General features: G+C 46.0%; 60 protein-coding genes (2 of these 60 running past the window's edge). 39 read left to right on the top strand and 21 right to left on the bottom strand.

Translation table 11 applies throughout. From position 1 onward, the window contains the following. From ON006_RS23920 to ON006_RS23785, 28 genes are all read left to right on the top strand, one after another. Positions 1 to 178, top strand: partial view of a sensor histidine kinase gene (locus ON006_RS23920; RefSeq protein ID WP_244822541.1) — the final stretch only. 1,070 nt of this gene lie to the left of the window's left edge; the window shows 178 of its 1,248 coding nt (coding positions 1,071–1,248); its start codon lies beyond the left edge, outside the window; its stop codon occupies positions 176 to 178. After that, positions 179 to 865, top strand: coding sequence for a response regulator transcription factor (locus ON006_RS23915; RefSeq protein ID WP_244822540.1), 687 nt, complete (start codon positions 179 to 181; stop codon positions 863 to 865). A 91-nt stretch (positions 866 to 956) separates the two neighbouring features. Continuing rightward, on the top strand, positions 957 to 1,196 hold the full coding sequence (gene rpmB / locus ON006_RS23910) for a 50S ribosomal protein L28 (RefSeq protein ID WP_031528537.1): 240 nt from the start codon (positions 957 to 959) through the stop codon (positions 1,194 to 1,196). A gap of 89 nt (positions 1,197 to 1,285) precedes the next feature. Continuing rightward, the gene (folK, locus tag ON006_RS23905; RefSeq protein ID WP_244822539.1) at positions 1,286 to 1,777 is read left to right on the top strand and encodes a 2-amino-4-hydroxy-6-hydroxymethyldihydropteridine diphosphokinase; all 492 of its coding nucleotides are present in this window, start codon (positions 1,286 to 1,288) and stop codon (positions 1,775 to 1,777) included. A 283-nt stretch (positions 1,778 to 2,060) separates the two neighbouring features. Continuing rightward, positions 2,061 to 4,433, top strand: coding sequence for a TonB-dependent receptor (locus ON006_RS23900; protein ID WP_244822538.1), 2,373 nt, complete (start codon positions 2,061 to 2,063; stop codon positions 4,431 to 4,433). 44 nt (positions 4,434 to 4,477) lie between these two features. Continuing rightward, positions 4,478 to 5,407: a DUF4249 domain-containing protein gene (locus ON006_RS23895; RefSeq protein WP_244822537.1), complete on the top strand. Its 930-nt coding sequence runs from the start codon at positions 4,478 to 4,480 to the stop codon at positions 5,405 to 5,407. A gap of 89 nt (positions 5,408 to 5,496) precedes the next feature. Further along, a complete protein-coding gene (locus ON006_RS23890) occupies positions 5,497 to 6,615 on the top strand; it encodes a DmpA family aminopeptidase (RefSeq protein ID WP_244822536.1) in 1,119 nt (372 codons plus the stop codon). Positions 6,616 to 6,925: 310 nt separating this feature from the next. Continuing rightward, the gene (locus ON006_RS23885) at positions 6,926 to 7,576 is read left to right on the top strand and encodes a response regulator transcription factor (RefSeq protein WP_244822535.1); all 651 of its coding nucleotides are present in this window, start codon (positions 6,926 to 6,928) and stop codon (positions 7,574 to 7,576) included. A 140-nt stretch (positions 7,577 to 7,716) separates the two neighbouring features. After that, positions 7,717 to 7,899, top strand: a complete 183-nt coding sequence (locus ON006_RS23880; RefSeq protein ID WP_244822534.1) for a response regulator transcription factor — start codon at positions 7,717 to 7,719, stop codon at positions 7,897 to 7,899. Between the two features lie 21 nt (positions 7,900 to 7,920). Then, the gene (locus ON006_RS23875; RefSeq protein WP_244822533.1) at positions 7,921 to 9,087 is read left to right on the top strand and encodes a hypothetical protein; all 1,167 of its coding nucleotides are present in this window, start codon (positions 7,921 to 7,923) and stop codon (positions 9,085 to 9,087) included. Between the two features lie 126 nt (positions 9,088 to 9,213). Beyond that, positions 9,214 to 10,167, top strand: coding sequence for a hypothetical protein (locus ON006_RS23870; protein WP_244822532.1), 954 nt, complete (start codon positions 9,214 to 9,216; stop codon positions 10,165 to 10,167). Positions 10,168 to 10,233: 66 nt separating this feature from the next. After that, positions 10,234 to 12,726: an ATP-dependent Clp protease ATP-binding subunit gene (locus ON006_RS23865; protein ID WP_244822531.1), complete on the top strand. Its 2,493-nt coding sequence runs from the start codon at positions 10,234 to 10,236 to the stop codon at positions 12,724 to 12,726. A gap of 21 nt (positions 12,727 to 12,747) precedes the next feature. Next, positions 12,748 to 13,584 carry a zinc metalloprotease gene (locus ON006_RS23860; protein WP_244822530.1) on the top strand — a complete coding sequence of 279 codons (837 nt, stop codon included), beginning with the start codon at positions 12,748 to 12,750 and terminating at the stop codon, positions 13,582 to 13,584. 46 nt (positions 13,585 to 13,630) lie between these two features. After that, positions 13,631 to 14,773, top strand: a complete 1,143-nt coding sequence (locus tag ON006_RS23855; RefSeq protein ID WP_244822529.1) for a hypothetical protein — start codon at positions 13,631 to 13,633, stop codon at positions 14,771 to 14,773. A 58-nt stretch (positions 14,774 to 14,831) separates the two neighbouring features. After that, on the top strand, positions 14,832 to 15,656 hold the full coding sequence (locus ON006_RS23850) for a fibronectin type III domain-containing protein (RefSeq protein WP_244822528.1): 825 nt from the start codon (positions 14,832 to 14,834) through the stop codon (positions 15,654 to 15,656). A gap of 9 nt (positions 15,657 to 15,665) precedes the next feature. Continuing rightward, on the top strand, positions 15,666 to 16,784 hold the full coding sequence (locus tag ON006_RS23845; RefSeq protein ID WP_244822527.1) for a hypothetical protein: 1,119 nt from the start codon (positions 15,666 to 15,668) through the stop codon (positions 16,782 to 16,784). Further along, entirely contained in the window at positions 16,781 to 18,079 is a 1,299-nt protein-coding gene (locus tag ON006_RS23840) for an OmpA family protein (RefSeq protein WP_244822526.1), read from the top strand. Before ON006_RS23845 ends, ON006_RS23840 begins: the two co-directional genes overlap by 4 nt. 28 nt (positions 18,080 to 18,107) lie before the next feature. Next, entirely contained in the window at positions 18,108 to 19,115 is a 1,008-nt protein-coding gene (locus ON006_RS23835; RefSeq protein WP_244822525.1) for a hypothetical protein, read from the top strand. Positions 19,116 to 19,196: 81 nt separating this feature from the next. Continuing rightward, on the top strand, positions 19,197 to 19,496 hold the full coding sequence (locus ON006_RS23830; protein WP_244822524.1) for a PAAR domain-containing contractile injection system baseplate protein: 300 nt from the start codon (positions 19,197 to 19,199) through the stop codon (positions 19,494 to 19,496). Positions 19,497 to 19,541: 45 nt separating this feature from the next. Next, entirely contained in the window at positions 19,542 to 19,991 is a 450-nt protein-coding gene (locus tag ON006_RS23825) for a hypothetical protein (protein WP_244822523.1), read from the top strand. A gap of 187 nt (positions 19,992 to 20,178) precedes the next feature. After that, positions 20,179 to 21,555, top strand: coding sequence for a DUF5458 family protein (locus ON006_RS23820; protein WP_244822522.1), 1,377 nt, complete (start codon positions 20,179 to 20,181; stop codon positions 21,553 to 21,555). Positions 21,556 to 21,733: 178 nt separating this feature from the next. Beyond that, entirely contained in the window at positions 21,734 to 22,141 is a 408-nt protein-coding gene (gene tssD / locus ON006_RS23815; protein WP_244822521.1) for a type VI secretion system tube protein TssD, read from the top strand. 3 nt (positions 22,142 to 22,144) lie between these two features. Beyond that, complete coding sequence (gene tssD / locus ON006_RS23810; RefSeq protein ID WP_244822520.1) at positions 22,145 to 22,645, top strand: type VI secretion system tube protein TssD; 501 nt, start codon at positions 22,145 to 22,147, stop codon at positions 22,643 to 22,645. Next, positions 22,646 to 24,487: a type VI secretion system Vgr family protein gene (locus ON006_RS23805; RefSeq protein ID WP_244822519.1), complete on the top strand. Its 1,842-nt coding sequence runs from the start codon at positions 22,646 to 22,648 to the stop codon at positions 24,485 to 24,487. Positions 24,488 to 24,531: 44 nt separating this feature from the next. Then, positions 24,532 to 24,948: a type VI secretion system tube protein TssD gene (gene tssD, locus ON006_RS23800; RefSeq protein WP_244822518.1), complete on the top strand. Its 417-nt coding sequence runs from the start codon at positions 24,532 to 24,534 to the stop codon at positions 24,946 to 24,948. Between the two features lie 102 nt (positions 24,949 to 25,050). Continuing rightward, a complete protein-coding gene (locus ON006_RS23795) occupies positions 25,051 to 25,602 on the top strand; it encodes a T6SS effector amidase Tae4 family protein (protein WP_244822517.1) in 552 nt (183 codons plus the stop codon). 42 nt (positions 25,603 to 25,644) lie between these two features. After that, the gene (locus ON006_RS23790; protein ID WP_244822516.1) at positions 25,645 to 26,535 is read left to right on the top strand and encodes a hypothetical protein; all 891 of its coding nucleotides are present in this window, start codon (positions 25,645 to 25,647) and stop codon (positions 26,533 to 26,535) included. Positions 26,536 to 26,568: 33 nt separating this feature from the next. After that, positions 26,569 to 27,288 carry a hypothetical protein gene (locus ON006_RS23785; RefSeq protein WP_244822515.1) on the top strand — a complete coding sequence of 240 codons (720 nt, stop codon included), beginning with the start codon at positions 26,569 to 26,571 and terminating at the stop codon, positions 27,286 to 27,288. Positions 27,289 to 27,307: 19 nt separating this feature from the next. Here the strand turns inward: ON006_RS23785 and ON006_RS23780 are convergent, their stop codons facing one another. After that, positions 27,308 to 28,075: a TssN family type VI secretion system protein gene (locus ON006_RS23780; protein ID WP_244822514.1), complete on the bottom strand. Its 768-nt coding sequence runs from the start codon at positions 28,073 to 28,075 to the stop codon at positions 27,308 to 27,310. An 80-nt stretch (positions 28,076 to 28,155) separates the two neighbouring features. Between ON006_RS23780 and ON006_RS23775 the strand changes: the two genes are divergently transcribed. From ON006_RS23775 to ON006_RS23750, 6 genes are all read left to right on the top strand, one after another. After that, positions 28,156 to 28,584: a GPW/gp25 family protein gene (locus ON006_RS23775; protein WP_244822513.1), complete on the top strand. Its 429-nt coding sequence runs from the start codon at positions 28,156 to 28,158 to the stop codon at positions 28,582 to 28,584. Positions 28,585 to 28,614: 30 nt separating this feature from the next. After that, the gene (locus ON006_RS23770) at positions 28,615 to 30,402 is read left to right on the top strand and encodes a hypothetical protein (protein ID WP_244822512.1); all 1,788 of its coding nucleotides are present in this window, start codon (positions 28,615 to 28,617) and stop codon (positions 30,400 to 30,402) included. A 7-nt stretch (positions 30,403 to 30,409) separates the two neighbouring features. After that, positions 30,410 to 31,315, top strand: a complete 906-nt coding sequence (locus ON006_RS23765) for a type VI secretion system baseplate subunit TssG (RefSeq protein ID WP_244822511.1) — start codon at positions 30,410 to 30,412, stop codon at positions 31,313 to 31,315. Positions 31,316 to 31,499: 184 nt separating this feature from the next. Further along, positions 31,500 to 31,892: a hypothetical protein gene (locus tag ON006_RS23760; protein ID WP_244822510.1), complete on the top strand. Its 393-nt coding sequence runs from the start codon at positions 31,500 to 31,502 to the stop codon at positions 31,890 to 31,892. Between the two features lie 108 nt (positions 31,893 to 32,000). Further along, the gene (gene secDF / locus ON006_RS23755; protein ID WP_244822509.1) at positions 32,001 to 34,973 is read left to right on the top strand and encodes a protein translocase subunit SecDF; all 2,973 of its coding nucleotides are present in this window, start codon (positions 32,001 to 32,003) and stop codon (positions 34,971 to 34,973) included. Between the two features lie 129 nt (positions 34,974 to 35,102). Beyond that, a complete protein-coding gene (locus ON006_RS23750) occupies positions 35,103 to 36,749 on the top strand; it encodes an amino acid permease (RefSeq protein WP_244822508.1) in 1,647 nt (548 codons plus the stop codon). A 111-nt stretch (positions 36,750 to 36,860) separates the two neighbouring features. Here the strand turns inward: ON006_RS23750 and ON006_RS23745 are convergent, their stop codons facing one another. The 12 genes from ON006_RS23745 to recQ form a co-directional block, all read right to left on the bottom strand. Further along, entirely contained in the window at positions 36,861 to 37,076 is a 216-nt protein-coding gene (locus tag ON006_RS23745; protein WP_244822507.1) for a hypothetical protein, read from the bottom strand. A 167-nt stretch (positions 37,077 to 37,243) separates the two neighbouring features. Then, positions 37,244 to 37,456, bottom strand: a complete 213-nt coding sequence (locus tag ON006_RS23740) for a hypothetical protein (protein WP_244822506.1) — start codon at positions 37,454 to 37,456, stop codon at positions 37,244 to 37,246. Positions 37,457 to 37,887: 431 nt separating this feature from the next. Beyond that, positions 37,888 to 38,070, bottom strand: a complete 183-nt coding sequence (locus ON006_RS23735) for a hypothetical protein (RefSeq protein ID WP_244822505.1) — start codon at positions 38,068 to 38,070, stop codon at positions 37,888 to 37,890. Positions 38,071 to 38,206: 136 nt separating this feature from the next. Then, on the bottom strand, positions 38,207 to 38,443 hold the full coding sequence (locus ON006_RS23730) for a hypothetical protein (protein ID WP_244822504.1): 237 nt from the start codon (positions 38,441 to 38,443) through the stop codon (positions 38,207 to 38,209). Positions 38,444 to 38,617: 174 nt separating this feature from the next. Beyond that, entirely contained in the window at positions 38,618 to 38,827 is a 210-nt protein-coding gene (locus ON006_RS23725; RefSeq protein WP_244822503.1) for a hypothetical protein, read from the bottom strand. 52 nt (positions 38,828 to 38,879) lie between these two features. Further along, positions 38,880 to 39,452, bottom strand: a complete 573-nt coding sequence (locus ON006_RS23720) for a hypothetical protein (protein WP_244822502.1) — start codon at positions 39,450 to 39,452, stop codon at positions 38,880 to 38,882. After that, on the bottom strand, positions 39,418 to 39,600 hold the full coding sequence (locus tag ON006_RS23715; protein WP_244822501.1) for a hypothetical protein: 183 nt from the start codon (positions 39,598 to 39,600) through the stop codon (positions 39,418 to 39,420). Before ON006_RS23715 ends, ON006_RS23720 begins: the two co-directional genes overlap by 35 nt. Before the next feature lie 128 nt (positions 39,601 to 39,728). Then, on the bottom strand, positions 39,729 to 40,928 hold the full coding sequence (gene lhgD, locus ON006_RS23710) for an L-2-hydroxyglutarate dehydrogenase (protein ID WP_244822500.1): 1,200 nt from the start codon (positions 40,926 to 40,928) through the stop codon (positions 39,729 to 39,731). A gap of 82 nt (positions 40,929 to 41,010) precedes the next feature. Further along, entirely contained in the window at positions 41,011 to 42,204 is a 1,194-nt protein-coding gene (locus ON006_RS23705; RefSeq protein WP_244822499.1) for an anhydro-N-acetylmuramic acid kinase, read from the bottom strand. A gap of 77 nt (positions 42,205 to 42,281) precedes the next feature. Next, positions 42,282 to 43,385 carry a PSP1 domain-containing protein gene (locus ON006_RS23700; RefSeq protein WP_374760231.1) on the bottom strand — a complete coding sequence of 368 codons (1,104 nt, stop codon included), beginning with the start codon at positions 43,383 to 43,385 and terminating at the stop codon, positions 42,282 to 42,284. 114 nt (positions 43,386 to 43,499) lie between these two features. Further along, a complete protein-coding gene (gene purD / locus ON006_RS23695; protein ID WP_244822497.1) occupies positions 43,500 to 44,789 on the bottom strand; it encodes a phosphoribosylamine--glycine ligase in 1,290 nt (429 codons plus the stop codon). A 53-nt stretch (positions 44,790 to 44,842) separates the two neighbouring features. Further along, entirely contained in the window at positions 44,843 to 47,056 is a 2,214-nt protein-coding gene (gene recQ / locus ON006_RS23690; protein WP_244822496.1) for a DNA helicase RecQ, read from the bottom strand. A gap of 93 nt (positions 47,057 to 47,149) precedes the next feature. On the opposite strand from recQ, the gene ON006_RS23685 reads away from it, so the two are divergent. Beyond that, the gene (locus ON006_RS23685; RefSeq protein ID WP_244822495.1) at positions 47,150 to 48,124 is read left to right on the top strand and encodes a KpsF/GutQ family sugar-phosphate isomerase; all 975 of its coding nucleotides are present in this window, start codon (positions 47,150 to 47,152) and stop codon (positions 48,122 to 48,124) included. A gap of 166 nt (positions 48,125 to 48,290) precedes the next feature. Here ON006_RS23685 and ON006_RS23680 read toward each other — a convergent pair whose 3' ends face one another. The 7 genes from ON006_RS23680 to rpmG all read right to left on the bottom strand — a co-directional run bounded on the left by ON006_RS23680 (position 48,291) and on the right by rpmG (position 52,859). After that, positions 48,291 to 48,767 carry a DUF4293 domain-containing protein gene (locus ON006_RS23680; RefSeq protein ID WP_244822494.1) on the bottom strand — a complete coding sequence of 159 codons (477 nt, stop codon included), beginning with the start codon at positions 48,765 to 48,767 and terminating at the stop codon, positions 48,291 to 48,293. A 70-nt stretch (positions 48,768 to 48,837) separates the two neighbouring features. Further along, the gene (rimO, locus tag ON006_RS23675) at positions 48,838 to 50,148 is read right to left on the bottom strand and encodes a 30S ribosomal protein S12 methylthiotransferase RimO (RefSeq protein ID WP_244822493.1); all 1,311 of its coding nucleotides are present in this window, start codon (positions 50,146 to 50,148) and stop codon (positions 48,838 to 48,840) included. Between the two features lie 138 nt (positions 50,149 to 50,286). Next, a complete protein-coding gene (locus tag ON006_RS23670; protein WP_244822492.1) occupies positions 50,287 to 50,895 on the bottom strand; it encodes a PH domain-containing protein in 609 nt (202 codons plus the stop codon). A 223-nt stretch (positions 50,896 to 51,118) separates the two neighbouring features. Further along, on the bottom strand, positions 51,119 to 51,283 hold the full coding sequence (locus tag ON006_RS23665; protein ID WP_244822491.1) for a hypothetical protein: 165 nt from the start codon (positions 51,281 to 51,283) through the stop codon (positions 51,119 to 51,121). Positions 51,284 to 51,309: 26 nt separating this feature from the next. Beyond that, a complete protein-coding gene (gene ftsY / locus ON006_RS23660) occupies positions 51,310 to 52,272 on the bottom strand; it encodes a signal recognition particle-docking protein FtsY (RefSeq protein WP_244822490.1) in 963 nt (320 codons plus the stop codon). Positions 52,273 to 52,420: 148 nt separating this feature from the next. Further along, positions 52,421 to 52,573, bottom strand: a complete 153-nt coding sequence (locus ON006_RS23655; protein WP_149639761.1) for a DUF4295 domain-containing protein — start codon at positions 52,571 to 52,573, stop codon at positions 52,421 to 52,423. A gap of 103 nt (positions 52,574 to 52,676) precedes the next feature. Beyond that, positions 52,677 to 52,859, bottom strand: a complete 183-nt coding sequence (gene rpmG / locus ON006_RS23650; protein ID WP_026632037.1) for a 50S ribosomal protein L33 — start codon at positions 52,857 to 52,859, stop codon at positions 52,677 to 52,679. Between the two features lie 276 nt (positions 52,860 to 53,135). Here rpmG and ON006_RS23645 point away from each other — a divergent pair, with 276 nt between their 5' ends. From ON006_RS23645 to ON006_RS23635, 3 genes are all read left to right on the top strand, one after another. After that, a complete protein-coding gene (locus tag ON006_RS23645; protein WP_244822489.1) occupies positions 53,136 to 53,687 on the top strand; it encodes a c-type cytochrome in 552 nt (183 codons plus the stop codon). 91 nt (positions 53,688 to 53,778) lie between these two features. Next, entirely contained in the window at positions 53,779 to 55,275 is a 1,497-nt protein-coding gene (gene gatB / locus ON006_RS23640) for an Asp-tRNA(Asn)/Glu-tRNA(Gln) amidotransferase subunit GatB (protein ID WP_244822488.1), read from the top strand. 34 nt (positions 55,276 to 55,309) lie between these two features. Beyond that, a complete protein-coding gene (locus ON006_RS23635) occupies positions 55,310 to 56,464 on the top strand; it encodes a TlpA disulfide reductase family protein (RefSeq protein ID WP_244822487.1) in 1,155 nt (384 codons plus the stop codon). A gap of 70 nt (positions 56,465 to 56,534) precedes the next feature. On the opposite strand, the gene ON006_RS23630 is transcribed toward ON006_RS23635, so the two are convergent. Next, a complete protein-coding gene (locus tag ON006_RS23630) occupies positions 56,535 to 57,413 on the bottom strand; it encodes a Rossmann-fold NAD(P)-binding domain-containing protein (protein ID WP_244822486.1) in 879 nt (292 codons plus the stop codon). Between the two features lie 19 nt (positions 57,414 to 57,432). Between ON006_RS23630 and ON006_RS23625 the strand changes: the two genes are divergently transcribed. Beyond that, positions 57,433 to 57,671, top strand: the 5' end (the start) of a protein-coding gene (locus ON006_RS23625) for a gliding motility protein GldB-related protein (RefSeq protein WP_445438767.1). The gene runs 772 nt beyond the window's last position; the window shows 239 of its 1,011 coding nt (coding positions 1–239); the start codon lies at positions 57,433 to 57,435; its stop codon lies off the right edge, out of view.

Here is a 57,671-nt window from a genome sequence, read left to right as displayed (position 1 = left end):
GAAAATTTTCAACCAGTTTTTCCGGATTCCATATGGCGACGTACATAATGTGAAAGGGTTCGGGATCGGGCTGAGCTACGTGAAGCAAATTGTGCGTGCGCACCACTGGAAGCTCGACCTTGAAAGTACATTGGGCAAAGGGAGCACATTTAAAATCACTATTCCACAGAATAAGTAAATGAAAAAGAAGATTTTATATGTAGAGGACGATCCTAACCTGGCATTTGCTACAAAGGATAATCTGGAGGAATACGATTACGAAGTGGTTCATGCCAAGGATGGGGCAGAAGCACTAAAAATTTTTGGTAAGGAACATTTCGATATCTGCGTCCTGGATGTGATGCTTCCGAGAATGGACGGCTTTTCACTCGCTGAAAAAATCAGGGCTTCAGACAGCCAGGTCCCGATCCTTTTTCTCACCGCCCGATCTTTGCAGGAAGATAAGATCAAAGGCCTGAAACTGGGCGCGGACGACTATATTACCAAGCCATTCAGCATTGAAGAGTTAAAGCTTCGGATCGACGTTTTTTTGCGCCGTAGCAAATCCGATCAACCCGCTCCTGTTAAATCTGATCCCAATAAAGTAGGTAGTTACACATTTGATTTCCAAAAACTTACATTGGCAATCGACGGAAGTATCCAGAACCTGACATTCCGGGAAGCAGAAGTTTTGAAGTACCTCGCAGAAAGGACTGATCAGGTGATCCGACGAGATGAATTGCTGAAAGCGATCTGGGGAGACGACGATTATTTCATGGGCCGCAGCCTCGACGTTTTTATATCCAGACTACGAAAATACCTGTCCGGCGACCCCGATATCCGCATTGACAATGTGCATGGTGTTGGGTTCAGAATCAGATGGTGAGTGTATTTTTTTAAAATTTGTTTTACTGTTACTTGCCTAAAAAAAAATAATTACGCATCTTTGCACCCTCATTTGGAAAAATTGCAAGGTTATGGCTAAGGTTTGTCAAATTACAGGTAAAAGAACTCGCGTTGGAAATAACGTTTCTCACGCTAACAATAAAACAAAACGTAAATTCTTCCCGAATTTGCAAAAGAAACGTTTCTTCCTTCCTTCGTCAGGAGAATGGGTTACGTTGAAAGTAGCAACTTCTGCTCTTCGCACCATCAACAAGAATGGTATCGAAGCAACTATACAAAAGGCTTACGACAAAGGAACGCTTACGTTCTAAAAAAGTTTACGAATTTATTGGAAAAGGGCTTCTCTCTATTCGGGAAGTCCTTTTTTTCGTGGATTTTACCAGTTTAAACCATTTCCTTCATGGATTCTCCCGGCAGTGTATTTCTTCTATTAGGATCCAATCTGGGGGATAGGTTACTGGTTATGCAGTCCGCGCGTGAGCTTATTGCAGAAAAAGTAGGGACATTGCGCTCGCAATCGTCCATTTACGAAACTGAGCCCTGGGGTATACTGGATCAGCCTGCTTTTCTAAATCAGGTGATTGAAATAGAAACAGCATTGGGCCCGGAAGAAGTTTTACGTCACATTCTCGACATCGAGCATGAGCTCGGGCGCGTACGCTACGTGCGCTGGGGAGCACGGGTGATTGACATTGACTTACTTTTTTATCAAAACGTAATCCAGGACACTGCCCGGCTTACATTACCTCATCCAAGAATTCAGGACAGGCGGTTCACGCTCGCCCCGCTCGCCGAAATCGCCCCGGATTTCATTCACCCAATATTTGGAAAAACCGCTTTGCAACTATTAGAGGAATGCACTGATATCAGTAACGTGTCAAAAATTTCATAAAATAGTTCTATTCTGACAATACGGCTTCATTTTAGTTGTTTGGCCACTTATTCCCGTTTTTCGCTAGTTCATCATTTTTTTCTGTCATATTACCCTGATTAGCACCAGTTTTGTCGGCCGTTAAGTCACTGTGCCAATAATTTTATTGACAAATTAAAAGGGGGAGAGTGCTTTCAGTTGTCATATCAAAAAGGAAAAATTCAATTTTGATATTTTGAGTAAAAAACTTCCATCCACATCATTTGCTCCGGCGTCAAATCAGTACGTTATGAAAATTAAGCCCATGAAAAACAAACTACTTCACTATTGCCTCTTTTTGGTATTCTTTTGTGCCGCCATTCCCGCGATGGCGCAAAACCGGCACACCGTCAGCGGTTTTGTAAAAGACCAGTCCAACGGAGAAGGGTTAATCGGTGTTTCCGTTTATGTACGGGAAGCCGAAACCGGGGTAGTAACCAATCCTTACGGTTTTTATTCCCTTACACTTCCAAGCGGTTCCTACACATTGGTGTTCAGCTATATTGGTTACCAGAAAGTAACAAAGGAATTTACGCTCGACGCTGACAAGACCATCAGTATTGAAATGGCTGACGAAAGCAACCAGCTTTCCGAAGTGACGATTTCTACACAAAAAGAAGATGAGAACGTCCGGAGTATTGAAATGTCCGTAAATAAAGTGGAGATGAAAACCATCCGGAAAATGCCCGCATTGCTCGGTGAGGTCGACCTTATTCGCAGTATCCAGCTCTTGCCGGGTGTAACTACCGTGGGAGAAGGAGCTTCCGGGTTCAATGTACGCGGTGGTGATGTTTCTCAAAACCTTGTTTTGCTCGATGAAGCGCCGGTTTATAATTCCTCTCACCTTTTCGGGTTCTTTTCGGTATTCAATCCCGATGCTGTAAAGGACGTGAAGCTGATCAAAGGAGGTATTCCTGCACAATATGGCGGAAGAATCTCGTCGATCCTGGATGTGCGTATGAAAGAAGGTAATGCCAAAAAACGCGAGATCAATGGTGGCATCGGTTCTATTTTTTCAAGGCTTACTTATGAGCAACCATTTGCAAAAGGAAGAGGATCATTTATCGTGGCCGGCCGAAGGTCTTATATAGATGTACTCGCTAAGCCTTTTTTGAACTCAGATTTGAAAGATTCGAAGTTTTATTTCTATGACCTTACTGCCAAAGTGAACTATCGTTTGGGAGATAAAGATACATTTTACGCTTCCGGGTATTTTGGTAAAGATGTTTTCGGAGGTGGGGATTTTGGGTTTGGCTGGGGCAATGCTACTGCCACCGCCCGCTGGAACCACATTTTCTCCAACAAGCTCTTCATGAACCTGACGGGTTATTATAGTAATTACGACTATAACCTGGGCCAGAACCAGAACAAGCCCGATGCAAAGGACAAGTTCGACTGGAAATCCAAGATCATCAGCACCAGTATCAAACCTGATTTTACATTCTACATCACGCCTAACAACCAGCTGACGTTCGGTGGGCAGTACATATATTATGACACACGTCCCGGCAAAGCGACAGCGATTTCCGAAGGCGAAATGACCGATATCAGCCTCGAATCGCGCTATGCCGATGAATCTGCATTGTATGTGGGCAATGAATTGAAATTCGGCGATCGTGTTTCATTGCAGTATGGCGTGAGATATTCCTATTTCCGTAGCCTCGGGCCGGGTACCGAATACCAGTATGCCGAAATCGAAAAAGGCAAACGCAAGGAGCCGATCTTCCCGGGTACCGAATATAAAAAAGGCGACGTGATCAAAAGCTACGGCAATCTGGAACCCCGCGCCGCACTGAATATTGGTATTACTTCCAATGCTTCCATTAAAGCAAGCTATAACCGTACATCGCAATACCTGCATTTGCTATCGAACACCGCAGCGAGCTCGCCGTTGGATGTATGGACTTTGAGTGGGATCAATATTAAGCCCGAAAAAGCCGACCAGGTAGCATTAGGGTGGTTCCAGAACTTCTCGGACAATACTTATGAGGCTTCGGTTGAAGTGTATTACAAAAAAATGTACAACCAGATCGACTATGTGCCTGCTTCCGACCTGCTTTTGAATGAATATTTCGCCGGCGACTTGCTTTTTGGCAAAGGCAGGGCCTATGGAGCGGAGTTTTATGTAAAGAAAAACAAAGGCCGTCTGACCGGCTGGGTTAGCTATACGCTTTCAAGAACTGAACGTAAGGTAGAGTCTGTCAACAACGACGACTGGTTCCCGGCACGCTTCGACAAGCCACATAACATTACCGCTGTGGCGATTTATGAGTTGACCAAGAGACTGACATTGTCGTCGAACTTCACCATTCAAAGCGGTACGCCGGCCACATTCCCGACCAACCGCTACACCGTTGGCGGCATCATAATCGGAAACAATTACAATGGCGCACGGAACAACAGCCGCATCCCGGCCTACCACCGCCTCGATCTGGCAGCGACATTGAAGGCAAAAAGGAAGCTGTTCAAAGTGGGTGAGGGCGAATGGGTATTCTCGGTCTATAATGTTTACAACCGTCGTAACCCCTTCTCGGTCTATACAAGGATCAATGAGGACAATCCGCTTAAAACAGAGGCTGTACGCTACTCGGTGATCGGAAACTTCATTCCTTCCGTCACCTACAACTTCAAATTCTGATAGTAACCCAACGGAAATCATTATTAAGCCTGAAAACAGCAACGATGAAAAATCTTATCAATAAAAAATACATCAAATTCCCCGCATTATTCGCACTTGCAGCGCTCACGCTCACAAGTTGCGAGGATGTAATCAATCTCGAAACAGCTAACGGAACTCCCCAGCTCGTAGCAGACGGCTGGCTAACCAACCAAGCTGGGCAGCAAAGCATTACATTATCATGGTCGGGTGCCTACTTCGATAACAGTACGCCGAAGCCTGTCACAGGTGCCGTGGTGACGGTTACCGACGATAAGGGCAAAGTATATAACTTCGAAGACGCAGATGGCGACGGTAAATATGTGTGGGGAAAAACGAATGCGGATACGCTTGGGCACGTGGGTCGTACCTATTCGCTCAAAGTCGTGAATGGTACTGACACATTCACCTCCACATCGGAACTGAAACGCGTACCTACTGTGGATTCGGTAGTGTACCGGCATGAAAAATGGCCTTTTGAGCCAGATAAAGGACCGCGCGAGGGATATGTAGCCCAATTTTACGCCCGCGACATCGAAGGTGTGGGCGATACTTACTGGATCAAACCGGTGATCCGCGGCAAGGCCGTAGTGGACAAAGGTGAAAACATTTCAATCGCGTATGACGCTGCATTCGGTGCGGGCGCCCCTTCTGATGGATTGATTTTTATCCTGCCCCTGCGCGAATCCATCACGACCGATTCCTTGTATTCTGCGGGAGCCGAGGTGGGTGTGGAGCTGCACAGCATTACTTACGAGGCATTCGAATTCCTCAAACAGGTGAGCGAGCAGGCTGCAAACGGTGGATTGTTCGCAACACCTATCGCCAACGTCCGTTCCAACGTCATCAATGCCGATCCGAACGGCCCGAAAGCCCTCGGTTTTTTCAGCGCGTCGGCGGTAAGCCGCAAGGAAACGGTGATCGATCCTGAAAAAGCCCGTCCCGACGACAATTAAGATTACACTTCAACAGCAAATGTATCCACTGGCGAGCCTCTGTTCCCAGTGGATTTTTTATTATATTTCATCCTGAATCGAACCGACCTATGAAGCATATACTGTTACTGCTGCTATTCCTGCCGCTCACGCTCATTGCCCAGAAACGTCCCCGCGAAATGGGTATCAAAATTGGTGTGCTGCCTGCCGGTACATTGAATGCGATCACGGATGTTGCAGGCGTGAAAGTGGGACAGGTTACGCTAGTGGAAGGCGCTGATATTCGGACAGGTGTCACTGCTATTATCCCACACGACGGAAACCTGTTTCAGCAAAAAGTGCAGGCGGCGATGTATATTGGTAATGGATTTGGTAAAATGACGGGCTATTCGCAGGTGGAAGAGCTGGGAACGATGGAGTCGCCCATTGTTCTTACCAACACATTGAGTGTTCCGACAGCTGCCGATGCGATTATCGACTGGACATTGGGACAAAAAGGAAATGAAAATGTAAGATCGGTCAACCCGGTGGTGGGTGAAACTAATGACGGTTTTCTGAATGATATCCGGGGCCGTCACGTCCGGAAAGAGCATGTACTGAATGCACTGGCCCAGGCAGAAAACGGGCCGGTAGCCGAAGGAAATGTAGGGGCCGGGACGGGGACTGTCTGCTTCAACTGGAAAGGTGGCATAGGAACTTCATCCCGCAAGCTGCCTGGAAAACTGGGCGGTTACACGGTGGGCGTATTGGTTCAGACTAATTTTGGCGGGGTGCTCAAAGTAAACGGAGTACCCGTAGGTCAGGAGCTTGGCAAGTACGCATTCAAGGAGTCGCTTGATAAATCGTCCGACGGTTCCTGCATGATGGTAATTGCTACGGATGCTCCGCTGGATGCGAGAAATCTTAAACGGCTTGCAAAAAGGGTCATGCTTGGTATGGCCCAGACGGGCGGAATTGCGTCCAACGGCAGTGGCGACTACGTCATTGCATTTTCGACGGCGAATAAAGTACTACACGAAACCGCAGAATCTATATTTAGTGCGGCATTCTTACATAATGACTATGTCTCGCCGCTTTTTATGGCTGCGATAGAATGCACCGAAGAGGCGATCATCAATTCGCTTTTTATGGCTAAAACTACGGAAGGTACCCAGGGGCATAAAGTGGAGGAACTTCCGGAAGAAAAGGTACTTGAAATCATGCGAAAATACGGGCGATTGAAGGAGTAAATGGCGGTTGCAGGCACATTGAATTATTTTACCTGAGATGTAGGCGTAGTTACACCTGGAAAATCAGGGATAACCTGATATTTTGATCAACGTATATACTATAAAGTCAGTGTTAACCACTAAGGCTTTCCCTTATAGTTGACCACTAAGGTTTTTTATGCAACAAAATGACGGAAATGTGCTTCGGTATCAGGTAATTACGAAACCAAGTAATCTTACCTAGATTTTTCTGTACTTTAACGTATTGACGACAGGTATATCAAAAGACTACCTTTGGAACCACAATTCAGAATACTCATCCCCGGAAAATATGGAACATTCTACTACACACGCGTGCTTAGTTCATCCCCATCCGCTGGAATGTGAAGCGGTTGCGGAGTGGCTAAGGAGAAGGTCTTACATAGAGTTGGTCGGAAAGTGCAATAACCTGGATCAGATCACCCAACTGCCTTATTTGAAAGAAGTTGACATTGCCGTAGTGTTCGCTCACCACACTGAAAAGACTGCTGATCAGATACTTAAAATCAGAAAACTTTATCCCCGCCTTAAATTTTTACTACTTGCCCCAAGCCCGTCTGTTGAGTCAGTCAGAGAGGTGGTGCGCTCCGGAGTGAGCGGATACATTGTTTTTGAATCGGAACTGGATGAATGGGAAAGGGCGATCAGGGCGGTGTCAGAAGGTAAAGTATATTACGGTCAGGAAGTAATGATGAAACTGGCGGAAACCTCCGTAGATACATTCATCTCAGAGCGGGCTCCTACTACCAGGGACTTTTTGAGCAAGCGGGAGGTGGAGATATTACGCCTGGTAGCCAGTGAATATTCTACCAACAGGATTGCTAATGAGTTATGTATCAGTGACAAAACAGTTGAAACGCACCGCAGGAACCTGTTTCAAAAGTTAGGCGTGAAAAACTCGGTAGGCCTTACCAAGATCGCCGTGAGAATGGGCGTTGTTTAGTCTTCGGGCATTCATGGAATACCCTTAAAAAACCATCAAAAAACCATATTAAATTTCAGGGTAAACAGCAGTACATTTCAGGGTATTTGCCGATTGAACCAGCGCTTCCAAATGGGCAACTTTGTCTAAGTATTTTAATTATGGAACTGACGAAGCGCGAAAAAGAGATCCTGGATCTGATCATGGATGAGTTAAGCTCAAAGGAGATAGCTGAAAGGCTACAGGTAAGCATTTCCACCGTGGAAGCTTACCGCCGGAGCTTATTCAGGAAGTTTGGGGTACGTTCAGTGATCGGCCTGGTGAAGGCAGCAATGAAAATGTAGCACATAGTAATTGAACTCAGTATGATGGCAGATATCCGCCGCATGGCAGTGAATTGGGTGGACGGGATGAAAATCTCACGACAGCATTTTGTTGAAACAGATGATTATCACACAGACCAGGTCCGCAAAGCACAAGCAGTTTTTCAAACACCGCTGAATTATGGTTTGCTACTTTTAAACGACGGGACCGAATCTCTTCAAATGCAGGTTCTGGGAGATGCAAGTCAGCAGATCAGGGTTAAAATAGATCATTTCTCAGGCATTGCCCCGGACGGTAGCCTGCTGGAAGTAGCCGAAAAGGATGAACTAAGACTGGATACGTCGCTGGCGCAAATCGTAGAACAATATCGTTTGCCAGCAGCCCAGAGCCTTGAAATATATATAGTAATCAATGTCAGCTTATTCGAAAGGCAGCAGGTTGGTACCCCGCTGGACTCAGAAATACCGATCAGGCACCCGCACACACTACCTTTTTACAAAATCAGTCTGGTACCATCTGAGCTCATTAATGCTGAACAATGGAGCGGGGCCGGATTGATCATTGGAAAAATAGAATACAACAATTCAGAGCTGCGGGTAATGCACGACTTTATTCCCGCCTGCAGAATGGTGAAAAGTCACAAAGGATTGCGTGAATGGTATAATAAATTCGGAGGGTATCTGAACGATATAGAAATGTACTCATTTCGTATCATGCAGAAAATCAAGACGAAAAGCCAGAAAAGTACGCTTTCGGATAGTGTGCAGATGCTGGTAGAAAGATTGGTCAATGTGTTTGCGACTGCCAATGTTTCCTATCAGAGGCAGGTACCTTTTGAGCCGCCGATTAATATGGTTGTTTGCCTGATCCAGGTTGTTCAAAGCATTCGTACCTCGCTGGAATGTCTCACTGACAGGGAAAAAGAAGAGTTGCTGGGTTACCTGGGTGAATGGGCTGACGATTCACCGGGAAGTTTGGAAAAGAAGATACTATCGGTGATCCAGGTTCCTTATAATCACAATGAAATGTTGCCTTGTTTGCGGATCATGGATAGTTTTTACAGCATGTGGACCGCATTGTTCCTGAAACTGAGCCAGCTGGAATTCATAGGAAAAAGAAAAGGTCAGCAAGTGTTCATCATCGAAAGCCCGGTACACGAACCACCAATACAGCCAGAAAAAACAAAATCCCGATGGAGCCCGCTATAACCCAACCCCAACCCCAACCCAAACCCAAACCCAAGGCTTAAGCCTTGGGCTAAGAGAACAAGGGACCTAGACACCCAACCCAGGGCTTCAGCCCTGGGGCACAAAGCCACCAACCATGCACAACCAATGGAACCCGTCAACAAAAATCAGCGAAAAACAGCCATAGGAAGGTTCGTAGGCATGTATATGCTTTCCCTGACATTCCCGATAGTGGCGGTATACTTGCTGCTTCGCGTCCCAGATTCTGTGTCGGCGTCGGAGGCCAAAAGGTATCGCCAAATTGTGGAGGAGCAGACACCAATGCTTGTCGATACGGACACTTTGAGCCATATCTCAAGAAGACTAATACAACTGGACGGCGCATATAGCAGCGCCACTGACGAAATGGCCAAAGCAACGGCACGAACGCAGCTTGTGGACATCGAAAGCCGCATCAATAGCATTATGAGTCATTTCAATGCATTGTCGGCCACGGCAGTTCATGAACAAAACAAGAGGCTTTCGACAGGGATTGCGAAGCTTACCGAAGCACTGGTAACCTACCGCCAGACGATCGGAGAGCTAAGGAGAACGCTCGATAGCAAAGGAATTGATGTACAGGTGGTTAATGATTTGAGGAACCAGATCAATATGAAAGACCTGGAAATCAAAAGTATGGAACGTCAGCTCCTTGCAGGTGGAGGCGGCGGAGGTGGTGGCGGAGGCGGTGCAGACCCGGCTGCCAAAGAACTACAAACCAAAGTTACAGCCTTACAACGCGATCTTGATAACTGCAAATCAGCCAAATCTGGCGGTGGCGGTGGGGGTGGAGGAGATGCTGCAGCGATTCAAAGGCAGCTGGATGAATGCCTTGCTGCGAAGAATGGTACAGCCGTAACTTACCGTGAATGGCTTCGGTACTCAGAAGCGGAAGGATATTTTCAATTGCTTACCCAGGGAAATCTCAGAAAGAACGATAGAAAGGTTTATTACGATCAGGCCAAACAGATCTTTGACGGCCTGCAGCTTTCGACGGCGAATAAGGAAATGAAGTCAAAAGCGACGGAAAGGCTCATCAGCTTACAGAAGAATCAGCCTTAGATGAACGATAGTGCGACAGGCACTCATTAGTGGAAAGTATTTTCATATTTCTATTAAATCATTTCAATGCAGACCGAAGCTCTCAGATACGCGATCAATGTTGCGCAGTCACTCGCGCGGGAATACCGACAGGAACGTTTTGGACCGGCCCATTTACTAATGGCGCTGCTGCATAATGACGTCGGGCTGGCTTCGGAGCTGGTCATGGCAGGCAAGGATGTATCCTACCTGCGGGACTGGGCAGAGGTAAGGCTGGAAGAAAGCCCCAAATCGATTAAAGTACCGGAAACTCCATTGTCCGACAGCCAGGCGGCGTCCTGCCTGGAACTGGCCGAGCTGATAGCCCTGCAACTCAATACAGACACAGACCCATTGTGTGCATTGGCCGCTATTTTGAAACCGGGCGTCGGATTTTCAGCTGATCAGCTAAAATCATTGCCAGTTACCCAGAAGGAAGTACTGGCTATGAACCGGCAGACATCGGCCAGCCAAAGTGAGAACGGAAGTTCGGAAGAGGCAAAGGCTTCGCCAAAACCGGCTGGTACAGCAAAAGCGGGTTCAAGTAATCTTGAAAAATATACTTCTGACAAAACCCAGAGAGCCGCGGACGGCAAAACGGATTCTGTCATTGGCCGCGATCGGGAAATTCGGCAAATGGCGGAGATACTGGGACGGAGAAGCAAGCCCAATGTTATTCTCACAGGTGAGCCAGGCGTCGGTAAATCAGCGTTGGTGGAAGGTTTTGCCAAATTGATATCCGAGAAAAAAGTGCCTCAGCTACTTCAAAATGCAAGATTGCTGGAACTGGACACAGGCGCATTGGTTGCGGGCGCTTCATATAAAGGCGAAATTGAGGAGCGTTTGAAAGGGATTTTGAATGAAATAAAAGCATTTGACAAAGCGATTTTATTCATTGACGAAATACACGTTTTGCTGGATCCGAAAGGTTCGGTAGGAGCAGGAGTCGCGCAGTTGCTGAAACCTGAACTGGCCAGAGGCGAGCTGACATTGATCGGCGCTACTACGCCGGAAGAGTACCGCAAGTACATTGAAAAGGACGAGGCATTTTCGCGCAGGTTTGAAGTACTGCATGTGGAGGAACCTGATGAGGCCACAGCTACGCGGATGATCGAGCATATCCTGCCGGTTTACGAAGCGCATCACGGACTGAAAGTAGCACCAGGTACCGCCGCAGAAGCAGTGAAATTGTCGAAAAGATATGTGAAGGAACGTCGTTTACCGGATGTAGCACTGGATTTGTTGGACAGGACCATGGCTGCCATGCGGCTAATGGAGGAGGTTTCGGAAAATGAGCTGATCTCGTTGCAAACTGACCTCGACGCGCTGTTAGCCACTGACGAAGCCGAGAGGATTCACGAATTGAAATGGTTTGCACGGCAATTACCCAATCGATTGAGTCCATTGCTTACTGGCAAACTCGAACAAGACGGAGAAGAAGACTTCGAAACGGCAGAAGGTATTCACGGTCATTTGAGTAGCAAACTAGCAGCTTTGCAACAGCTGGCAGTCCAACGTTCGGATAGTGTTGGTAAAAACGAGATTGCAGCCGTCATTTCCCATAAAACAGGCATTCCATTAGGCAAGCTGCAAAGTTCTGAGCGGGATAAGCTGCTGGGCATTGATGAAGTTTTGAAGAAAAGAGTAGTTGGCCAGGACCAGGCAGTGAAGGCACTCAGCGAGGCCATTCTGGAATCTCGTTCAGGGCTGATCAAGGCGGGGCAGCCTACCGGATCGTTTTTCCTGCTGGGACCTACCGGTACTGGTAAAACTGAAATAGCAAAAGCACTGGCGGATTTTCTGTTCAATGATGAATCGTTCCTGATTCGGTTCGATATGTCGGAATTTAAGGAGGAACATTCCGCAGCGCTGTTGTATGGCGCACCTCCTGGCTATGTTGGTTATGAGGAAGGTGGGTTGTTAGTCAATAAAATACGCCAGAAACCCTACTCAGTTGTTTTATTCGACGAAATAGAAAAAGCGCACCCGTCTGTTTTTGACCTTTTTCTTCAAATTCTGGATGAGGGCAAGTTACACGACAGGCTGGGTAAAGAGGGGGACTTCTCCAACGCGGTGATTCTGTTCACTTCCAACATTGGTCAGGAACACATTGTTCAGGAGTTTAATAAAGGAGGAATTCCGAAATCTGCCGATCTGATGGAGATCATGGCGAAGTACTTCCGGCCGGAATTTTTGGCAAGATTGACCGAGATCGTTCCTTTTGCTCCGATATCCGAAGAAAACGTCGTGAAGATCTTCGACATTCATTTACGCGGGCTCACCGACCTGATGGAAAAACAGGGTATCACTTTACAACTCACTCCGGAAGCCAGAAAACACATTGCAATGCAGGGCTTTACGCCGAGATACGGTGTTCGGCCATTGAAAGGAGTGATCCGGAATATGCTGCGAAGGCCTATCAGCAGAATGATCATTTCGGGGGACATTGGCAAAGGTTCGGTGATCAGATTAAGCCTCGGCGAGGATCAGGAAGTGATTTGGGAGACAGAAAAAGCAGACGTGGAAACTATAGTTTCTTAACGCAACAAAATTTCAAAGACTATGCACATTCATTTATTCAGAAACGCAAGGCGCTGGGATTCATGCCTTTTGCCAATCGATGACACTACTTTTGGCCTGATATTGCAGTTCAAAGTGCATCTGGTACGTGTAGAACCTACCACCCGGTTTTTCAGACCGGACACCCATGCCACCGGAAACGGAATTTTACATGATACCTATGGTACTTTTCACCTGGATGCCTGGGATAACCGCGACTGGGAGGAATATAAAAGGAGGTTTGTGGAGGTAGTGCAGCGGCATTGGAGTGACCGGTTTATTTTGGATCCCAACAAGGACTGGTATACCCCAAGATCAGGAAGTACGCGCAATTCGGCCACGATACAATGCGGTCTGTCCATTCAGCTTGTGGAAACTGCCGCCCAGGCGCATCAGACCTACCGGATCATTCACCCACGTGAAGACGGTTTCCGTTCCTATGTGGAAGAAGCCAACCGTTCAGGACTTTTCACACACCAGGACCTGGAATCACATTGGAATAACCGTCGGACAAGAGTCGGTACCGCCATACACAGCGTTGATTTTTTACAGACTACGATTAACCATGAATTCGGTCACACATTGGGGCTGGATCACGTGAATGGAGTCGGTAACAGCGATTCACATTACGGCGTGACATTGGAACAAAGAGAAAACCAGATGGGCATGGGCGGCTTGCTGACAGGCCGGCACGCACAACCCTGGATCAGACAAATGAGGTTTCACGCTATACCACGAACGCATTACGACACCACAGTTCAATTCAGAGGACGGGTCGCTAGCCCTCAGCTGATTGAATATTGGGATAATGACTGGCAGCCGGCGACGACTGCTTCGTAAATACTTTCAGGATTTTCACTGCTGCATCAAAGCCAAATCGAAAGGAATGCAAAAGTTAATCAGTATCATCATTTTAGGGCTTGTGTTTTTGCTGGCGGCTTGCAACCTGTTTGCGCCGGTAGATCCCCTGGGCCCGCAGGTTTCGGAAGTTACCATACTGGGAGTGACCAACACTTCGGTGCGGGTAAGCGCTCAGGTAGCAGACCCTGACGCGAAAAACAGCCGACAAGAAAAGAAAAGTGGCAAAATTCAGGATTTTGGATTCGTCTATGGCATTCTCGATCCGCCTACGATTGAAAACGGGTATGTAGAACAGGGAGGTCAAACGATCACAACTTCTCCGTTCAACTGGGAGGACCAGATTACAAGGCTTTCGTCCCAGGAAAAATATTTTATCCGGGTATATGCCAAAAACGAAGGTGGAGGTATCATTTACGGCCCGGTTGCTACTTTCACGACGGGGAATTTCGTACAACCAACGCTTAGGACCGTCAGTGTTTCGGGGATAAAACAAAGCTCTGCTGATGTGAATTATACCATTTCGGTTGCCAACAGTAATGCAACCGTATCCAATTACGGAGTTTGCTATTCCAGCACAAACCAAGCACCTACTGTGAATGACCTGAAAGTTCAGGTAGCGGGAGCTGCAAAAACGGGTACTTATGTGGCCAGCCTGCCCAATCTTTCTTCCGGTATCACCTATTATGCCCGGGCATATGCTTCCACCAATGCAGGAATCGCTTATGCCAATGTGCTCAGTTTCACCGCAGGTCAGCCTGCGATATTGAAAGACACTTCCATCGTTCTGAATTATTCCAATACCTACGACCTTGAAACAGGCGACTTACAATCGAGGAATGGGATGGAGGATCTTTACTGGTATCCTTACGGTCAGCCGGCAGGCATTTATCCCAAGAACGGGGCCAAGTTCTTTGTCATGCCCAATGGTACTGATTTTAAAAGTTTGAAATACTCGGACTTGCTGCCATTGAAATACACGACTGACTTTATCGACGGCAGCTATACGAGCAAAACCAACAAGCTTTCCAATGGCACAGTGGTGGCTTATGTGACCAATGTAGGTCATTACGGCAAGATGAGGGTCAATTCCAAAGGTACCGATAGGACTGAGATGGATCTTTACTCAGGCAACATGGAAGTGTCCATTGTGACGTACAACAACGATTAAGGGTTTACGTATATTCACGATAGTAAGGTAAATTAACTAAGGGAAAACCTTGAACACAATGAGAAGGAATCTGGCAAGATATGGCGCTGCAATGTGTATGACTATGCTCTACGGATGCAATCTTTTTGCGCCGGTGGACCCGCTCCCTCCTGCTTTTTCTACGATCGAAGTGGTGGATATCAAGCGTAATGAAATTACCGTGAGCGGCATCATTCAGAAACCGGATAGCAAGAATGACAGGCAGGAAAAGAAAAGCGGCGAAATCATGGAGTATGGACTGGTTTACGGAACAACTCAAGTCCTGAGTGTCGAATCGGGCAAGGTGATCAAACTCGGAACTACGGCTACTTTGCCGCTGACAATCCAGAACCAGAAGATCAGCGGGCTGGTTGCCAATACACAATATTACGTGGCAATTTATGCCAGAAATGAAGGGGGTGGGATGGCCTACAGCCAGAGCGTGAATGTGAAAACAACGGATCAACCGGGTATTTTCACCAGTAAGGTCTCCATCAAAGTGCCCGTGAGCGGTGGTTCATTTTATGATCTGGACGAAGGGAAAGTAGTGGCCAAAGGTGATGCCCAGGCTGACGTTACCATGGACTTATTTACTATTTCGGGAAGAGGGACTGTACTGGGAATCGCGGTGGCAGACGGAGTTGTTTCCAAAAACATGGGGATCGTTGATTTTAACTCCCTAACCTACTTGCAATTACTGAACACTATGGATTACAGACCCGATGGGATTTCACTGCTCATGAACGCTACAACTGCCAATACTGTGATTGCTTTTAAGACAAAAGGCGGACGGTATGGTAAATGGAGAATAGAATCGCTGACTGGTACTGACCTGACTATGAGCCTGGTCTCTTTTGAAAACTAACTCTGGATTATGAATAAGACTGTTCTACTTTGGTTTGTCCTGCTCTCGGTACCATGCGTTGCACAAGACCGCATCTGGCTGGACAATGGAAATCCGGTTCAGGCGAAATTGAGCCGGGCTATGGATAGCAAGCTGGAATGGATTGCGGCTGACGGTATTCCGCGTGTTTACCATCGTAAAAGGTTCCTGGTTGTGTTTGCTTCCAGCGGCCAGTTTATGGTGATTTCGGAACTGAATGAAAGCGCATCCAAGGCCCAGACGCAAATCGAGGCATTTTACAAAGCGCCTCCGAGAAACATAAGTCAGGACATTATCGTGAAAAGCGTCCCGCTGACTGTGATTACGGGGACTATTTCCTACGAAAGTGACGAGGTGATCAACTATATGACCATTGAAGGGAATCCGGCTTCTATCAACAAGGAGGAAGTGGCGACGGTCATTTACCGTGACGGCCACCACGAGATACTCAGGGATGTTGTGGATGTGGCTCCATTGCTTGCATTGGCACATAAGGAAATTGAAAAAAAGGAAATGGAGATCGTACGGCGCGATCAGGAGAAACCAAAAGTGCCTGAGCCAGCCAAAAAGGTGCAACCCCAAATTCCCAAAGAACCTGTGAAGCCGTTTTTGACAGATACAGAATACAAAGAGTATAGCCAGAAGGGCATCCGGCGGGTGGACGAATTTACTTCCTACCTGCGCATCATAGGCGATAAAACCATGAAGTCGGAGGAGAAAAATAAGGCAGTACAGCAAGCATTGAGCCTTTTTGAACCTCAGGCGACCGTAGCGGTGAGCTCAGCGAAAGGCGTTAAAAAGTACCCGGTGAAGGAATATTTAAACAGACTGAAATTACTGCCTTACAGCAAGATCAACATCACCTGGAACGAGGTCAAATATGTGAGTGAACTGAAACAGGAGGCGGACGGGAACTACTACGGAATTATTGCCGGACAGCAGGTTTTTGAGGGATTTGCAGCCAATGGAAAAGTAGCCTACGGGGATATTACCAAGAAAAATATCCGCGTAAAACTGGAATCGTATCAGAAAACCATTGATGGTAAGGATACGGTAAATTGGGAGGTTTTGCTGGGGAATATTGGTGTTGAAACCAACGAGGGACAATGAAATACAAACGTTTTTTGATGACCCTGTTATTGTTCCCGGTAACAATGACATTGCTCCACGCCCAATGCGGGTTCCTGGCAGGTAAAGTCACGGACATGTCCGGGTCGGGGCCGCTCATTGCAAGCCTGTCGGCCAAAACCGACCAGGGAAAGGTACGCTTGGGGAAAACAGATAGTCTCGGTGTGTTCAATGTGGAAATGCCTTGCCATATTACGGAGCTGACGGTCGAATCTCTCAAATACCAGACTTTGCATATCCCGGTGAATGTCGATGGTAAGGCTGAGGGCACCTTTTTTGTTACCGTTGCTATGGTGCCACAGGGCAAGCAAACCAGTGACGAACCTTATGCGCAATCGGAACAAACGCATTTTGAACTAAAAGACAGTACCAAAACACTCACTTCTATTGTCAGGCGGTTTGAGGTAAAAGACGCGATGACGAATGAGTCGCTACCGGCCGAAATATGCCTCTACTATACCCAAAAGCAAAAAAAGGATTGTTTTAGTCTAGTAATTTCCCGCCCGACCGTCGAAGTGATTTTTACTGAAAAAGACATTGTCGCGCTGGAAGTGAAGTCGCCGGGGTACCAGGCTTACAATGGCAACCTGATCCTGGACAAAACAGACGATGAGCCGAGGACTTACATTATCAAGCTGAACAGGCAGCATACCATTTTATCCGTCAACATTATCAATGCAAAAACGGGCATTCAATGTCGGCTGACCGAAGAAAACAAGGAGGTAGTAGCCATGAACCGGATCAATGACGGCCATTACTATGCGGAACTCGTGTCAGGTAAATCGTACCGGTTTGTGATATCGGCCGGGCAGGATCAGAAAGAATTTGTAAACGCGGTGGCCTCCCTGAAAGAAGGGTTGACATTGAAATCGTTCCGCCTGCCGGACAGGGAATTGCCCGTCGCGCCGGTTGAAATAGTAAATAAAAGCACGATAACAGCCTCAGACAAAACACTGTACTTTCCGAGAAGCGATTACAAGCTGCCATTGCAATCCAGGACTTATCTCGACTCAGTCGCCGTATTTATTATGGAAAATAAAAACAAAGGCTTGCGGATTACAGGCCACACGGACAATGTAGGCAACCCCAACCTGAACCTCACATTATCGGAGTACCGCGTACGGGTTATCTCCCGTTACCTGGTTGGGAAGGGTGTTCCTGAAAAAGTGATTGTGGCCTCAGGCCTGGGAAGCAAGTATCCGGTGAGGCCCAACGATACCGAAGAAAACAGACGTATGAACAGGCGTGTAGAGGTTCAAATAGTTGATTTACAATGAAAAGTAATTTGAAATCATGATACAGGGGATGAGAAATTTTACAAACTCAAAATGGTGCATTGTACTATGGATCTGGGCTGGGTTGGTGATTGCCAGCGAGTCAAATGCCCAGGTGATCAGCCGGAAAGATGCCGACGAAATACGCGTGCTGGCCCGGGAAAAGGTGAAAGGGCTTAATGATCTTCTCAATGCAATCGCCAATGAAGATCTGAGCAATTACGAGCGCCGGTACCTGATGATGAACAGCTATATGCCCAGCAATGACCAGATTTTTGTCAATGACGGGGTGATAGTAGAGGATGATGTAGACCCAAAACACAAAATAAGCGCCCCCGGCCTGGATACACCCATTGAAAAATACCTCAGCAATTTCGATTTGTTTTATACCAAAACGGAGACCAACACCATTGAATTCACAAACCTGGTCGTGTCCGACGTGAAGGTGGATAAGTATCCTTTTGTCAAAGTTTTTTATACCCAGCATTTCAAAGGGAAGAGTAATAAGGATAATGCGCCATACCAGCCTATTGCACGGGTTGCGGAGCTGCGGGCCGATAAGTCGGCAAGTAATGACTGGATCGTGTACCTGACGCGGGTCGCATTCAACTCGTCCGACAATGCGAAAGCAGTGCCTGTTACGCCCAAACCTTCCGCTACATACGATTCGCTCCAACGCAAAAAGGAGCCGGTCGTAGCCAAGGCATCAGATAGAAAACCGGTTGCTACACCTGAGGATACCAAAGAAGGAGAGCGGGTTTTCAAGGAATTGAACAAACCGAATGATGCCGAAATACAGAATGCGAGGAAATGGGGGGCTATCAAGCTCGGTGCCGGTGTTGCCGCACTTGCTTTCGGGGCGGTCACTTACAGCATGCTGAACAAGGATTATAAAGATTACAAAAAGCGCATTGACAATCCCGAGGGATTGATGAGTTACGCCAAGCCCGGGATTTACATTTCCGTGGGGGCCGCGGCGGTAGGATTGGGGGTGTCGTTAAGTTCGCTTTTTGATTTCAAGGCGGCAAAGGGGAGGTGAGGCTGTCGGCAATCGGATTTGGAAATTATTTAAAACTAAAAATAGGCTGACGGCTGACTGCCGAAAGCCGACTGCCGAAAAATGGGACAACCAGCCGCGCGAGTAGGAGACATGCACGTATGCCCGATGGCGACGCCGGGCACGCCACCAATCCCCCATGTGGGCGGACCTGTACTACCTCCGGGAACGCCTACCGTGCTCATAGGCGGGCAACCGGCTGCGGGCGCGGGCGATATGTGTGTATGTGTGGGGCCGCCTGACGTCATTGCAATGGGCTCGACAACGGTACTGATCGGAGGAAAACCGGCAGCGAGAATGGGCGATACTACCGCGCATGGCGGCACCATTGTATTAGGATGCCCCACGGTTTTGATCGGCTGATAGCAAATAGTAACCAACAACATTAATTCTTAACCATATACAACTATGTTCAATTACGGAATAGGCGGAAATGAGCGCAAGATTGACCAGTCCAGCGAGGGGATAGCAGATATCCCGCAGAACAGGACGCTATTCGCCACTACACTAACCGGCGAACCGTCGCCGCGGCCCGAAATGGTTTATGACCTGAAAACGACCGAAGAGGTTTTTGCGCATTATCAACCGGAAGCAGAGGTAGAGTTTATCACGTCCGACGGCAGTTTTATCAATGAAAACCTGCGGTTTAAAAATCTCGGGGATTTTGGCAAGAAGGGCGTTATCGCCCAGAGTGCTTTTTTGCAGGATCTGGATGCAAGAAATGAGGCTTACCAGCAGGTAGTGAGGCATTTGAAAGTAAACAAAATACTGAAAGCCGCATTGGAAAAACCGGAAGCAAAAGCCGCACTACTAGGCGTTTTTCAAACCTTGATCAACGAGCTGGAGGAGGCGGGCTGAATCCAATGACCGAATGAGTGAATGGGCTTTCCATTTGAGATTTGTTCGAATCCTAGTAATTGGTCATTCATTCATAGTACCAGGCAACCGCCCTCTCATTCAGGTTACATTCACTCATTCAAAATTCAGTCATTCAGTCATTCACTAATTCACTAATTCAATCATTCACTCATTCAAAATTATTATCATGGCAAACGAAGCAAAATTAAATGAAGAGGTGTCTCCGGCTCAGGGCGCGTTGAAAGAACGCACTGCGGTCCCATTGGAGGCGGGCCTTCCTCTTCTTGCCAAATATGGAAGTTACGACTTGGTGGAAACCATTATTGAAGGTGCCGCCAACATTAACCCCGAGAAAAAAGCTAGGAAGAAAATATTCCTCACCGAGGCCGATAAAAAGAAAGAGCGCCAACAACTCAAAAAACGCCTTGAACTCTGGTCCGAGCTGCTGAGTAGCGCTGATTCTGTTCCTGAAATGATTGAAATCGGTCAAAAACAGGCAGATACGGCATTTGCGTCTTTGAAAGAAAATCTGGGAAAAGCCATGGAGCAGCTGCGTCCGCTGGAACAGTCATACCGGTCGGTTGCCATGTTTTTCAAAAATACAGAGCAGGAAAAGGTGAAAAATGTGACGTTCCTGAATGCTACGCCTGATCAGTTGCAGGACCTGGATGTTACTACATTCATTGATGCGGTGGGTGAAGAGCTGGCTGCGAAATTTGACCGGCTGGACCTTCGTGAAAACTATTCGATCCTGAATGTCCCGGGTTACCTCGGTTCCGGCAAAGTAGTGGATAAATGGGCGAAAATGGCTCATAAAAATAAAGCAATGCTGCTCACCGATTTTATGCATCTGGATGCTCCTGAGGATGTTATGGAGCTTTTTGAATCGGCTAATCTCACGGGCGGCGCGGCGCATTTGAGCAATGTGATGATGACCTGTAACTGGCTGGTAGGTAGGGCAAAGCATGACGATCTCGGCGAGGAAGAGGATCTGTACATTCCGCCTTCTACCGCATTGGCCGGTAATGTTTACAAAACGCTCATGTCGCAGGTCGCCGCCGGTAAAAAACACGGAACGCTCAGCGAAGTAGACGGGGTACGTTTTCCATTGAAAAAATCAGAGATCGCGGATCTTGAAAAAATGGGGCTGATCCCGATGGTGAACGAGTACAGCAAAGTGATGGCGTTTTCGGCCAAGACATTGTTCAATGGCGACAATGTAGGTTTGCAAACCTATTCTGTCGTGCGGGTTTTTGACTATATCACCAAAGTGCTCATTGATTTTCTGAACAGAAGGGCATTTGAAAATTTCGATTACAACACGAAGAATGACCTGAAAAAACAGATCATCAAGTTCCTTGACAGCGTCACCGGCCCTGGCAAACTCATTGAAAAATTCAGTGTCATGCGGTTTGAACAGGATAAAAACCAAAAAGACAAGGTATATCTCGACATTCACATGGTACCCTATTTCCCCGCCAAAAACTTCATGATCGCACTCACCGGGCAGAAAGGGGACGATCTGGATGCGGCAGAATGGGCGGCTGAGTATGCGCAACAGTGAGTCAATGAGTGAATGAGTCAATGAGTGAATGAGTGAATGAGTGAATGAGTGAAAGAGTCAAATTCAATCATCGTCACGGCGAGCCCGTTCAAAATTATATCCACTCACTTTCTGAGTAATTCAATCATTAAAAACATTCAGTCATTCACTCATTCACTCATTCAAAATTAAAAAGACGATGTCCTTCGCAAGCACACTGAAAATCGACGGCGAACATGAATATAGCGTCATGTTCATGCGGTTTGAGTTGCATCAAACGGTGGACGACGCTATGTCCATTACCTCACCCATTCAATGGTCGTATTTGTACATGGAGCTGGAAATGGTACTGGATGATTTTCTGATCGAATGGGCGAACAAGCCGTCTCAAAAATACGATCTGACTGTGGAGCAGTTTGGTGAAAATGGTTCTTTCAAGACATTGAGTTTCAAGGAAGCGGTCTGCATTGAATTCGTTGAAATGTTCGACGACGGTCAGGACGATCTGGACAAGGCGCTGGCGAACAGGTTGCAGAACTTCATCACCTGCCTCACGATCACGGCATCGAGTGTGGAGATTAATGAGGCCAAACTGGAAAATTTTTAAGCGATGGCTGATCAGTATGCTACAATCGGTGTGGAGGCGCACTTTACGCTGGACGGCAAAGAGTTTCTTGTTAAAAAGGTCTCATATGGCTGTAACCGTAATGCCGATGAGCGGGGAAGTCCTACCGACGCGCCGAAAGTGAGATTGATCAGGCTGACAATCACGCCGACTCAAAATGATGACTTCGCGCTGCTGTATGACTGGGCATTCAAAAACGACAGGAAACTGAGCGGACAGATCGAATTCAAGTACGATAACGATTCGCAGGTGTTACGGAAAATGGAGTTTGAAGACGCCTATTGCGTGGGTTTCAGGGAGTCGTTTCTTTCCAAACAGTCCACCATGAGAGGTCACAAACTCGCGCATGTACCCGACGCGAAGGCATATCTCCCGCAGCACCGGGGGAAGGATTATTTCCTGAGGGACAGCAGCATTGCGCTGGTTTACGAACTGGTACTATTACCGCAGAAAGTCAAAATAGGATCGGTTGAGATCACAAGCTAAATGGCACGACAGGTTAATACTTCCATTGAAATTGAGGGCGGAACGCAGATAACGCGGCATCTTGGCCTGGTGATCGAGCAGGATCTTTTTGCACATCATTGGTTTGAGCTATTGGTTCCGTTTGATCAGTTGGAAGATGAAGGCGAGCACTTTTTCAACAGGTCTCACCGGGCGGTAATGGGTAAGAAAATTACATTCTCTTTCAGTCCGAGGCTGGGCCAGGAGTCATTTGATTTTACATTTCAGGGCATTGTGACGGAGATACGGCTCCGCAGCCTGAGTGATATGAGCAGCGCTTTTGTACTGAAAGGATACAGCCCGACCATTGTTTTGGAAGATTCTGTACAGCGACGGTCGTTTTTGAGAGGGACGGTGCAGGACATTTTCAACACGGTGTTACAGCCTTATCCACAAAATCTGCTGAGAAAGCAGCTCAATCCTGAAAATGGGGGCCGGGCAGTGCCATTTACCCAATACAATGAGAGTAATTACAAGTTTCTAAGCCGGGTAGCGGACCGCTGCTGTGAATGGTTTTATTACAATGGCCGCGAGCTGGTACTGGGACACGGCAATGATTCGCAGGAAGTAGATTTTCTGGTCGACGGCCTGCAAAATTTCGACGTCGCATTGACACTGCATCCATCGGTTTTTAGTTTGACGGGATATAATTATACGGTTCCCGAAGCTTACACGGGCGATTCGGCGCAGCAGAATGTAGACGGACTTACCTCATTAAGTGAGTTTGCATTGGAACAATCGGACACACTTTTTGCTCAAAGTTCATTGCTGCCATCGCCCGAGATCATTGGTGACCAGAGCGAGATCGATGAGCTGACGAAAATGGAACGCTCCGCAAGGGTTACCTCCATGGTCGATTTCAGAGGTACGGGCGAAACGCCTACGATCAGCGTCGGGACGGTGCTGGTGGTAAAGGGACAGCGGCTCAACGAGCGTGGCGAGCAGTATGAGGAGAATTTTGGAAAATACCGGGTCGTTCACATTCGACACGAGATCAATACTGCGGGAAGTTATCAAAATTCGTTTAATGCGGTACCCGAGTCGGCGCAACACCCACCCAATAATCCTCATGTCAAAAATCCATTGGGCGAAACCGAGCAGGCCGAAGTGATCGCTAATGACGACGATGCGAGTTTGGGACGGGTACGGGTGAAGTTTTTTTGGAACCAGTCGCGGCAGCAGGACCAGGAATCAATATGGATGCGGGTGGGGACATTCCATAACTCACAGGGCAGGGGAGCCAATTTTGTGCCGGAAATAGGGGCAATGGTAATGATAGGCTACGAGGGCAACCTGGCCGAAAACCCATTTGTGATGACGAGCCTGTATCCCAAGCCGGAAGAGGACATTCTATACACCAATGACGAAAACGACGTCAAAGTAATTGCCACGAGGTCGGGAAATATGCTGGTCTTTATTGACAAAGACGGCGATGCGCAAATACAGATCAGCAACCGGAATAAGACGGACACTAATTTGAAATTTAGCTTCAAGGACGATGGATTGATTGAAATGGAAGTGGAAAACGGGTTGATCCATCTCACATCAAAGGATGTCAATATTGAGGCGTCCAATAACATTACCATGAAAGCCAGTTCCAGTTTCGAGGTGCAGGCGGGAAGCATCAGCATAAAGGCCGATCAGGACATTAAGATCGAAAGCGGGACATCAACCGACGTCAAGGCCGGTACCGAACTCAATGCGGAAGGTACTGCCAGCGCCACTGTCAAAGGAGCGCAGGTTACAATTGAAGGAGACGCCACGGCCGAACTGAAAGCCAGCGGGCCGACGACTATCAAAGGGGCACTAATCATGTTAAACTAAATATATCCATAATCTATTCTTTTCACTTTTAAACACTTACAACTATGCCAGCTTCAAGTTTTGACGCGTACTTTACCTGGGACGGAGGTCCCTCAGGAGACGGGATTGCCGTCATTTCATGCAACTATTCTTTGTCACAATCCATAGACGATAAGGGCCGCGTTTCTTCAAAAGTATACGGCGGGACTGTTTTCATTCAGGTAGACTCATCCAGCGCTTCCGATAGCCAGGGGCTTTGGGAATGGATGGTAGACCCGGACGGAAAGAAAGCATCGGCCAAAATAACGTTCAAGAATGTGGATGAAGAGCAAACACAAAAGGAACTGGAACTCACCGACGTTTACTGCGTGCAGTACAGCGAAAGCTTTATTGAAACAGGATCAATGCCGATGACGACCAGCCTGACATTGTCTGCCAGGGAGGTTAAGCTGTTCGGCACACCACATACCAACCGCTGGTAGGGCGGCTGTCGGCCATCGGCTTTCGGCCATCGGACTTTGGTGGCCGGCCGACTGCCGATTGCTGACAGCTTTTTTAGCTATTTATCATCAACTTTTAACGCCATGGTAATATGTTCGGAATATCAGGTTTTGGAACGATATCACGTGAACTTCGAAAGGATCCATGATAAGGGCGTTCTGACCGGTCAGGTAAGCAGGTTTTTTGAAACCAAAAATGCCAAGGGAGAATACATCTACGAGACCTGCTGTGCGCAGATGAGTTATGCTTTTAATAAGGCCGGGCCGATGATCCAAAATGCAGGTATCCTTCCGAACGACCGGGTTATGAAAGATAATCAGGGCATGGAATACCTGCTTAGCGTGCCCGACATGAGGCTGTATTTCACGAGAAGCTATTTCCCGCCTGAGATGTATCCTGGTATGGGAAGCGCGCGGAATCTTGCACAGAAAATTGGCGGCAGAAAAGGGGTGATTGCTTTTGGAGGAAGGCATATTGATCTGTGGAACGGGAGTAATTTTCAATACGGTGGCACCGGGATTTATTACGAGAATGTACTCTGGCTCGATACTGACAATAATAATGTGCCTCGTGTGATCTATTTCTGGGAAATTAAATCCTTTGTAACGGTGCTGGAAGAAGAGTATAATTTCTGATTCAAACGTTCAGGCCTTCAAATTTTTATAAATTATTAGCCTATGGCAGATGCAGTGGTGCATGTTTCAACTAACATGCAGTTGGCAGCGGAGTATTACCAGCGTTGCGGATTGGATGTAATGGGGCCGGCCCGGATTACGACGGGAAGTATCATTAATTTTTCTTCGCTCGAAGAACTGATCGACCATATGATAAGCCGCAATGAACTATACCAGATCATCGTGTCGCACGGGTCCAGCACGCATGGCTTGTTAACACCATTTGTGAGAGGCGGAAGCCATAATGCAACCGGGGGCATGATGCAGGACCTGGCCAAGTTGGCGCATGACTCTGTATTTTTTCTTCTCGGCAGGGCGCACTTGCCGAACGATAATGCATTGGTTAAAGACGCCGCGCTCAAAATGGGTGTAAGGGCGGAAGTAGTGGTACGCATTGCTGAAAAACTGGTGAGCCTTCGTAAAAAGAAAATGATCGTATTGATCAGGGGCTGCAACATTGGAGCTAATGAAACAATGCTGAAAGCTTATAAGCTCGCTTTTGGTTCTATGATGATCTCCGCGCCGAAATGCAGGATGTTCTTTTTGAGGATCAGGCCGCACTTGCCTGCGCGGGGACAAACGATGAGCGGCCTCTCTTCGGGCAGGGCTACTACGGCCAATACGAGAAGGAAATTTTTCCAGCAGCCCACATTGGGTAACGTTACCAGTCCGATTATTATCGACGTAAGGGATATTGACGGCCATACCAGGGTTGACAACGAATCTTTTATGAGTGACACGGGCGCGACCAATGCGTGGGCGAAGGAATTTAACAAAGAATGGAATGGTGGCTTGCCCAACAGTTTCATCTTGCCGGTGATGTGGGACAATGACGAGAGCAGCTATCATTGTCCAAATGAAATGGGTTATCGAATGAAACTGACGTTTGTTTAACGGGGCTGATTTTTACTTGTAAACCAGAAAATTATGACCTCATTTCAATATGCACGAAATATCATTGTTGCCGGGGGCAACCAGTATTTACGCAATGAAGACTATGTTGCCTACGAGCAGGGCACATTGAATGCATTGCTGGAAATCATGAAAAACAACTGGACGGGTTATGGAATTATCCTGCTGATTTCCGAAATGAGGGGTAAGGAGGTAATCATCACGCCCAATTTTAGTATGAGATGTAATGCAAGTGCGGGATTACCTTCCTGGAAAAGCCCGAACCAGATCGAAATCGTTTATTCGCCTTTGGTTTTTGGTAAAAACACCTGTTCCAGTCCGGGTTTTACGCCTGATGAGGCTTTGTTACACGAACTGATACACGCATATCGTCAGCTGCGGCATGGACTGGTCAAAGAAGCGCCCATTTTTGCTCCCAAGTTCAATTATGACAATTTTGAGGAGTTCGTCGCGATACTTCTGACTAATATCTATGCATCCGCGAAAAAGAGAACAGTGCTGCGGAAGGATCATGGCGCTACTTCGCTACCTCAGTCACTGTCGCAAAGTGATACGTTTTTTAAAAATGAAAACAATCACGCAAAGCCTATCCACGATCTGATCTGCCAGGATTACTTCCTGATACAGAACTATGTGCGGAAAGATGACGGGTTATTCAATCCGGTGAAATATTTCTTTTCGCATTCCGATGAATGTGTTGCTATGATCCCCGGTCCGCTTGTCGCCGATCCGTGATGATGAAATCGTTTCGTAATTAACCCCTTACTGCGACAATGGTTTCATTATCGACAATGTGGTTGGCCTGGAAAGTAAGATCGGGATCCATATACTGGCGACGTTTGTACCAGGGGGCTTTTTTGTAAAACAACCAGCCGTAAGGTTTGCCGCCGGCAGAGAGATATTCAATGGGGCTGGCGGGGTTACGGTCATTATAGTCATTTAGAAAAATAAAGAAGAGCTCGCCAAAGAGCATGGCATTAGGAGCCTTGGCCCGGAAGTTCGTAAAATCACTTTCGTTGGCCTTTTTGGTAAACTCAAATTGAATGACAAGAACTCGGGAAAGATCGAGCAAATCCATATCAGGTAATGGCTGACCGACCGGATAGTACCATCTTTTATATTCTTTAAGTGGTATTTCGAGATAATTCTGATAAACCCTGGCCACAAAAATCGGGAATAGAAACCCAACCAGCGCAGTAGCCATACCCACACCCTTGGTCAGTTCCTGGACGAGTTTGTGATAAAGGAATATAACCAGCAGCGCAGTAAGCATGCTGATCAGCAATGTAAAACCAATGGCTTTGGCGGACCGGTTAGTGAACAGGGTATCAAACCATTGAGATATTAGATAAACATGAAGGATACCTAAAATGAGGAAGCTGCTCATGGCCATCGGGTAGGCGTCGCGGTAGTCGCTGATCCAAAAACCGAGTGATCCGACGACCGACAGCACTGCTATTAATACAATTGCATAAAGTACCTGAAGACGTTGAAGAGGGGTTTTTAGGAAGGGAATGTTCATGTAGCGCTATCTGACTGTTAATACCCGACAAAAATAAGATACACTTTCATTAATACAACCACAATTTATTAAACACGGGGATGGAAGATCAAAACTATGCATTACCGCTCTCGCTCGACCGGATCGTGGCTGGACTTTCACACCCCAAATGTGCTGACAGAGAGGCGATCCATCAGCATTTGTATCTTTTAATGGTCACCCATTTTGACGAGAACCGGTTTGACAGCGGCTATGGATGCGCACTGTGGGAACATGATTTTTCTGTATTGTCGCAGATCAAATGGAAGGACCTGATCCGCGAGTCGCTGGAAGAGGCCATTGTACGCTACGAACCCAGGCTGGGAAATCCCAAAATCCGTGTGGAGGTAGAAGAATTTGAGGTACTCACGAAGACCAATAACTACGTTCGAAAACGGGTTGGAATAGAGGTGAAAGCCACGATCAGGCGTACCAATGAGCCATTCGTTTTCTTCGAACGCATCTTTATTTCACCATTGTCCATTGAGTAAGTAATGACAAAGTACCACACTTGACCAACTATGAACCCAACCGTACATTACACGAAAGAAACAATCTCCCGCAGGCTGCTGAAACGCTCGGCGGAGCTGTGGGGCTATGATGAATCGCAGCTGGACCATTTCGATCCGCTGGTGAGGTTATTGGTAGAAGCCTGTTCTGTTGAATTTGAAAAGGTAGGGCAGGAGATTCAGCAAACTGAGCTGCGTTTAATGACGCGTTTGGCAGAGATATTATCACCCGAAACTCACAATAACCCCAAACCCGCGAGTGCGGTCGCACAGGCTCGCTCACTGGAACCCATGGCGTGGATCGAGCCGGAAAATCAACTGGTTTGCAAGCGTACCAATGCAAGAAAGGGAGAGTCCGCGGAAATTTTTTTTTCATCGGCAGGAAGATACCCGGTAGTGAATGCAGCAGTGGTTCAGTTTGCAATGCCGTCGGCTTTATATATCATTGAAAAAGGAGTGAAAACGCTGGTAGCCAATACCAGGCCGCAGCCGGGAAGTGCGCAAAACATGTGGATCGGAATGGAAGTAGACCCGGGGATTACTTCCTGGAATGGCTTCCGCTTCTATTTTGACTGGATCAATGACGCCGGGCAGTTTGGTTACCGGGCATTTTTGCCTGCTACCGTTTGGGAAGGAAACCGGAAGGGGCTGGATTTTAAAATTGGTATTCAGGAAGAGAATCTCGACGATTCGGTGCTGATTTACAATGATAGTTTTGCAAGCATAACGAGTATGGATTTTTGGGAAAAAGGGAAGCTGACGACATTAGCCTACCCGCCGGAATTCGAAAATCTGTTCGATAGCCGCACCCTGCAAATGATGAAACGTCCACTTGTCTGGATTAAAGTTAAATGGCCTGCCGCTTTTCCCGCATCAGGATTTGAAAATATGACCGTTGCACTCAACGCTTTTCCGGTACTGAACAAGCAGCTTCACAAGCTAACATACCGCTTGCAATCTGGACTGAATGGTGTCGCATTGCCTTCCGGGGATGCTTTTCTGGGGGTACAAGGTGTGATTAACCAAAAAAACCAACCCTATGCGCCGACGGAAAAAAATCTATATTCGGAAGAAGAAACCTCTGCGCGGATATACACGCTCCGGCAACAGGGAATCGGTCGGTTCGATCAGCGGAATGCAAAGTCGGTGCTGTACCAGTTAATGGAATTGTTGCGGGACGAGGTGACAGCATTCAATGCGATCGGAGAGGATTTTCTGGCCTCGATACTCCGCGAAATTGCCCAGAATATGGCCAGGGTTGAACAGAAACTGGGGGTTAAAAAAGCCAGTGAAACCACTGCGCAGCCTTTTCTGGTGATTAAAGGCGAGAAAAATCCGGACGTACTTTTCATTTCGTACTGGACCACTGTTTCGGAGGCTGCAAACGGCCTGCCGGCTGGTTCGAGATTACAACCCTACTCGGCCTCTGCTATCAATGGTGCTGACGTTGCCTTGCTGACAAAGTCACTGGGCGGAAAGGCGAAACCTGACGAGATGGAATATGTAGAACAGCTGAGGAAAAACATTATTACCCGCAACAGGCTGGTCACATTGGAAGACATCAAGGCATTTTGTGCGGCGGAATTGGGCGCGCGTCTCCGGCGTGTGCAGGTGAAGCCACATTTTGTACAAAGCAATATGCCAGGGCAAGGCTTCGTGCGCTGCCTGCAGGTAGGGCTCACGCCGGCAGCGGGCGCGGGTAATGATGCGGACTGGCTGCGTGAATGTGAACTTCTTCAATTGAAAATTGGAAAACTGTCAACAGGAATGTATCCGGTCCAGGTTGTTACATTGAACTAAATAAAACATGATAACCGAACAAAAAGCCGATCTCACCGCCGAATTCATAGCCTGCTCCTGGCTGGAAGACGGTCTCTTGTCCGACCAGATTCTGTTTCGGTCACTTGGCGCATTCAAGCGGCGTAGTCACCGGGATGTGGAAACGGTGGAGGAGCGGGAGTTGGGGAATTTCAAAGGTCAGGTGATTGAGTCGAACCGGAGCGGGATATATGATTATCTGCCGGAGCAGCTTTTCCATTTGCCTTCTTCCAATTCCATTAATACATTAAAAAAGAAGGTGGATGAGATCAGGATGCAGCGTGAGAAAGAGCAAAAGTCGAGGTTGTTCTTTTTGCCTCTGGAACAGGAATTTTTCCTGAACCGGGTCAGCTTGGCCCAGCTCGAACAGCGTGCCTGCGAGCTGGATCCTGATTCGGAGCTGCTTAATGAGCTGAAAGCTTTCTGGCAGGCACCTGATTCGATCCCTAAAAAGACCTTTGTCAGATTACTGCCTGTATTACCATTGATTTCTGAAAACAGGGGAAACATGGAAATGGCCAGTGAAATATTATCGACAGTACTTCATTTGCCGGTCCGGATCAATGAAGTATTTGGCACTAAATATTTTTTGAGTTCGAATGCTAGGCTAACCGGCGCGCGGCTCGGAATGGACACGATGTTTGGCGGTGAACTGGACACCTATATGGCTGCACTTGCCGTCACGGTGGAGTTACCGGACGAGGTGGCGCTGGAAGAATGCATTCATAATGCAGACTTTGATACATTGCTGAATTGGCTTTTGGGCTGGTTTATCCCGGTGGAATGCGATTATTCCACGGAGTTGAAACTGCATCCGGGTGCTTCCGTATTTCGCCTGGCTGCGGCGGACGAGATTTCAAGCAGGCTCGGTTATTCCGAGCTGGCAGCTGGCTAGGTAGCATTCAATTTCGTGAATTGTTCATTTAAGGCATGAATGCATTTCAAGCCTGATTTTTAAATAAAAAAGTATTATTCAAAATAATATCAGAATAGTCACAAAGCATTGTTCGAAAAAATAGTTTGCGATTGTAATTTTTTAAAACAAAATTTGCGGTTTAATTGAAACCCCAATTCTCTAAGTGAAAACCGCAAGAGTTATCAACCAGACTATCAGCTTAATGTTAGCCATCATGCTTTTGATGGTAGCAGGAGCAAGGTCATGGTCTGACCACGCGGACCACGGAAAGTACAGCTCCAAGGCGAAGGAGATCAACAAAGATCTTTCCAAAAAGGCAGCCGCTTCCAGATCAAATGATGCAGAACAGGCGAAAGTGAGCACGCTCTCGCTGGACGCGGTGATCACACCGGCCATTTCATTTGATTTCTCTCATTACTTCTACTTTTTACCGCAGCCTGTCTGGTATTTTACTGCCAGTAAGCTGGTTGTTCACGTCGCATACAAGGAATCGTCTTTCCTTTTTTCCTATTTCCACAGAATTTTCGGACGGTTTATAGTCACCAACGCCCCGTAATGTAGCCTGTACGGCAACCTTATGTTGGAACTTCATATGTCCTGAATTCAGGACAGTTCCTCAGTATTTTACATTCAGAGTATCATTTAATTTTTTACAGTTAAAGAAATGACCAATAAAAATGGAATAATAGGGCTAACCATTGTGATTGCCCTTATTAGTGTCTATTACCTTTCCTTCACTTTTGTTTCCAGAAACATCAAAAGTAAGGCGGTAACCTACGCTACCGATGCAAATGGTGACGTAGATATGACTAAAAAGCAACGCTATATCGATTCGTTGTGGCGTGAGGATGTGTATCTGGGACATACATTGCAAGAGGTAATGGAGCGTGAATTGAACCTGGGTCTTGACCTTCAGGGCGGTATGCACGTAGTATTGGAGGTAGCTCCTGCAGACATTTTAAGAGGCATGGCTGGCGGAAACGCACGTAGCGTAGCATTTCAGAATGCATTGAAAAAAGCTGCCGAGGACAAAGCCGCAAGCAATAGCGGCTTTATCAACCGTTTTGTTTCTGCCTATAAAGAAGCAGCGCCAAACACAACCCTGGCGTCGGTGTTTGCTACCAGCGCAAACCGTGGCAAAATAAGCGGTAACTCATCGGATGGTGACGTTATCAAAATGCTTAACACGGAAATGGATGGCTCTATCGACCGTGCATTCCAGATCACACAGGCCCGTATTGATAAATTTGGGGTAACCAACCCTAGCATTCAGCGTCTGCCTGGCCAAAACCGCATATTGGTGGAGCTTCCTGGTGTTGATAACCCAGAGCGTGTGCGTCGTTTGCTTTCTGGTGCTGCTAAACTGGAATTTTCGGAAGTATATCTGACCAACGAACTGGCTGCGGGATTGGATGGATTGGGTAAATACCTGACCAAACAAGCTGAAATCGAGAAAGCAGCTTCAAAACCTGCTGCAACTGTTGCTACTACCGACACTACCAAGAAACCAGCTGCGGGCGGATTGGCTGCTCAGCTGGAGCAAAAAGGTGATACTACAAAAACAGATTCAGCTTCAATCGCTGCTCAAAGTGCAGCTTTGACAAGTCTGTTTGTACCAATGCCACAAGGTCTTGGCGTATACCTGAAAGACACAGCGCGTGCAAGCGAGATCTTGCGCCGCCCGGAAGTACGGTCACTTTTCCCTGCTGACCTGGTGTTTATGTGGGACCGCAAAGGAACCGAAGCCGGAAATAACCAACTGATCCTGCCATTATATTTTATCAAAAAAGTGAATGGTGAAGCAGCAATGGAAGGTGACGTTATCGTGAATGCAAACCACGACTATGATGACCGCGGCCGTCCGGAAGTAACGATGCAAATGAATGGCGAAGGTGCCCGCAAATGGCGTTCACTCACGGCTCGCAGCATTGGCCGTCCCGTAGCGATCATCATTGACAACCTTGTTTACACTGCGCCAACCGTGCAGGGCGAAATTCCCAACGGTAACTCTAGCATCACCGGTAACTTTACCGTGGAAGAGACGAAAGATATGGCCAACGTGTTGAAAGCGGGTAAGTTACCAGCTCCAACGCACATCGTTGAGGAAGCTGTAGTAGGATCTTCCTTGGGTGCTGAGGCTATCCAGGATGGTATCTGGTCATCGGCAGTAGGTTTGCTGATCGTTTTGGTTTTCATGTTTGCTTATTATAGCAAAGCAGGATGGATCGCAGATATCGCGTTGCTGATCAATTTGTTTTTCCTGTTGGGGGTTATGGCATCATTGGGAGCGGTTCTTACGCTTTCCGGTATTGCCGGTATCGTTCTTTCCATTGGTATGGCGGTGGATGCCAACGTACTAATCTATGAAAGTATCAAAGTAGAGCTGGAAACGGGAAAAGCTTTCGCTCAATCGGTCCGGGATGGTTTTAAAAATTCCCTGACGGCCATCATTGACTCCAACGTGACGACTTTATTGACCGGTATTATTCTGTATACATTCGGAACAGGTCTGGTTTTGGGTTTTGCAACCACACTGGTATTGGGTCTTTTGACTTCTCTCTTCAGTGCGATCTTCATTACACGTCTTTTGTTGGAGCAACAGATCAAAAAGGGTAAGACATTCAATTTCTATTCTGGATTGAGTAAAAACTGGTTTAAAGACAACCACTTCGATTTCGTTTCTCAACGCCGCCGTTTCTATATCATCTCTTCGATCATCATCGTGATCGGGATAGGCTCGTTTATTTTCAAAGGCTTTGGTCTGGGTATTGATTTCAAAGGGGGACGTTCTTATGTAATCCGCTTTGAAAATTCTGTGGATGCTGATCAGCTTCGTACCAATATGGACGAGGTGCTTGGTTCAACTACCGAGGTGAAAACATTCGGTGGTCAGGATCAGGTGAAGATCACAACTGCATATCTGATAGAGGAAACAACCCCTGAGGCAGATCAGAAAGCGGAAGCGAAGGTTATGGAAGCGGTTAAAAAAATCGCTGGTAACCCTGCTAAAATTGTAAGTTCTAACAAGGTAGGGCCTACGATGGCGAAAGATACTTTGTGGTCGGCAGTATATGCGATCCTGCTAGCATTGGGAGCCAATTTTATTTATATCCTGATTCGTTTCAAAAGAGTGGCATTCAGTTATGGTGCGGTTGTTTCACTAGGCCATGACGTCATCATTATTCTTGCGATTTTCTCGTTGTTTAATGGCTGGCTTCCATGGTCGCTTGACATTGACCAGGCATTCATTGGTGCAATCCTGACCATGATCGGATATTCGATGAATGATACCGTTGTAATTTATGACCGTATCCGCGACTATCTTGCAGACGATAAGGCACGCGGCCAAAACCTGTCTACGGTTATCAACAATGCATTGAACAGTACTTTGAGCCGTACTGCGGTAACCGGTATCTCAGTTATTCTGGTACTGGTCGTCTTGATGGTCTTTGGTGGCGCGGTGATCCGCGGATTTACATTCTGTATGTTGCTGGGTGTAATCGTCGGAACGTATTCTTCCCTGTTCGTAGCGGCACCGATTGTGGTTGACCTTCTGCAACGTCAGAAAAAGAATGAGCCGTTGGCTGTGGCGGACGCGGCAGTACCAGCGGCAGCGACTAAGAAAGCAAAAGCATAATTTTGAAGAACAAAAAAGGGGTTAGTTTTATACTTTCCCCTTTTTTGTTTTGTATACATAGGTATTTGGCAAATTTTTCCCTTAGTTTTATAGGTCTTTCAAAATCCTCATAACACCAACTCAGTATTTATGGCAAGTCAATTATGGGTAAAAAAACCTCTTGATAAATTAATGCAAGAGTCCTCCGGTGAGGGTAATCAGTTAAAACGTACGCTGGGGTCGGGCAGTCTGGTTGCTCTGGGTATCGGGGCGATCATCGGGGCCGGATTATTTTCCATAACAGGCGGGGCGGCTGCCAATCAGGCGGGTCCGGCAATTACTATTTCCTTTATTGTAGCTGCGTTGGGCTGCGGCTTTGCAGGGCTGTGTTACGCTGAGTTTGCATCCATGATCCCGGTTGCCGGGAGCGCTTATACTTATTCTTATGCTACTATGGGCGAGTTCATCGCCTGGATCATCGGCTGGGACCTTGTACTGGAATACGCCGTTGGTGCTGCCACCGTAAGTATCAGCTGGAGTCGGTATTTAGTCAAGTTTTGTGAAGGGTTTGATGTGCATCTCCCCGCAGCATTGACGGTCGGCCCGTTTGACGGCGGTGTGATCAACCTTCCTGCGATTTTCATTGTGATCCTGATGAGTTTGCTTTTGATGAAAGGCACGGAAGAGAGCGCCAAAGTAAATGCAGTGATCGTAGGTTTGAAGGTAGTTGTTGTGATTATTTTTATCGTTTTGGGTTGGAAGTATATCAATGAAAGCAACTACGTACCCTACATTCCTGAAAATACGGGTAACTTCGGAGAATATGGTTTCAGCGGTATAGTCCGGGCGGCGGCCATTGTATTCTTTGCCTATATTGGTTTTGACGCGGTGAGTACGGCCGCGCAAGAGGCGAAAAACCCGAAGAAAGACATGCCAATAGGTATTTTGGGTTCGCTGTTGATCTGTACGGTGCTTTATATTCTTTTTGCCCACGTAATGACTGGGGTAACGCCTTACACTTCTTTCAAAGGACAGGACGGAATTGCGCCGGTAGCTGTGGCTATCGAAGCAATGGGCACACCTGATGCGAGCGGAGTTATACACGCCGATTATCCCTGGCTGAACCGCGCGATCATCGTCGCGATTTTGGGAGGCTATTCTTCCGTAATCCTGGTGATGTTACTTGGCCAAAGCCGCGTGTTTTTCAGTATGAGTAAAGATGGATTGCTTCCACGTGTATTCTCAAGCGTTCACCCGAAGTATCAGACTCCGGTGAAGAGCAACACGATGTTCCTCATTTTCGTGAGCCTTTTTGCTGCGTTTGTTCCTGCCCGCGTGGTTGGCGAAATGACGAGTATCGGGACATTGTTCGCCTTTATCCTGGTTTGTATTGGCGTAATGGTGATGCGTAAGCAAATGCCAGATGTGCCGCGCGCGTTCAAAACACCCCTCGTTCCATTAGTGCCGATATTGGGTGTTTTCACTTGTTTCTTCATGATGGCATTCCTGCCGCTCGATACCTGGATCCGTTTGTTTGTATGGATGATCATCGGATTTGATGTGTATCTCTATTATGGTATCAAGAACAGCTTCCTGTCCGACAGGCTTCCCGAATCAATTAAAAAAGGCAGCAAAGTAGTTGCTTGGGTTGGGCTGGCGCTTGCGGTAATGTTGGGGATCATTGCATACGCGCACCATGTACAAACCGACGGCGCAGATTTAGGAATTTACTATTTCTCCCTCATTTTTGCATTCGTCCATCTGATCACCTTCGGATTGGCGGCAGCCAAAAAGTAGGTTGACTTTCTAAATATCAAAGTCCCTGATTTCGATTACCGAAGTCAGGGACTTTTTGTTTTTGCAGGTGCTGGTTATTATGAGTTTGGTGTGCTGTATCAGGCTAGATGCCTAAGCCCGACCGCGGTCGCAGTTTGTCACTACCCTGAGCTGGTTCACAATGTCACCTTTCATCGTAGGCGTAACATTTTCCAGGTCTGCACTGAAAAGAAACGAATCGACCATTGCATTCATTGACCCTACGATTTCTGCGCAGGTGTCAGTAAGGAAAAAGTCACGAACATCGCGTAGCAGCAGTTGTTCGCTTTGCGATAAATCTGTTTTCATACCGTTAGCTAGTTGGTTTCTTGAATTTTGAAGTGTGTTCATACATTTACGAAAATTTGATTGTTAATGGATTAAACTGGCCCGGGTGATGAAGTTTGGAGACCGAAGCATCCGGGTTTTTTCTTTGTGTTTAGTCGAGTTTTCCGACTAATTTTGGGTAAAAAAATTTATTTTGGCGTAAAAGTGACTATCGTCTGAACATCTACATTACCAAATTCTGTTAATATCTCCCTCATTCTTTTCTCAGAAATCCCTTGTTGATAAGTGAAATCTTTCCAGGCACTTGTGAACTTTCCTTTCTTGATATCAGGTGCAAGATTTGGATAAATGCTCTTACACCACCATTCAAAGGCTTCTGCAACAGAAGCAAACTTTTTCATTGATCAAAGTTACTAATTAGTCCGAAATTCCGACAAATCTGGAATGGATTTTTTTAAAATTATTTGCATTCTATTCGACATTCAAGAGAAGGCGGGTAACCTTTTGATATCAAGTCGTCCCTAATTTCAAACGCGGTGATTTTTATTTGTTCAAGTTTAGAGCAGGTGTTGGGTACGAGGATCATCATATCGAATCTGTCAGCACTCGACATACCTACTCCGCTATCGCCTTTATTCGTGGATCATGCTTTTCCACAAAGAAATTTTTGGATTCTCTTAGCAGCGAAAGTCCGAAGGTTACTACATCAACTTCCATTGATGGGTAATCATCGAAAAAGCCAGGAATATTCAGAAAGTAGCAGATATAAGGAGTGCCCGACGCGATTTTGAAAGAGTATTGTTATTCGCCCTTTTTAGATCTAATCGTGTATTCATACGGTTCTGGCGAACCTAACTCCTCTGGCATGTGATTCCTCCCTGGTTATTTCTCCGTTGTAATACAATTCAACAGATTCCTTGTCCGCCATTACTTTTTCAATCAAGCGAGCCAATCGATCCACTCTTTTTACACCATTAGCAGCTTCTGCCACTGGTGCGTTTGCCGTGTTGTTCATGGTTTTTTGGTTTCGATTTTTAACTTTTTTGAACGTAGTAATCGGCGACAAGTCTTTTCAAGGAGCTTATCAGCGTTAATAAAAGTAGGGAGAAAAATCTATTTTTAAAGTTTTGCCAAAACCCCTGATTAGATGCCTAAGCCCGACCGCGGTCGCAGTTTTCATTTAGTTTTGAAAGAAATGTCACTACCCTGAGCTGGTTCACAATGTCACCTTTCATCGTAGGCGTAACATTTTCCAGGTCTGCACTGAAAAGAAGCGATTCGACCATTGCATTCATTGACCCTACGATTTCTGCGCAGGTGTCAGTAAGGAAAAAGTTGCGAACATCGCGTAGCAGCAGTTGTTCGCTTTGCGATAAATCTGTTTTCATAGCGTTAGCTAGTTGGTTTGTTGAATTTTGAAGTGTGTTCATACATTTGCGAAAGTTTGATTGTTGATTGATTAAACTGGCCCGGGTGATCAAGTTTGGCGACCGAAGCATCCGGGTTTTTTCTTTGTATAATTTACGGAGTTTTACGTAAATTTAGGTCAAATAAAAAGCCATTTAAGGCTTATATCTTACTATGGTTTCTATTTCAAAATGCCCATATTCCACTAGTATTTCCTTCATTCTTTTTTCCGAAATACCTCGCTCATATATGTAATCTTGCATCGCCTGAACCGCCTTTCCTTTCTTCATTTCCGGGGTCAATGTAGGATATAAATTCTTCACCCACCAATCAAATGCCTCTTCTATCGAGCTGAACGTTTTCATTTCTCAAATGTAAAGAGTTTTATGTAAAACTCCACAAATTTAACTTGAATATTTATTTGCACTCAATCCGACATTCAAGAGAAGGCGGGTACCCCTTTGAAATCAAGTCGTCTTTAATTTCCATAGCAGTAATTTTTATTTGTTCGAGTTCAGAGCAGGTGTTGGGTACGAGCATCATCATATCGAACCTGTCAGCACTCGACATACTTGCTCCGCTAATGGTGATTCTTGTAACTTTCTTGCTCACTAGCTTGCAGCACTCGTTATACCATCGAGCAAATGTGATTTTTCTGCTTCTCTGCCTGCCATCCTGTGTGTCATACATCACAAGCATAGGTCTTTCCGGATAAACCTCGATAGCGCTCAGCAAAATAGAAAAGACAGTCGCTTTTATTCGTGGATCATGCTTTTCCACAAAGAAATTTTTAGATTCTCTGAGCAGCGAAAGCCCGAAGGTTACTACATCAACTTCCATTGATGGGTAATCATCGAAAAAACCAGGAATATTCAGAAAGTAGCAGATATAAGGAGTGCCCGACGCGGTTTCGAAAGAGTATTGTTCTTCGCCCTTTTTAGATCTAATCGTGTATTCATACGGTTCTGGCGAACCTAACTCCTCTGGCATATAGTTCCTCCCTGGTTATTTTTCCGTTGTAATATAAATCAACAGATTCCTTGTCCGCTCTTACTTTTTCAATTAAGCGAGCCAATCGATCCACTCTTTTTGCACCATTAGCAGCTTCTGCCACTGGTGCTTTTGCCGTTTTATTCATGGTTTTTTAGGTTTCGATTTTAACTTATTTGAACGTAGTAATTGGCGACAAGTCTTTTCAAGGAGCTTATCAGCGTTAATAAAAGTAGGGAGAAAAATCTATTTTTTAAAGGTTTACCAAATTTTATATCAAATCCTTGCCAAAACCCGCTCCGAAACAGTTTGTCCGATGGAAAGTGAAGATGTGGCAGCAGGCGACGGTGCATTGCAGACGTTGATGGCGCTTTTGTTTTCAATGATCGAAAAATCATCCAGCAAGCCGCCGTCATAGTCGCATGCCTGTGCGCGTACGCCTGAGCCGCCGGGGATGAGGTCGTCGCTTTGAATTTCGGGGATAAGGCCCTGTAGTGCTTTGGTAAATGCGGCTTTGGAGAATGAGCGGTAATATTCGCCCATACCTGTTTTCCAGTATTTGACAGCAACCTTCCGGAATCCCGGCCAGGCCAGCGATTCCATCAGTTCCGGCACATTAATGTCCAGCTTGTTGTAACCTTCACGACGAAACGCAAAAACAGCATTAGGTCCCGCTTCAACACCGCCTTCGATCATCCTAGTGAAATGGACACCTAGGAAAGGGAAATTGGGATCGGGAACCGGATATATCAGGTTTTTGACCAAATGATGCTTTTCAGGTTTGATCTTGTAATATTCTCCGCGGAAAGGAATTATCCTGACTTTGATGTCCTCCGGCTGTGTCAATTGAGCTACTTTGTCGGAATAAAGACCGGCGCAGTTTACAACCAGGCGAGTTTCGAATAATTTACCCGTAGCTGAAACCACTTCTGAATGTGTGTTGCGATTTTTAATGTCAATAATTTTTTCTCCAAAACGGATCTCTCCACCCAATTTTTGAATGCATTCCGCATATTTCTCTGAGACTGCTTTGTAATCAATAATGCCGGTATAGGGTACCCAAATTCCTTCCAAACCTTTTACATGCGGTTCTATTTCGCGAATTTCAGCTGCCGAGATCATTCGGTTTTGGGTTAAGCCGTTTTGCAAACCTCTCTGGTAAAGGTTAGCGAGCAATGGTTTTTGTTCTTCGGTGGTAGCGACTACTATTTTACCACAGAGATCGTAAGGAACATTTTCACGCTGGCAGAAGTCCAGTAGCATCTGGTAGCCGCGGATGCAGTTGGTTGCTTTCAAACTGCCAGGTTTATAGTACAGCCCGGAATGGATTACGCCGCTGTTGTGGCCTGTTTGGTGTTTGGCTACTTCGTTTTCTTTTTCAAGCAGCAGGATTTTCAGAGAAGGCTTTTGTTCTTTGATCCGAAGCGCCGTGGCAAGGCCTACAATGCCTCCACCGATGATGGTAATGTCGTACATGTTATTCTTGATTATTTTTTATCGTTGGGGTTGTTGGAAATAAGACTTACCAAGTCTTGGAGACTTGGCAAGTCTCGTTGCTTCAACCCGGAAACGAGATTTTCCCCATACTAACGCCCGGAACGCCATCTTTTTCGCCAAAAAAAGAGTCCGTCCCCGCAATCGCTTCATTTGCTAAAACTGCAAATAGTACCGCCTCTTTTGCATCCCCTGAAATGCCCAACTCATCGATCAATTTCACGGTAGCACTCAGATTTTCGCGAATGCGAGCCATCAAAACTGCATTGTGTGCGCCCCCACCGCTGGCGTAAATCGTAAATGCTTCACCGGTATCCATCACATTCCGAATCGCATCCGAAATCGTGTCCGCGCTTAATGCGGTCAGCGTAGCGATGATGTCCTGCCGGGTAAGTGAAGTTAATTTTGATTTTTGAATTGCGGATTCGACGTAGTTGAAATTAAAGACCTCCGGGCCGGTGGTTTTCGGATATGGCAATTTGAAAAAGGACAGTGATTTAAGTTCTTCCAATAAAACGGCATTTACTTTGCCACTGGCGGCAATTTCACCGTCTTTATCATATGGTTTGTGAAAAAAACGACGAGTATAGGCATCCAGCAATGTATTTCCAGGGCCCGTGTCAGTCGTAAAAACAACTTCGGCATCTTGGTTTGCAGGAAGAAATGTAAAGTTTGCGATCCCGCCCATATTCAGCAGGATCCTGTTTTCTCCTTTTTTGGAAAATAAAAAATAGTCGCCATACACCGCCAAAGGAGCGCCTTCTCCGCCGGCAGCAATGTGTTTCTGGCGAAAATCACTGAGGGTGATAATGTTCGTTTTGACTGCAATGTGGTCTCCGTCACCAATTTGCAGGGTCGCGTTGGGAAAGCCGGTGAGTTTGTGCTGCTTTTTGGGGGCATGAAAAACAGTCTGCCCGTGACTGGCGATCAGGTCAATGTTCGTCATCGGAATGTTCCAGTTTTCCAGACAATCAAGTATCATTTGGCCATGACGTATGCCAATGTATGGGTTTAGGAGGCAAAGCTGCTGAAAGTCGATCTCTCTTTTGGCAAAAACCTTCCTGATTTCATTCCTGAAATCCTCATCGTAAGGTACCGTCGTGAATTTTTCGAGGGTCAATGCTGTATCAGTTCCGCTTCCTTCGACATTACAGACCGCTATGTCCAGCCCGTCCAGCGATGTGCCCGACATTAGCCCAATGATCTTTCTGGATCTTTGGTGAGCTATTTTATGAAGTTTGTCTATATGTTTTTTCACGGGTGAATTTCGTAAAAAAAGAAGCCAAGTTTTTACAACTTGACTTCGATTATATGTGGCTAAAATTACTTTCCTGCTTATTTCTGAGCCGGAGGTGATGCCTGTGCCTGGGGTTTGTTTGGGTTGTTGGGATTAGCCTTATTTTTCCCAGACCTGCTTTTTTTCTTTTTCTTCTTCTTTTGTTCCTCGCTGTACTTTCTGTCGAGATTTTCCAGATCGCTGTTCAGCTTACCCGGAACCTTGTCAAGCGTTTTCTCTGCCTGCGGTGTAAGGATTTCCAGTGATTCAGGAATGATATCCTTTTTATTCAATTCAATGATTTCCAGAACTTTGTCGATCGCGACGGGATACCAATTGGTATCCTTGTCAAAACCGAACCACATGATCTTCTTGAAAATGTCGGTCTTCTGCAAAGTAGCAACCCCTTTTTTGGTTTTCAATGGCGCATCCACAGTTGGAATATCCCGAAGCGCATCAATGTAGGTTTCCAGCTCGTAGTTAAGGCAGCATTTCAAACGTCCGCATTGGCCCGAAAGCTTGGCAGGGTTTAGCGACAGGTTCTGATAACGAGCTGCCGCTGTTGAAATATTCTTGAAATCGGTAAGCCAGGTCGAGCAGCAAAGTTCGCGTCCGCAAGAGCCTAGCCCGCCCAGGCGACTTGCCTCCTGGCGTAAACTGATCTGACGCATTTCTATCCTTACCTTGAATTCCGAAGCCAGCATTTTGATCAGCTCACGAAAATCGACGCGTTCCTCCGAGGAGTAATAAAACGTCGTTTTGGTGTTATCAGACTGAAATTCAACGTCCGACAATTTCATATTGAGCTTCATTTCCCGAATAATCTCGCGGGTACGATACAATGTCGGCATCTCACGGGCCATGGCCTGGGTATGCTTATCGAGATCTTTTTCCGTTGCTACCCGGTAAATAACATGCATATCATCGCTGATAACCACGTTCTTGCGCTTCATTTGAAGCCGTACCAGCTCGCCCTGAAGTGACACCGTTCCTATATGCTGGCCAGAGGCCATTTCGCAAACGACATAATCGCCGGTTACGAATTCCAGTTGATTTATATTGCGGAAATATTCTTTTCTGCCTCCTTTAAATTTGACCTCTGCAACATCAAAACGTTGTCCGGTGGGCACATCCATGTGACTCAGCCAGTCAAAAACATTCATTTTATTGCATCCGCCCGAACTGCAGCCTCCGCTACTTCCACACCCGGCAGTCGATCCGCTAGAACCGCAGCCGCCGGATGAACATGATCCACATCCCATAATTACTCCCCTTCATCAATCGTTATAACGAATTAAATCCACACCAATGTCGTGACGGAAGTATTTGCCCTCGAACTGAACTGCCTGAGCAGCGCGCTGCGACTTATGTACCGCATTTTCAAGGGAATTAGCAAGGCCTGTTAGCGCCATTACCCTTCCTCCGTTGGTCACAACTTCTGTGTTTCCATTAAAAGTAGTGCCAGCATGGTATAAATGCACGTCTTCTACTTTGTCACTGCCTGAAATAACCTTACCTTTTTCGTAATCTCCGGGATAACCGCCAGAAACAACTACTGTGGTAACTGCTACCTGAGACGATATCTGCATATCAAAATCATTCAGCGTTCCTTTTGCCGTAGAAGCCATTAACATGGCAAAATCGGACTGGATACGCGGAATAACCACTTCTGTCTCGGGATCGCCCATTCTGACATTGTATTCAATGACATACGGCTCGCCCTTGATATTCATTAGGCCAATAAAAATGAAACCTACATATTTGATGCCTTCACTTTTCAGGCCATTCAATGTGGGCTTGACTACTTTTTCATCAACTTTCCTCAAAAAATTAGCATCGGCAAACGCTACTGGGGATACTGCGCCCATACCTCCGGTATTAAGGCCGGTATCATTTTCACCGATACGCTTGTAGTCTTTTGCTTCCGGCAGGATTTTATAGTGCTCTCCGTCAGTAAGTACAAAAACGGATAATTCTATTCCTTTCAGAAATTGTTCTACTACAACTTTGTTACCTGCGCTCCCGAATTTTCCATCCAAAAGCATTTCTTTAAATGCCTGTTCCGCTTCTGCATGCTTTTCCGCGATGATCACACCTTTGCCGGCTGCAAGGCCGTCGGCTTTGAGAACGATAGGTAGCGGATGGCTTTCAAGGTATTCAAGACCGATTTCAAGGGTTTCGGCCGTAAATGTCTGGGAAGAAGCAGTAGGAATCGCGTATTTCTGCATGAATTTTTTAGAAAAATCCTTGCTTCCTTCCAACTGAGCGCCTGCCTTGTTGGGACCGATCAGCTTCACTTTTGCAAGATCTTCCCTTGATTCAAAATAATCAACCACCCCGTTGACCAGTGGTTCCTCCGGTCCTACGATAACCAGCTCGATATTGTTTTCTAAAACTGCGTTAGCAATGGCATCAAAATCATTAAAAGAAATAGATAGGTTCGTTGCTACACTTGCCGTCCCGGCGTTTCCGGGAGCCACGTACAAGCTGTCGCAAAGAGGGCTTTGGGCAATCTTCCAGGCGAAGGCATGTTCTCTTCCACCCGATCCCAATATAAGTATGTTCATAACTGGTTTTAAAAATTCACTAAATACTGATACGATAACTAGTTCTGGCAATGTTAGTTAGCCAGTTCGGATAAAAACTTGATACGCATCAGACGCAATTCTTCTTCACTGATTTCATCATTCGAAAACTCATCCAATGCTGCTGCGATATTGTCGGTTTCAGCAGTCATGAAGTAGTCGTAAATATCCTGTTGTCTTTCCCGGTCGATCACCTGATTGATATAATAATCGAGGTTAAGCTTGGTTCCGGAATAGCAAATGTGCTCCACTTCTTCAATGACGTCCGCAAGTGCCAGATCTTTGACCTCGGCGATTTCGTCCAGGCTCACCTTGCGGTCAACCTGCTGAATGATGAAGATTTTAATTTTTGATTTATTAACTGTGGATTTGATCACCACATCTTTGGCAGTTTCGATCTCGTTCTCCTCCACATAGCGCGTGATCAGATCGATAAACTGGCGGCCAAACTTCTGCACCTTACCCATTCCGACACCATTGATCTGTGCCATTTCCTGCTGGGTAGTAGGATAAGTCGTAGCCATTTCCTCCATGGAAGGATCCTGGAAGATAACATAGGGAGGCAGATTTTTTTCTTTCGCTACCTTTTTGCGAAGCGCTTTGAGCATCCCGAGCAAGGCCTCATCGTAAGCATGTGCGCTTCCGTTTCCATTGGCCGAGTCCTTGTCCTCATCTTCCGGTTTGATCTCCTCCTCGTCGAAATTATGATCCTTATGAAGGGTAACCGGGTAAGGGTCGTTCAGGTAATTGGCTCCTTTTTCTCCCAGTTTGATGATTCCGTAATTTTCAATGTCTTTTTCAAGATAGTTAAAAATCACCAACTGACGGATAGCCGAAACCCAGTAATCACGCGACTCATTCAGTTCGGTACCTTTGCCATAAACGTCCAGCTGGTCATGCTCGTAGCTCTTCACATACTGGTTTTCAGTGGCAGTCAGGACGTCGGCAATGTGGTCGGCATCAAAACGTTGTTCGGTAAGTTGTACGGTGCGCAGCACTAGGATAACGTCATCCTGCACTTTGATTTTTTCTGTGTGTTTGACACAGTTATCGCAAAAGCCGCAATCCTTTTCCAGGTACTCACCGAAATAGCTCAGTAGCTGTCTCCTGCGGCAAACGCCCAGGGTAGAGTAGGCCACCATTTCATTCAATAGGTGACGCGCATTGTCGCGTTCGGTAACGGTTTTGTCCTTATTGAATTTTTCCAGCTTTTGAATGTCGTCGTAGCTGTAAAACATCAGGCAGTTTCCTTCCAGTCCGTCACGACCTGCCCGGCCGGTTTCCTGGTAATAGCCTTCCAGCGATTTGGGGACGTCGTAATGTATTACAAACCTCACATCCGGCTTATCGATGCCCATTCCAAAAGCAATGGTTGCCACGATCACATCAGCCTCTTCATTCAGGAAAGCATCCTGATTAGCCATCCGCGTATTGCTGTCGAGACCTGCGTGGTATGGTAATGCTCGCACATCATTCACAGTCAGCAACTCCGCTACTTCTTCAACCGTTTTTCTGCTCAGGCAATACACAATTCCGGACTTGCCTTTATTGTTTCGCACATAGCGGATCAGCTGTTTTTTGACATCCTTTTTCGGACGGATCTCGTAGTAAAGGTTTTTTCTGTTAAAAGAGGATTTGAATGTCTCGGCCTCTTCCATTTGCAGGTTCTTGCGGATATCCTGCTGAACTTTGGGAGTAGCAGTGGCAGTAAGAGCGATAATAGGAAGCCGTCCTATATTCTCAATAATCCCATAAATCCGGCGGTATTCCGGTCTGAAATCATGGCCCCATTCGGAGATACAGTGCGCTTCGTCAATGGCAACAAAAGATATTTTTACCTTTTTAAGAAAATCCAGATTGTCCTCTTTAGTAAGCGATTCCGGTGCAATGTAGAGTAGTTTAAGGCTACCGTCCAGAGCGTCGGTCTTGACGCGGGTCATTTCGGCTTTGGTAAGTGTAGAGTTGAGGAACTGGGCGTTGATACCGAAAGCAGTTAACTGGTCGACCTGATTCTTCATCAAGGCGATAAGCGGGGAAATCACAATCGTAAGGCCGTCACTGACAAGGGCAGGCAACTGGTAGCAAAGCGACTTGCCAGCGCCGGTTGGCATGATCACAAAAGTATTTTTACCAAGAAGGATGTTCTGAATGATTACTTCTTGTTCACCCCGGAATTGACTATACCCAAATATTTCTTTAAGTCTTTCTTTTAACGTGTCTAATACGACTGTATCTACCTGCTTTACCATACTCTGTTAACAAAATGGTTATCCCAAACTTCTATATCTTTGCTTTTTGAAATGAAAAATGACAATAGTGTCCCTTTAAACTGTGTTTCAGATTTGAAATTAATAAAAAATATTCAGTCAATAGCAAAAGAAGTATTACGGCAAGAGGCAGAAGCAGTGCGTAATCTGATTGAATTGATTGATGATGAATTTGAAAACTGCGTATATGCTATACTGAACTCCGGCGGGCGTGTTGTAATTTCCGGTGTGGGTAAAAGTGCGATCGTGGGGCAGAAGATTGTAGCAACCCTGAATTCGACTGGGACCCCTGCATTGTTTATGCATGCAGCAGACGCCATTCATGGCGATTTGGGCATGATTCAGAACAATGATGTCGTAATAGTTATATCAAAAAGCGGAGATACTGCCGAAATAAAAGTGCTCGTTCCATTGCTCAAACGTACGGGCGTGACCATGATTGCAATGGTGAGCAACAAGGATTCCTACCTTGCCAAAAACAGTAATTTTATTCTTCACGCATTTGCTCCGTTGGAGGCTGATCCATTGAATCTGGCGCCTACAACCAGTACTTCGGTGACCATGGCGCTGGGTGATGCCCTGGCCGTATGCCTGCTGGAAGCCCGCGGGTTTACGCATGATGATTTTGCCAAATTTCATCCCGGCGGGTCACTGGGCAAAAGGCTCTATCTTAAAGTATGTGACATTTATCCGAACAATGCGCTGCCTGTTGTACCGTCGCACGCTACTTTACATGAGGTGATCCTCGAAATGACGTCGAAAAGGCTGGGCGCTACCGCAGTGCAAAATGATAGTGGTCAAATGGAGGGAATCATCACGGACGGCGACTTGCGAAGAATGCTGAATGAGCATGAAAGAACAGGGATCCTAAACCTCAAAGCCTGTGATATCATGACTACCTCGCCCATTACTGTCGGGCCTGATGAATACGCAGTTAATGCGCTGGAAATTATGCAGTCCCGGAGTATCACACAGGTGGTTGTGGTGGAGGAAGGCAATGTACTGGGTTTCGTGCACTTGCACGACCTGCTTCGGGAGGGATTGGTGTAATTGTCAAGTTGAGCGAAAACCTATTTGTCAAGTTGAGCGAAAACCTATTTGTCAAGCTGAGCACAACCTCTTTGTCACGTTGAGCGCAAACCTCTTTGTCAGGAGCGGAGTCGAAACGTTTCGACTCCGCTCCTGACAAGTCTGATTATCAATGTGGCAAATCTAATTATCTGAACCTTTTGGATTGCTGAACCTCACGTTCATCTTTGCGGATAAAACGGTTTGCAAAAACGTTCGCCAGCATAGCGCCAACCAGGCCGTAAAAACCAATATCATATTTGCCAGGAAGTTCAGGATCAAATAGTTTGGCTGTTTTGTAAAAGGTAAAATAAATAACCAGCCCCATCAAAACGGTCATCAGTATAGAATTGACAGCGCACAAAGCCGACTGCAAAACACGGTTGCGAAATTGGAAAATGGCATAAGCGGCTACCCCTGCAACCAAAAGTGCCAGTATCGTCAGGTAATACACAGGCTGCACATTGGATTGTACCGCAGTGAGCTGGTGAGTAAGCTTTATGGCAGTAAGGTCCGCCTTTTGCTCCCCGCTAGCGGCAACTTTGGACCATATCGGAAAGGCCAGGAAAATTCCCATTCCGACGATTGCAATCGCTAGAAAAATAGTTTGAATTCGTTGTAACATGCGTTTTAATATTATTCTTGGTCAATGAAACGGCAAATTTAATAAAGCATTGATCAGCCGCGAAAGCAAATTAGGAAATCACTTCACCGTACAAATCAAATTCCTCTGCCGAAGTGATTTTTACATTGGCATAATCCCCAAGTCTCACATACTGACTTGCTGGTACAAGTACTTCATTATCAACTTCCGGTGAATCAAATTCAGTTCTTCCAATGAAATGTCCGCCTTCCTTGCGGTCAAACAGCACTTTGTAGGTTTGGCCGATTTTGTTCTGGTTCAATTCATAAGAGATGCCCTGCTGCAATTCCATGATTGCATCAGCACGCTCCTGTTTCACTTCCGTCGGGATATCGTCCGGCATGGTGTAGGAATGCGTATTGTCTTCGTGGGAATATTGGAATGCGCCTAGACGGTCAAAACGCATTTTTTCTACAAACTCAAAAGTTTCGTCGAACAATGCTTCGGTTTCTCCGGGGTGACCTACGATCAATGTGGTACGTAATGCGATACCAGGCACTTTTTCCCGGATCGTGTTGATCAATGCTTCCGTTTTTTCACGGGTAATACCTCTCCGCATCGACTTCAGCATTTCCGTCGATCCCGATTGCAGCGGCATATCGAGATACTTGCAGATATTGCTCCGCTCATTCATGATGTCCAGGACATCCATCGGGAAGCCAGCTGGGTAAGCATATTGCAGCCTGATCCATTCAATGCCTTCAACGTCAGAAAGTTGCGCGAGAAGATCCGATAAATTTCTTTTTTTATAAATATCAAGACCATAATAGGTAAGGTCCTGGGCGATGAGGATCAGCTCTTTCGTCCCGCGTTTCGCCAGCGATCTTGCTTCTTTCACCAATTCTTCAATCGCGCGGGAAATGTGCCCGCCACGCATGAGGGGTATGGCGCAGAAACTGCACGGACGGTCGCAACCTTCGGCAATTTTGAGGTAAGCATAATGTGTTGGTGTAGTCAATAAGCGTTCACCTACTAATTCATGCTTATAGTCTGCTTTTAATGTTTTGAGCAGGCGAGGAAGCTCATTTGTTCCAAACCAAGCGTCAACAGTCGGGATTTCTACTGAAAGTTCATCTTTGTAGCGGTGCGATAGGCAGCCAGTTACGTATACTTTATCAACCATTCCTGCTGCTTTGGCGTCAGCATAACGTAGAATGGTATTGATCGATTCTTCCTTGGCATTATCGATAAATCCGCAGGTATTGATCACAACAATCTGAGAATCATCTTTTTTAGACTCGTGGTCGACTTTAAACCCGTTTCCTTTGAGCTGCGTATAAAGTACTTCTGAATCCACCAGGTTTTTGGAGCAACCCAGCGTCACTATATTGACTTTGTTTTTGACTATTCCTTTGGTTTTCATTGAAGAAAAGCTGCCAGCGATCCGCTGTTAGCCATTAGCTATGATTGATATTGAAAAATTACCATTTTAAATCAGGCAAAGTGATTGATACTGACGGGAAAATGGGGTGCAAAGTTCGGCAAAAATTGTCAGGAATGTCTACTTTATATAAGGAAATCGTTCTTTGTGGTATTCGATCGGAATTTTCTTAAAATACTCGTGAATTACTTCAATCCCTGGCATTCTGTCGGAAAGGATAAATTGTTCTCCGTTTTTGAGGAAGTAAGTCATGTAGCTAAATCTAAGCTTCGCTTCATTGGATGCCACCACAACCTTTTCAATGTCACCATCGCGAATGGTAAGCGTGTGATCCGGAAAGTGCAAATCAAGCTCGTGTGTGACCGGGTCGGTTTCAAGTCTAATATTGCGGACGTATTTCCAATGATTAGTATCCAAAATAAGGTAAAAGGCGCATGCGAAAAGCATTACCGAACCGAGGCTGAAAATAAGCAGGCGGGTTAAGAATAAATTGAATTCTGATGTGTATATGGAAAATGAAGCCTTCGTAATGAGTAGGCCAGCCCCAAGGAGGTAGTAAATGAACAGGTTTTCAAATTTCAAGAAATACTGCCATTCCTGGATCTGATAAACCCTTACCACTTTTAGCGGCGAGTTTTTACCGATTGTATTTTTGGTATAATTCAGCAGCTTCCATATACACCATGCGAAGATTCCGAATACAAAAACGAAGATCAAAAATGTATCCATAAAAGGGAACTGTTTGAGATGCAGTTCCCAAAATTAGGATATATCGATTCTTGGCGGCAATTAAATGAAGATCGGTGACATGATCTGATAAATGTATATTTAATGCAGCCGAAGTATCGTAAAATTCGCGTTTACAACTATTCGGTCTATTATTCAGTAGGCTGAATCTTGATTTTTCGAGCTGATTTGATTTTTGTAGTGCTGGGGCTAGAATGAATGATGTTCAAAACGCGTATTTCGACTTCCACTTATCGATGATTAGGGTTGTTTCCTGAATGCTGTAAAAAGGCCCTTTTTCGGCCTCTTTAATCATGATCTTAAATTCTTCCTCACTCAAAGGAGCCCCGGAAGTCGCAAGATTGCTTTTGGATGTTTTTGTTTTACCCATAATCAAAGATAAAAAACTCAACTGTTTCAACCAATCTTCTTGAACAAAGAATCTACAAATTCACTTCTATCGAACACTTGTAGGTCGTCCATTTTTTCGCCTACGCCAATGTATTTGACAGGGATTTTGAACTCGTCGGAGATCCCGATCACGACGCCGCCTTTGGCTGTTCCGTCCAGCTTGGTGATAGCCAGAGCAGTAATTTCAGTGACCTTTGTGAATTCCCGGGCCTGAATGACTGCATTTTGGCCGGTACTTCCGTCCAGTACAAGCAATACTTCGTGTGGAGAATCGGGAATGATCTTCTGCATGACGCGTTTGATTTTCGAAAGCTCATTCATCAGATTGACTTTCGTATGCAAGCGCCCGGCGGTGTCGATAATAATCACGTCAGCGCCGGTTTCAATTCCCTTTTTCAATGCATCATAGGCAACGGCGGAAGGATCGGTGTTCATGCCGTGATCGATTACCGGCACGTCAACCCTTTTTCCCCAGAGTTTCAGCTGATCCACAGCCGCAGCCCGGAATGTATCCGCAGCACCGAGCACCACTTTGTGTCCGCGCTGATGGAACTGATGTGCTAGTTTTCCGATAGTGGTCGTTTTCCCGACACCATTTACACCGACCACCATAATTACAAAAGGCTTCGGTAAATGCTCGGTTTCAAAACTATCCTTGATGTCAATGGATTTATTTTCAATGAGAAGTGCGGCAATTTCTTCTCTTAATATACTGTCCAGCTCGGCAGTAGTGGCGTATTTATCTCTTGCTACGCGTTCTTCGATGCGTTTGATCACCTTCACGGTAGTTTCCACGCCCACATCAGAACTAACCAGAATGTCCTCCAATTCGTCCAGAACGTCCTCGTCGATAGTCGTCTTACCGACTATGGCTCGGGAAAGCTTTCCAAAGAAACTGTCTTTGGTTTTTTCAAGGCCTTTATCTAATGTTTCTTTTTTCTCTTTTGAAAAAAAACCAAATAAACTCATGATGCTAGTATGTTTATGGCCCAAAAATAAAACAAAAAAAGTCCCAAAAAGGGACTTTTTTAATAACTCACCCTTCGGCTGCGCTCAGGGTGACAAATATCGCGCTCCACGTCAGTCTGAGCGCACCGGGCCGCCGGGCGGCTGAAGACTAGTTTTTCAAAGCACCTTGAACACCGTCAAGAGGTACGATTTCTTCTTTGAAGGTATAAGCTCCTGTTTTAGGAGATCTTACGGCCTTAATCACTTTGGCAAATGATTTACCGCCTTCTTTTTTCAGGGTAGCAACTACTTTCTTTGCCATGTCTGTATATTTTTAAGTTTATATGTTAATAATTAACTGTTACGAGTCTACCGTCGAACCATTGATGTTCTAACCACATAACAGTTAACGGGTAACAACGAACTTATTTAATTTCTTTGTGGACTGTATAGCGTCTCAGGAAAGAATTGAATTTTTTCAGCTCCATACGGCCAGGCGTATTCTTCCGATTTTTTGTAGTCACGTAACGTGACATTCCTGGAACACCGCTGTCTTTCTGTTCTGTGCATTCCAATATGACCTGTACTCTATTACCTTTCTTAGCCATTACTTTACATCGTTTTACAAATAGGACTGCAAAAGTAATAACATTTAATATTAAACACAATAATATCTTTCAAATAAAGAATAAATTTTAATGATTTTCCTCCGGGTAATGTAAGGCTAATGAATTGGCGAAGAAGATGCTATGGGTCATTTATATAGCATTTGCTGGTAATTTGTATTCCCGATATGAAGGAAATCTAGTGCAAACTTGCTTTCTTCGTGTGATGATTTTGTATCAAAACCTTAATCTGGCGGAAATTCTTAAAAATTGAAAACAATGACACTTAACAAAAGTACTTCTTTGGCTTTTATTGCCCTGGCAGTTTCCTTCTGCATCGGTTGTTCTTCCAAGGAAGACCGTGACAAATATGACCATTACTATGGTTCGGGAAGCAAGGTAAGGGAAGAGACGGCTCTCGTAAAGCTTCAGAACGATAGAAAAACCCCACCTCCGCCACCGGTAGAACCTGCTGCTACGGCACCTGCGCCTGCTGCTGTGGATTCAGGAAAAGCAGGTGATAGTGCGGCAGTTGCAGCGGCGCCAGAAGCAGCGGCAGCTCCGGTTGTACCGAAACGCAAGCCAGTACCTGCCGACGTTTCAGCGTTACTTAACAAGCACGCCTGTTTTGCATGTCACCAGGCTTACGACAAAGTAATCGGACCGGCATATTCAGAAGTAGCTAAGAAAAAATATACGCCAGATCAGATCGTGGAGCTGGTACACAGTCCGAAACCTGAGCACTGGCCGGGTTATCCTCCGATGGCTCCTCTGGCCCACGTTCCAAAGGCTGACATTGTTGTGATAGCGAATTGGATTAACTCTTTGTAAGCAACAAAAGTTACTTACACCCAGAAAATACGGGCCGTTCATGCTATGGACGGCCCGTATTCGTATCTTTGCGAAAGCATTTGTAATAAATATGACTCAAAACGCGCTTCACCCTTCTGACATCACAGACGAACTTTTGGCCAGTTATGAAACTGTAATAGGCCTGGAAGTACACTGTCAACTCTTAACGGAATCAAAATTATTCGCGCAGGACCGCAATCTCTTTGGCACCGAACCGAATACCAATATCGGCCCGCTCACACTGGCATTACCGGGTACTTTACCGAAAATCAATAATAAAGCGGTGGAATTTGCGATCCGCCTCGGGCTTGCCTGCGGGTGCTCGATCAGCCGCAGGACGATCTTTGACCGGAAAAATTATTTTTACCCGGATCTTCCAAAAGGCTATCAGATATCCCAGGATAAAAAGCCGATTTGCGAAAATGGAGGGGTTAATATCTCCATCAAAAACGCAGAAGGTAAAATCGTTGAAAAAACCATTCGTTTCCATCACATTCACCTGGAAGAGGATGCAGGGAAATCTGTTCATGATGGAAGCTATACTGAAACATTGCTGGATTATAACCGTGCCGGAACGCCTCTTGTTGAGATGGTATCGGAACCTGATCTGAGGTCGGCGGAAGAAACTGGTGCATTTGTTACCGAAATCCGTCGTCTTGTCAGGTACCTGCACATTAGCGACGGTAATATGGAAGAAGGCTCGCTGCGTTGCGACGTAAACGTGTCTCTTCGTAAAAAGGGCGAAAGCAAACTCGGTACCAAAGTAGAGATCAAAAACATGAATTCGATCCGGAATATGATGCGTGCCATCAGTTTTGAGGAAAGAAGGCAGGTTGCGATGCTCGAAAATGAGGAAGCAATTCAGCAGGAAACCCGGATGTTCGACGTTGAAAGCGGACAGACTTATGGGATGCGTGTAAAAGAAACAATGAACGATTACCGCTATTTCCCCGATCCTGATTTGAGCCCCGTGGTGGTTTCGGAGGAATGGCTGGAAGACATTAAAAGCAAAATGCCGGCATTACCGCAGGAGCTTCGCGATAAATTTGTTCACCAGTACGGCATTCCGGCTTATGACGCCATGGTACTGACGGATACCAGGGAAATTGCGGAATATTTTGAAGCTGTTTGTGCGAATACCCCGGCTTACAAAGCTGCATCTAACTGGCTGATGGGCCCGGTGAAATCGTACCTGAATGATCACGAAGGAAATATAGAACGCTTCCCGATCAGCGCAAAAGCCCTGGCTGACCTGATCGAGTTAAATGAATCGGGTGTGGTGAGCCATTCTGTGGCTTCTCAGAAAATATTCCCGGTACTTTTGTCCGAGCCGCAACGTGCTCCTTCCGAGATAGCATCATCAAATAACTGGCTCCAAAACAGCAATACAAACGAACTTGAATCGTTGGTAGATGAGGTAATTAGTTCAATGCCTGACAAGGTAGCAGCTTACAAAAAAGGCAAGAAAGGTTTGATTGGGCTGTTTGTGGGTGAAATCATGAAAAAATCAAACAATACCGCTGACCCGAAACTTGTGAACCAGTTACTTGCGAAAAAACTTCAATAGTCACACATTTTAGAGAAAATATTAAGCAGAAATTATGAAGGGATCATTGAAACGAAGTGTTTTAGTTTTGAGCATGACATTGCTAGGCTTTTCGACAATGGCCCAGCAAATCGCACCCAAAGACTTTACCGTATCCGGCAAAGTTAAAAATGGCGCGAAGGGAGAAAAAGTGATTCTTTCAAAATCGTCGGCTAATGGATCTTCTGTAAAGCAGGATTCTACTGTGATGGCCGCCGATGGCAGTTTTTCAATAAAAGGTACAGAAATGGACAGAGGGAGCTTTTTTTCTCTGAATATTGCTGACCGGCAACGGGTGATTTTATTGGTTGAAGGCGGCGAGCAATTCGAAGTACTTGCTGACGGAACTGGAAAAGATAGCAAAGGAAATGGCGGAAAAGTGCGGGTGACTGGATCCAAAAACATGGAGTACTACGCCCAGGTGGATGAACTGATGAAGAATTTCGCTGCGAAAGTGACCGTTTGGAATGAAGAGTATGCCAAGGCTGAGGAAAAAAAGGATACTAAAAAAATAGAGGAGATACAGCAGAATTATGCGAAAGCAGAACAAGAAAGACTAAGTGCCATTAAAAAATGGTTACCTGAAATGGGCACTTCATTAGTGGCGCTTTTTACTGCTAATAATTTTCTTACACCTGACAATGATCTGGATATTCTCAAAAAGCTAGCAGAGCAGTATGAGCAGGTGCAGCCTACGCCAACATTGGCTAAGGGTTTTATTGGTCAGATCAAAAGAATCACTGGCCTGGAAGTTGGCGAATTAGCCCCTGATTTCACATTGAACAGCCCCGAAGGTAAGCCAGTGGCATTGTCATCATTACGCGGTAAATTCGTTTTGATCGACTTCTGGGCTTCCTGGTGTGGCCCGTGCAGGATGGAAAACCCGAATGTAGTAAGGATGTACGACAAGTTTAAAGACAAAGGATTCGATATTTTCGGCGTATCGTTGGATGACAATGAGAAAGCCTGGAAAACGGCCATTGCGCGGGATAACCTAAAATGGCAGCACGGATCGGAATTAAAAAAATGGCATTCGGGAGTTGCTCAGGCTTATGGTGTTAACGCAATTCCGGCGACGTTTTTACTGGATAAAGACGGTAAAATCATTGCCAAAAATCTCCGGGGATCTGCTTTGGAAACGAAGCTGACGGAGTTGTTAGGAGCGCAATAATTCTTTTTTGGTTAAATAATCATATAAATCCGCGGGACTAATCCTGCGGATTTTTTTGTGTTGTAAATGCTCACATTTCGTTTTCCAGGCTGTAATAAAATTTCAATGGGTCTGGAAAAATGAAATTATAAGAATAGGTACTGTCGAATTTTTCACCCGAAATCACCTTAAAATCAGGACTTATGTCTGGCTCGGCAAATGTGGGAGCTTCCCAGTTGAAACGCGAACAAGAATTCTCATAAATATCCCTGCGGACCGGATGCAGTGGCGAAACAATGTTAAAAGTCTCATTTACTAACCCCTGTTCCAATATGCTGATAATAATCCCAACCGCGTCGTCACGGTGAATGTAATTAACAGGAATGGAGCCGGTTATCATGTTTTTTTGCCCTTTTACATACTTTCCTGGTATCCTGTTGTAGCCCATCAGACCGCCGAGACGAAGAATGGTGACTGTAATATCGGGGCGCAGCGATTGTAATAGGTTTTCGGCGGCAACCATATCAGATGGGGCGGATTCTTCGGAAGCAAGTACATCTTCCTCCGTTACAATCCTGTTCAGCTCAGGATAAATGCCTGTTGAACTGATTAATATGACTTCTTTAATCGGAGACTTTTTGATCTCGGCCGCCACAGCCTGAATTTGTTGCACATAAAAACCCGGCTCATTTTTACTTTGACGTGGTGGCAATGATACTATAAGGCAGTCAGAATCGAAGAATGAATGTAGCAAGGTTGCCTCGTCTGAAAAACCGGGCGTCAAATCCAGCAGATAGCCCTTTATTCCATGGTCCTGAAAGCTGGCCAGTTTGTCGGCAGAAGTCGTGCTGCCTTTCGTTTCCAATGTAATATGATCACGCTGCAGACGTTGAGCTAGTGGAAATCCCAGCCATCCGCATCCGAGAATGCTTACGCGTTTTTTTTCTAATTTTGACTCTCTGTCTAACATGTTACTCCTTTTTTCAAGAATGCATTATTCAAGAATATTCGTACTGATTTTCGTTATTACGGCCATCTCCTGGTCTTGCAAAACTGATAAAAAGCAAGAAGCAGACATCAGCTCAATGCAGTTGAATATTATAGCCGAGAATCTGGACCAAGAGCTTTTTGCCTGTAAATCGGTAACAGAAGTACAAAATTTTCTGAATAAACATTCTTACCTGTCCAAGGTTTACTTTGCGAATGCGCCGGTTGAACCCAGTCAACT

The sequence above is a fragment of the Dyadobacter pollutisoli genome, from assembly GCF_026625565.1.
GTDB classification, from domain to species: domain Bacteria; phylum Bacteroidota; class Bacteroidia; order Cytophagales; family Spirosomataceae; genus Dyadobacter; species Dyadobacter pollutisoli.
Note: the sequence above shows the minus strand (reverse complement) of the source record. Positions and strands in the feature narration are given on the sequence as shown.

What these genes read in the sequence shown, in the direction of transcription:
- ON006_RS23735 (WP_244822505.1), bottom strand. Translation starts at nt 38,070, where the DNA reads ATGAACAACACGGCAAACGCACCAGTGGCAGAAGCTGCTAATGGTGTA.
- ON006_RS23840 (WP_244822526.1), top strand. Translation starts at nt 16,781, where the DNA reads ATGAAATACAAACGTTTTTTGATGACCCTGTTATTGTTCCCGGTAACA.
- recQ (WP_244822496.1), bottom strand. Translation starts at nt 47,056, where the DNA reads ATGGTAAAGCAGGTAGATACAGTCGTATTAGACACGTTAAAAGAAAGA.
- tssD (WP_244822521.1), top strand. Translation starts at nt 21,734, where the DNA reads ATGTCCTTCGCAAGCACACTGAAAATCGACGGCGAACATGAATATAGC.
- ON006_RS23750 (WP_244822508.1), top strand. Translation starts at nt 35,103, where the DNA reads ATGGCAAGTCAATTATGGGTAAAAAAACCTCTTGATAAATTAATGCAA.
- ON006_RS23655 (WP_149639761.1), bottom strand. Translation starts at nt 52,573, where the DNA reads ATGGCAAAGAAAGTAGTTGCTACCCTGAAAAAAGAAGGCGGTAAATCA.
- ON006_RS23780 (WP_244822514.1), bottom strand. Translation starts at nt 28,075, where the DNA reads ATGAACATTCCCTTCCTAAAAACCCCTCTTCAACGTCTTCAGGTACTT.
- ON006_RS23630 (WP_244822486.1), bottom strand. Translation starts at nt 57,413, where the DNA reads ATGTTAGACAGAGAGTCAAAATTAGAAAAAAAACGCGTAAGCATTCTC.
- ON006_RS23635 (WP_244822487.1), top strand. Translation starts at nt 55,310, where the DNA reads ATGAAGGGATCATTGAAACGAAGTGTTTTAGTTTTGAGCATGACATTG.
- ON006_RS23790 (WP_244822516.1), top strand. Translation starts at nt 25,645, where the DNA reads ATGGCAGATGCAGTGGTGCATGTTTCAACTAACATGCAGTTGGCAGCG.
- tssD (WP_244822520.1), top strand. Translation starts at nt 22,145, where the DNA reads ATGGCTGATCAGTATGCTACAATCGGTGTGGAGGCGCACTTTACGCTG.
- ON006_RS23740 (WP_244822506.1), bottom strand. Translation starts at nt 37,456, where the DNA reads ATGAAAAAGTTTGCTTCTGTTGCAGAAGCCTTTGAATGGTGGTGTAAG.
- ON006_RS23775 (WP_244822513.1), top strand. Translation starts at nt 28,156, where the DNA reads ATGGAAGATCAAAACTATGCATTACCGCTCTCGCTCGACCGGATCGTG.
- gatB (WP_244822488.1), top strand. Translation starts at nt 53,779, where the DNA reads ATGACTCAAAACGCGCTTCACCCTTCTGACATCACAGACGAACTTTTG.
- ON006_RS23820 (WP_244822522.1), top strand. Translation starts at nt 20,179, where the DNA reads ATGGCAAACGAAGCAAAATTAAATGAAGAGGTGTCTCCGGCTCAGGGC.
- ON006_RS23680 (WP_244822494.1), bottom strand. Translation starts at nt 48,767, where the DNA reads ATGTTACAACGAATTCAAACTATTTTTCTAGCGATTGCAATCGTCGGA.
- ON006_RS23770 (WP_244822512.1), top strand. Translation starts at nt 28,615, where the DNA reads ATGAACCCAACCGTACATTACACGAAAGAAACAATCTCCCGCAGGCTG.
- ON006_RS23725 (WP_244822503.1), bottom strand. Translation starts at nt 38,827, where the DNA reads ATGAAAACGTTCAGCTCGATAGAAGAGGCATTTGATTGGTGGGTGAAG.
- ON006_RS23700 (WP_374760231.1), bottom strand. Translation starts at nt 43,385, where the DNA reads ATGAATGTTTTTGACTGGCTGAGTCACATGGATGTGCCCACCGGACAA.
- ON006_RS23865 (WP_244822531.1), top strand. Translation starts at nt 10,234, where the DNA reads ATGCAGACCGAAGCTCTCAGATACGCGATCAATGTTGCGCAGTCACTC.
- ON006_RS23665 (WP_244822491.1), bottom strand. Translation starts at nt 51,283, where the DNA reads ATGGGTAAAACAAAAACATCCAAAAGCAATCTTGCGACTTCCGGGGCT.
- ON006_RS23785 (WP_244822515.1), top strand. Translation starts at nt 26,569, where the DNA reads ATGACCTCATTTCAATATGCACGAAATATCATTGTTGCCGGGGGCAAC.
- rimO (WP_244822493.1), bottom strand. Translation starts at nt 50,148, where the DNA reads ATGAAAACCAAAGGAATAGTCAAAAACAAAGTCAATATAGTGACGCTG.
- ON006_RS23860 (WP_244822530.1), top strand. Translation starts at nt 12,748, where the DNA reads ATGCACATTCATTTATTCAGAAACGCAAGGCGCTGGGATTCATGCCTT.
- ON006_RS23900 (WP_244822538.1), top strand. Translation starts at nt 2,061, where the DNA reads ATGAAAAACAAACTACTTCACTATTGCCTCTTTTTGGTATTCTTTTGT.
- ftsY (WP_244822490.1), bottom strand. Translation starts at nt 52,272, where the DNA reads ATGAGTTTATTTGGTTTTTTTTCAAAAGAGAAAAAAGAAACATTAGAT.
- tssD (WP_244822518.1), top strand. Translation starts at nt 24,532, where the DNA reads ATGCCAGCTTCAAGTTTTGACGCGTACTTTACCTGGGACGGAGGTCCC.
- ON006_RS23795 (WP_244822517.1), top strand. Translation starts at nt 25,051, where the DNA reads ATGGTAATATGTTCGGAATATCAGGTTTTGGAACGATATCACGTGAAC.
- lhgD (WP_244822500.1), bottom strand. Translation starts at nt 40,928, where the DNA reads ATGTACGACATTACCATCATCGGTGGAGGCATTGTAGGCCTTGCCACG.
- ON006_RS23645 (WP_244822489.1), top strand. Translation starts at nt 53,136, where the DNA reads ATGACACTTAACAAAAGTACTTCTTTGGCTTTTATTGCCCTGGCAGTT.
- ON006_RS23730 (WP_244822504.1), bottom strand. Translation starts at nt 38,443, where the DNA reads ATGAAAACAGATTTATCGCAAAGCGAACAACTGCTGCTACGCGATGTT.
- rpmG (WP_026632037.1), bottom strand. Translation starts at nt 52,859, where the DNA reads ATGGCTAAGAAAGGTAATAGAGTACAGGTCATATTGGAATGCACAGAA.
- ON006_RS23715 (WP_244822501.1), bottom strand. Translation starts at nt 39,600, where the DNA reads ATGAATAAAACGGCAAAAGCACCAGTGGCAGAAGCTGCTAATGGTGCA.
- ON006_RS23835 (WP_244822525.1), top strand. Translation starts at nt 18,108, where the DNA reads ATGAGAAATTTTACAAACTCAAAATGGTGCATTGTACTATGGATCTGG.
- ON006_RS23855 (WP_244822529.1), top strand. Translation starts at nt 13,631, where the DNA reads ATGCAAAAGTTAATCAGTATCATCATTTTAGGGCTTGTGTTTTTGCTG.
- ON006_RS23890 (WP_244822536.1), top strand. Translation starts at nt 5,497, where the DNA reads ATGAAGCATATACTGTTACTGCTGCTATTCCTGCCGCTCACGCTCATT.
- ON006_RS23825 (WP_244822523.1), top strand. Translation starts at nt 19,542, where the DNA reads ATGTTCAATTACGGAATAGGCGGAAATGAGCGCAAGATTGACCAGTCC.
- ON006_RS23745 (WP_244822507.1), bottom strand. Translation starts at nt 37,076, where the DNA reads ATGAAAACAGATTTATCGCAAAGCGAACAACTGCTGCTACGCGATGTT.
- rpmB (WP_031528537.1), top strand. Translation starts at nt 957, where the DNA reads ATGGCTAAGGTTTGTCAAATTACAGGTAAAAGAACTCGCGTTGGAAAT.
- ON006_RS23895 (WP_244822537.1), top strand. Translation starts at nt 4,478, where the DNA reads ATGAAAAATCTTATCAATAAAAAATACATCAAATTCCCCGCATTATTC.
- folK (WP_244822539.1), top strand. Translation starts at nt 1,286, where the DNA reads ATGGATTCTCCCGGCAGTGTATTTCTTCTATTAGGATCCAATCTGGGG.
- ON006_RS23870 (WP_244822532.1), top strand. Translation starts at nt 9,214, where the DNA reads ATGGAACCCGTCAACAAAAATCAGCGAAAAACAGCCATAGGAAGGTTC.
- ON006_RS23885 (WP_244822535.1), top strand. Translation starts at nt 6,926, where the DNA reads ATGGAACATTCTACTACACACGCGTGCTTAGTTCATCCCCATCCGCTG.
- purD (WP_244822497.1), bottom strand. Translation starts at nt 44,789, where the DNA reads ATGAACATACTTATATTGGGATCGGGTGGAAGAGAACATGCCTTCGCC.
- ON006_RS23880 (WP_244822534.1), top strand. Translation starts at nt 7,717, where the DNA reads ATGGAACTGACGAAGCGCGAAAAAGAGATCCTGGATCTGATCATGGAT.
- ON006_RS23720 (WP_244822502.1), bottom strand. Translation starts at nt 39,452, where the DNA reads ATGCCAGAGGAGTTAGGTTCGCCAGAACCGTATGAATACACGATTAGA.
- ON006_RS23670 (WP_244822492.1), bottom strand. Translation starts at nt 50,895, where the DNA reads ATGGATACATTTTTGATCTTCGTTTTTGTATTCGGAATCTTCGCATGG.
- ON006_RS23875 (WP_244822533.1), top strand. Translation starts at nt 7,921, where the DNA reads ATGATGGCAGATATCCGCCGCATGGCAGTGAATTGGGTGGACGGGATG.
- secDF (WP_244822509.1), top strand. Translation starts at nt 32,001, where the DNA reads ATGACCAATAAAAATGGAATAATAGGGCTAACCATTGTGATTGCCCTT.
- ON006_RS23805 (WP_244822519.1), top strand. Translation starts at nt 22,646, where the DNA reads ATGGCACGACAGGTTAATACTTCCATTGAAATTGAGGGCGGAACGCAG.
- ON006_RS23915 (WP_244822540.1), top strand. Translation starts at nt 179, where the DNA reads ATGAAAAAGAAGATTTTATATGTAGAGGACGATCCTAACCTGGCATTT.
- ON006_RS23845 (WP_244822527.1), top strand. Translation starts at nt 15,666, where the DNA reads ATGAATAAGACTGTTCTACTTTGGTTTGTCCTGCTCTCGGTACCATGC.
- ON006_RS23850 (WP_244822528.1), top strand. Translation starts at nt 14,832, where the DNA reads ATGAGAAGGAATCTGGCAAGATATGGCGCTGCAATGTGTATGACTATG.
- ON006_RS23765 (WP_244822511.1), top strand. Translation starts at nt 30,410, where the DNA reads ATGATAACCGAACAAAAAGCCGATCTCACCGCCGAATTCATAGCCTGC.
- ON006_RS23830 (WP_244822524.1), top strand. Translation starts at nt 19,197, where the DNA reads ATGGGACAACCAGCCGCGCGAGTAGGAGACATGCACGTATGCCCGATG.